Below are 57,671 nucleotides of genomic sequence, written 5' to 3'. Positions count from 1 at the left end.
TTGCCCCACTTCCCCTAGACACCACGCAGACAGTCCAAGACTCGACATTCAGCGACACCACTGCACCATGAAGCACTCCGAGCGTGCGCCACGCTTGCTTTGAAGGTGGCGACAGTGGCGCTGATAGTCTGCTCACTCTCTTACTAGCTTTTTCACATGAAGCTCCTTGATTCTCTCTTTCATCTCACCGACGAGACCCGCGAACTGCCCACGCGCACCACATTTCAGTTGGACTTGCAGGCAAATCATCCCATCTTTCGAGCGCACTTTCCTGGACATCCCATCTTGCCTGGCGTGTGCGCGCTCCAAATCGTGAAAGAACTGGCTGAGCGCACTTGGAAATCTCCGCTCCGACTCTCTGAGGCGAAGAACATCAAATACCTTGCGCCCATCAGTCCATCGGAGGTTTCGACACTCACCATTGACCTTTCGGGCGAACCCTCGCAGTTGAAAGCAACCCTCTCCCAAGGCGACACCACTTTTGCCAAACTCTCGCTGCGATTTTGTTCGTTGTCCTAATTAGGTTTTCCCAACTTTCTACTTATGCGCCCCATCATTCTTCTACCCACCTACAACAATGCTCACACGCTGGCGGACGTCATCACCGACATCCTCCAAGCGCAGTGCGCCCCCCTCATGGTGATAGACGATGGAAGCACGGACGAGACTTTGCAGATTCTCTCACAATTTTCTGGCATCATCGTCTTACATCATCCTAAAAATTTGGGCAAAGGGGCAGCACTACGCCATGGTTTCCGCCATGCTCGCCAATGTGGCTACACGCACGTCATTACAATGGACAGCGATGGTCAGCATTTTGCAAGCGACCTTCCGCAGTTTCTCCAAGCCATCGCGGAGACACCCGACGATATCATCGTGGGCAATCGCTTTTCTCCCGAACTTTTTACGCAACAAGCTCCCAATATGTCGGCAGCGGCTAGGCGTGCCAACCGATTTTCCAACTTCTGGGTGTGGCTACAAACGGGCTTTTCTCTGGAGGATACACAGACAGGATTTCGCGCCTATCCCTTGCATCACCTCCACGGATTGGACTTTCTCACCAATCGCTACGAAGCGGAATTGGAAATCATGGTGTTCTCGGCTTGGTGTGGCACAAGATTGCGACAGATTCCCGTGAAGGTGTATTATCCCCCACGCGAAGAAAGGGTGAGTCACTTCCGTCCTACTGCCGACTTTTTCCGCATTACCCTGCTCAACACTCTCCTCACCACACTCGCCCTCTCCGTGGTGTGGCCCCTCCGCTTGCTGAGTTTTGTCTACGGCATCGTTTTGTTGCTCAGCTTCTTCCTTCTCATGCTCCCTGCGCAAGCCATCATCGGGCTAGGGTTTGCGCTTTTTCCTCCTCAAGATGCCCAACGGCTGTGGCTCCATCGCCTGATTCAGCGCGTGTCGCGCGGCGTGTTGTGGTTGCTGCCACGCGTAACCTTACGCGTTCATCGGCACGGAGAAGACTTCACTCGCCCAGCCATCATCGTGGCAAACCATCGTAGTCACCTCGACTTGCTCAGCGTCATGCTCCTCACTCCCCATTTGGTGATTATGACCAAGCAGTGGGTGTGGCGAAATCCCCTTTATGGTGTCATCATTCGCCATGCGGAGTTCTTGCCCGTCACAGAAGATTTTGAAACCCTCGCAGCACGTGTGGGGGGGCTCTTGCAGCGGGGCTACAGTGTATTGATTTTCCCCGAAGGCACTCGCAGTGCCACAGGACGATTAGGGCGATTTCACCAAGGGGCTTTCGCACTTGCCGAACGCTTTAACGTAGATATTCTCCCCCTCTTTCTGAGAGGCACAGGACAGGTGTTGGGAAAAACCGACCTCGCCATCCGAGCAGGCAAAATAGATGTCGAAGTGGGTCCCCGCATTTCTCCCTCTGATCCACTGCGACAAGGGAGTACGCTCCAACAAGCTCGACAATTCCGGCAGTATTATCAAACTGTGCTGAGCAATCCCTCCGATACTTAATGGCGCAAAGTCCACATTCTAACATCTAACGTCTAACTTCTAAAACGCCCGAGCCACACTTGTCGTGGCGAACGAAAACGGGTCTGCGACCCTCTAACATCTATTCTCCCAGCCCGAGCCACGATTGTCGTGGCGAGCAGAAAGGGGTTGCGCCCCCTAACGTCTAAAGTCTAAGCACTAACACGTCTAAAACCTCCTCTTATGTCCCAAATACTTGTCCTTGGTAGTGGTCTCGGTGGGCTGAGTTGTGGTATACAACTCGCACGGATGGGGCATCAAGTCACCGTTTTGGAGCAATCTCCTCAAGCTGGCGGTTGCTTACAGAGCTTTTATCGCCACGGACATCGGTGGGAAACGGGCATGCACTTCGTGGGAAGTTATGAAGAAGGGCAAGTGTTGCACCCGATGCTCCAAGACTATGACCTGCATCTTCCGTTGGTGCCACTCGATGCTGGGGGATATGAACAGATTCATCTTGAGGGACAGTCCTTTGCCTACGCCAAAGGAGATGCCTTTGTCGATGTTTTGGCACAGCATTTTCCCCAAGAGCGCGACAACCTGTGGAGGTATCTCCAGTTGGTACGTAAAATCATGCACATATCGTCCATCCACCATGAGACGAACTTGGCAGAGCAGCTCCACACCATGCAAGAATATCAGTCGCGCAGTGTGGACAGCATCCTCGAAAGTATGATAGGCGATGCCACTTTGCGGCAAGTCTTGGTGGGAAATCTCCCTCTCTATGCAGGGCGCAAGGGACAAACACCCTTTGCCACTCATGCTTTTATCACCGAATTCTACAACGCCAGTGCCGCGCGCATCGCAGGGGGAAGCCAGATCATTGCCGAACAACTCATCCAACAACTCGAGCAGCTCGGCGGAAAGGTCCTCACGCGCCAACACGTCACGGAGATTCATTGCAACCATTCCCAAGCCACGGGAGTGACCACCGCCAAAGGGGCGCACTTCCCTGCCGATTGCATCGTCAGCACCCTCCATCCGCAAGCCCTGCTCTCCCTACTTCCCGACACCCCTCTCCTACGTCCAGCCTATAAGCGTCGCATCGCCGCCCTGCCCAACACGGTGGGATGCTTCACCCTCTACCTAGCTTTTCGTCCCGAAAGCCTACCTTATCTCAACGCCAACCAATATGTCTACCACACCTCTCCGTGGGACTGCGAAGACTATACGACAGACGATTGGCCACGTGGCTTTCTCTATATGCACCAATGCGAGCAACCGCATCAGCAATGGGCAACAACGGCGGAGGTTATCGCCTATGTGCGTTACGAAGAGATGCAACCTTGGGAAGATTCGTTCGTGGGACATCGCGGTTCTTCCTACGAAATGTGGAAAGCAGCGCGAACCGAACAGTTACTTGCTGCCTTAGAACGACAATTCCCTGGCACGCGCGCTTGCATCAGTCGGATATATTCGTCCTCCCCGCTCACCTATCGCGACTACACGGGCACTGTCGGAGGAAGTCTCTACGGCATCGCTCGCGACATCTCCCTCGGTGCTGCCGGAAGAGTGGCTACTCGCACGCGCATCCCTAACTTGTTTTTGGCTGGACAAAACGTCAATTCCCACGGCATCTTGGGCACTTTGGTGGGCACCCACCTTGCTGTCTCAGAAATCAAGCGCAGTTGGGATTGAAAAAGTCCCCATTCAGACGTCTACTCTCTAAGTTTTTAGCACTAATGTCTGAGAATCTAATGTCTAACGTCTAATCTCTAACGTCTATTCTCCCGCTCTCCGAGCCACGCTTGTCGGGGCGAGAAAAATGGGTCCGCGACCCTCTAACGTCTAATCTCTAACGTCTAACGTCTATTCTCCCGCTCTCATAACCACGCTTGTCGGGGCGAGAAAAATGGGTCCGCGACCCTCTAACGTCTAACGTCTAATCTCTAACATCTAATGTCTAACGTCTATTCTCCCTACAACGTCCTCATCATTGGTGGAGGTCTTGGCGGACTGTTCACCGCAGCGCTGCTCAGTAAGTCGGGCATGCGCTGCCTCGTCTTGGAGAAAAATGCCATCATCGGGGGAGGACTGCAGAGTTTTCGTCGAGGGGCGCAACATTTCGACACAGGAATGCACCTCTTGGGTGGCTTTGGCGAAGGGCAAACCTTGCGAAGACTCTGTGATTATCTCGGCATCTACGACCAACTTCGTCTGAAGGATGTGGATGAAACGATGGACGAGATCTTCATGGCATCCACAGGCGATCGCTATGAAATCCGCGGTAGTCGTGAAGGATTCGCCCAAAGTTGGGCACGCTATTTCCCACAGGAAGAAACTGGCATCGCACGATATGTCGACGCCCTCTACCGCATCACCGACCAACTCTCGCTCTTTCATCTTCGTCCCTCCGACACGATGGCAGCACTCAGCGAAGATTGCCTAATACCAGCCGATGAATTTATCGCGCAATACATAGAAGATGAACACCTCCGTCAGTTGTTGGCGTACATGAATCCGATGTATGGTGGGCGCGCTGGGCACACTCCTGCCTATATCCACGCAGTGATCAATGTGCTCTATATCGAAGGAACGTCGCGATTTGTGGGGAATAGTGGACAACTCGCTGATGCGCTGCGCCAAGTGGTCGAAGAGGCAGGCGGTGAAGTGCTGAATCGCGCTGAGGTCACACGCATTGTCGTGCAAGACCATGCGGTGCAAAGGGTAGAACTCGCAGATGGCAGGCAGTTTTCGGCAGAGAAATATGTGTCGGCAGTCCATGTGCGCGAACTGCTTCGTGTGACGGACGAAGGCGCTTTCCCCAAGATTTATCGCCAGCGCTTGGAAGATTTGCCCGTGGGTTATTCCGCTTTTTCGGTCTATCTCACGCTCAAAGAGGGCTACCCCTATGTGAATCGCAGCGGATATGTGCAACGCGCATGGGGAAAAATATGGTCGCTTGAAGCGTACAATGCGGAGTGGCCCCACGGACTTCTGTACATGACACCGCCCGACTCGGAAGATGCCACCACCGCTTCGCGAATGACCATCACCGCTCCAATGCCCTTCTCTGCCGTGGCTCCGTGGGCAGACACTACAACTCACCAACGAGGAGCCGAATATCAGGCTTGGAAAGCAGAGATGACGGAGAGGGTCTTGGATCTTCTTGCCACCCGCTTGCCCAACATCCGGCAATGGATCGACCGCATCGAGGCTGCATCGCCCCTCACCATCCGCGATTATTACCACAGCCCTCAAGGAAGTCTCTATGGCATTGAGAAAGATGCGGAGCACTTCATGCGATGGCAAATCCCTGTGTTCACCAAAGTGCACAACTTATATTTGAGTGGTCAGTGTGTTGGTCTGCATGGCATCTGCGGCACTCCCCTCAATGCGGTGCAAACTGCTGAAGCGATACTCGGCAAAAACACACTTTTGGGGCATATCTAAGCCACCTTTTCAACTGAACTCACGCATTTTCACTTCCCTCTTCTCCCACTTTTACATCCCTTCTCTCCCACCTTTGATGCTTCATGCTCCCAAGGCTGCGCTAGTTCCTTGTGAGGATACACCCCAAAAGGCAAGATAGCACCAAAGGAATGGCAAGCCACCGTGCCTTATGACTGATATTTCTTTCCAATCTCCCCAAGTCATTCAGGAATTTCAAGAAGATCTCCTGCGCAAACATCTGCACTATCTGGCGGAAAAATCGCCTTTCTATCAACGGATGTTTCGAGAACACCACATTGATGTGGCACAAATCCGCACCATTGACGACTTGCAGCAACTGCCCTTCACGGAGAAAGCTGATCTGCAACGCGACAATGCGGACTTCCTCTGCGTACCCCCAAGCGAGGTCATCGACTATGTCACCACCTCGGGTACGATGGGCGAGGCAGTGACCTTCGCTTGCACCGATAGCGATCTCGAACGATTGGCATTCAACGAAGCCCGTTCCTTTGCCTGCGCTGGTGTGACGCGCGACAGTATCGTGCAGATCATGACCACTCTCGACAAGAGATTCATGGCGGGTATGGCATATTTTCTCGGACTTCGCCGTTTGGGAGCAGGCGTGGTGCGAGTGGGTGGCGGTATTCCCGAATTGCAATGGGACACCATTCGCAAGATTCAGCCCGACACCCTCATGTGTGTGCCCTCGTTCATCCTACGACTCATCGACTATGCCGAGGCACACGGCATCGACTATCGCCACTCCAGCGTGCGCCGCATCATCGGTATTGGCGAAGGTCTCCGAGATACTGATTTTCAACTCAATCTTTTGGGCAAGCGCATCGCGGAGAGATGGCCCGAAGTGTCGCTCTTTGCCACCTATTCCTCCACAGAGATGGGGGCAACCTTTGCTGAATGTCCTGAAGGAAATGGCGGTCATGTGCATCCCGAACTTGTGATTGTCGAGATTATCGGTGAGGACAATCGCCCCGTGAAAGATGGAGAATTTGGGGAAATCGTGGTCACACCCTTGGGGGTAGAGGGAATGCCGCTCTTGCGCTTCCGCACGGGCGATGTGGCAGCGCGCATTGTTGCCCCTTGCGCTTGCGGACGTCACACCTATCGCCTCACACCGCTCGTGGGAAGAAAGCACAACATGATCAAACTCAAAGGGACAACGCTCTATCCGCCTGCCTTGAATGATGTGTTGGATCACGCCCCTTATGTGGAGAACTATGTGGTGGTGGCGCGCACTTCTGCCAACGGCACAGACGAAGTGTGCGCGAAAGTGGGACTGAAACAGGAGGTGGCGCAACAATATGTCGCAGACAGCCATTTGCCACTGCCCACTGCCATCACGAAAGATTTGAAAGATCGCTTCCGCGCTCGCCTTCGAGTGACGCCCGATGTGGAGATTCTGCCCAAAGAAGAGGTAGCTGCCATCAACTTTCCACCTAAATCGCGCAAACCCATCAAGTTTATCGACCTGAGAGGTCAGTCGTAGGTGCCTCCCCCTCCCAAGGCTCCCCAAAATCTTCCTTTTGCCTCCCTTGTAGCAAGCAGAAAGGGCTGCCCCTCTAACGTCTAACGTCTAATCTCTAACGTCTAACGTCCAATCTCTTACGCCTAACGTCTAATCCCTAACGTCTAACGTCCAATCTCTTACGTCTAACGTCTAATCTCTTACGTCTAACGTCCAATCTCTTACGTCTAACGTCTAATCTCTTACGTCTAACGTCTACTCCCTAATGTCTAAGTCTTTTTTCCTCCGTTTGTATGAATTTCTGCGTCCTCGCCCACGATGGCGGTGGACCCTCGGAGTGGCTGTCATACTGCTACTAGTGGCGCGTGTGAGTAGCTTAGATTTTAAGGAGGACATCACAGATTTTTTGCCCAACGATGGAGAATATCCGGCATCGCTCGCGGCTTTCGGACAATACAACGGAGGCAACCGCATCTTTGCCGTAGTGCGCCATGAGGCAGCGCCCAGCAACAAGGGGGATGCAGCGCCGACGACAGAGAGCTCACAGACAACGCCCGAAGAAACGCTCATTGATGCTGCCGACCGCTTTGCAGAGATGGTGCAAGAACGCGACACCGCCAAGTGGTTGTCGCAGGTGGTGAGCGAAATAGACGTGGCGCAGATGATGGATCGGCAAGTGTGGTGGGTGGAACATGCGCCCTATTTGCTCACCTCTGCCGACTGGACGCACATCGACTCCGCGATGCGCACTCCCCACTTCGTGAATCGCCAACTCCACGCGGCACAGTCCGAAATGATGCTCCCCACCAGTGGATGGCAATCTGCGACTTTGGCGCAAGATCCGCTGAATCTCTTCTCTGCTCCTGCCAGACGACTGCTAGAAACACGCACCAATCTGCACTATGATCTGCACGAAGGGCACATATTCTCGCCCGACCATCGCTGGTGTGTGGTGATGCTCACCACCAACGCCCAAGGTACTGCCACGGACGTTCAAGCGCGACTCAAACATCTGCTGGAGAACGTGGCACAGACCGTGGAGCAAGAAGCCAGTGCGTCCAATAACGCTCCCACAGAACTTGAAAAAAACACGGAAAAACAACCTCATCATCCTCAACTTACTCCCCCGTTTCGGGTGCAAATCATCGGTGCGCCCACCATCGCTGTGGGCAATGCTGAACAGATCAAGCGCGACAGTACTTGGGCAATAGCCGTGGCAGTGGTGCTCACCTTGGGCATCTTGCTCTACACCCTCCGACGCGTGCGACACCTCTTGCTCATCGTCCTGACCGTAGGTTTCGGATGGCTGGTGGGACTCTGCGTACTTTCGTTCACCACTTCCACGGTTTCTCTCATCGTCTTGGGCATCTCTTCGGTGATCATCGGCATCGCGGTCAATTATCCCCTACATTTTCTCACGCACCTGCCACATGCTGGCAGCATTCGCCAAAATCTTCGCGAACTGGTGGCTCCTTTGCTCATCGGCAATGTGACCACCGTGGGTGCTTTTGCGGCATTGATTCCACTACACTCTGTGGCACTGCGCGATTTAGGCGTGTTTGCAGCTGCTATGCTCGTAGGGACGATAGCCTTTGTGCTGGTGGCGTTGCCTCATTTGGTGAAAGCCCCTGCCACAACTACCACAGTGCTCTCTTCACCCTCACAAGGAGAGGTGGAAAATCTCGAAGTGGCAAGCGTGCCCATGCGCAAGACCTCTCCACCCTATCGCACTTTGGGGCTGGGTATTGCCCTCATCGCTACGCTGCTCTTGGGATGGACAGGGAGGAATGTGGAGTTTGACGCCAATCTTGCGCACTTAAATTACCTATCCTCAGAACAACGCATGCTGTTTGGCGAGTTGGCACAACTGCGACAAGCCGACTCGCTCCACGAACCTCTGTATATCGCTCACCGCGCACGGACACTCGAGGCAGCACTTGCGCTGCGTGAGCAAAAGGAAAGCACGATTGCCCCCATGATTCGGAAGGTGAAAGGCGCAACGGTACAAAGCGTAGCCCCATATCTCGCATCTGCTGGAGAACAAGCGGCACGTCTGGCGCGATGGAAGGCTTTTGTGCAGGAAAATGGAACAGCACTGCGCCAACAAACAGCGCAGGAAGCTGCGAAATTGGGCTTTGCACCACAGGCTTTTGCGCCCTTTGACAACCTTTTGCTCCGAGATTTTCACCCCATCAATGCCGCCCAGTGCTTGACGATGGGCGAAGATGCGCTAGCTCCTTTGGTGGCGCGCGATGGCAAAGGGCAATATATCGTGACGACCGTGGTGAATGTGCCACGCGGTGAGGCGGATGCGCTGAAGCAACAGTTGGATGCCGTGCTCAAACTATCAATGTCTCACGCGAAGAATCCCAAAGCCGTAGAAGAAGGCGCGGAGAGCGTCTGGACTTTCACACCCAAATCGATGAACGAAAGCGTGGCGCGCCATCTGTCGCAGGACTTTTCCTACATCGGCTGGGTGTGTGGTGCCATCGTCTTCGGATTTTTGTGGCTCTCGTTCCGACGATTCAGCGTGGCTGTCCTAGCTTTCTTCCCCATGGTGGTGAGTTGGTTGTGGATTCTGGGCAGTATGTCGGTTTTTGGGCTTAGTTTCAACCTCGTCAATGTGATTTTGGCAACCTTTATCTTCGGTCAAGGGGACGACTATTCGATATTCGTGACCGAAGGTCTGCTCTATGAGTACACCTATGGGAGAAAACTCCTGGCGGCGTACAAGCGGAGCATCCTCCTCTCGGCAGTGATCATGCTTATCGGTGTGGGTACACTGGCTTTTGCCCAACATCCTGCCCTCTCTTCGCTGGGCGGTCTCACCATCGTGGGCATGGGCAGCGTGGTGGCTGCGACCTTGCTCCTGCCGGCTCCAGTGTTTAGTTGGTGGACGCGCCAACGTGTGGCTTCGCCGTGGGCTAGTCCGCTCTCTATGGTACGTCTGGTGCAGTCTGCCCTAAGCCGAAATGCGTGGGCACTCACGCACTGTTGCGGCATCGTGTGGGAGGATAGGACCATCGGAGGGGAAACAAGCGGTGAAAATACCCTCGCGCAGACCTCCTCCACAGACGTGGCGACCGCGAATCTCGGAGGCGTGAAAAAAAACGTGGGAGATTTCTCAAAAAACGTGGGAGATTTTTCCAAAAACGTCGGAGTTTTTTCGAAAAACGTGGGAGAAAATTTTGAAGATGTCGGACGTTTTTCGAGAAACGACAGAGATACACAGAAAAAAGCCGTACAATCGTCAAAGGACAACGAAGATTTCACAGAAATAGAAGGAGTGGAAATAGCGGAACAGCCCACAGCTAATGGGAACACAGCGACCTGCGTCACCAACAATGGGCAACCCTCTCCCAACAAAGTGCACACGCTGCACGAAATGCCCTTCATCGGGGTGTGGACAGCGCAAGACGTGCGAGTGAAACGCTGGGCACTGCGTCAGCATCCAGAATGGGAATGGATGACACTGGCAACATGGTCGCTAGAAAAGTGCCGCCAACTGTGGTCACAAGGACGTCAACCGATGCTGGAGGTGGGAGCAAGCGCGGAATTGCTCCACAGATTTGCACAGCAGCTCCAAACCTTAGGCGAAACCGTGGTGCGTCCGCTCATCGTGGCAGGCGAAGCTCGCGTGTTTCCCTCCGGCACGCGCGTGCTGGAACACGGACGTCTCACCGTGGCATGGGGAGCTCCTCTCGCCATGGAAGGCGATGCTACGGGCTTTGTCGGCAAATGGTACGCGCATTGCACGAAAACTCAAGGAAAACTCACCGACCTCCGCGCACTGGTGCCGCACGTGGTGGCAAGCTATTCGCACAAGATCGAGGGTGCGCAAGCACGTGTGGCTCGACATCTCTCCTACCTTCATAGCATCAATGACCAACTGGCACTGTGGGAAGCGCAATATACCGCGCAGCAACCTGCGAAGGCATGTCAGCCTTTATGGGTGGAAGATGACGGAGAGACAGCAGTATTGATGGCGTTGCTCCATCCAGAGCGCGAGTTTGTGGCGCTGGTGGAGGATAAAGATGCCGCAGCCCTGTTGTCACACTTGCGCTGCCGACCAGAAAATCTTCAAGTCGCTCCATGCTAAATGGAGCGACTTTTTTCATCTTTTGGGAATCTCCGTCTTAGCGTCTGCATGGTCGCCTGAACAATATATGCAACAATGTTCATTATATCTATAGCATTTTTTACGATTCTCGCAACTTATACATCATTTATTCTATGGTTATTCGAAATATTATGAAATCAGTTTCGTGAATAGAATTGTATTTTTTTGCAAACTTCAAGAAGTATCGGTGAGACGGTAGAAGAAGGTCAAACTAAAACTATGAACGCACAAAAAGTTTTTACAAGGTCTCTGAAAAATTGTCCATTATTTCGGCAAAATCATCAAGAGCCTTGATTATATCGCACATGAGAAAGTACAAAAACACGGATTAGGGACAAGAAGTTTTGTTGTCGGCTGAAAACGTTTTCGCAGAAAATCACGAAAAAATCCGCTGAAAAATGATTGTAGAAAGTAATAATCTTGCGGGAATCAGCCCTAAACAAAGCATAAAATCGAGTCGGAACAAAAAAAATCGCAGATTGCATAAAAAAAAGGCCTATTTGTTTTGTCAGTTTCGCAATAGTCCGTATATTTGCATTGTCAATATGACATCAGGGACGAAGTTACTAAGTAGTCCTCTCCTAAATTCGAGATAGTTTTTTCATCTCTATATAAGTTCTGTGAGGGAATGTTTCGTCGTGAGACGGGTCATTCCCATTTTTTTGTCAATCATTTCCCCTCCCCTTTCTGAAGTCCCCCTCCTTCTGACTGCATATACACTGCGCAAGCAGGGTGCGCAAGATGGCTTATACCACAGCAGCAACTAATTTGCCACTTAACAGTGCCTAAGATATCGCAGCAAACCGAAGAAGGCTCCCAAATCTTCTGCCAAAGATGCGAATGGGCAGTGCTGAGAAAAAGGCAAAAACTGAGTGGAATCGCCCGAGAAATCGAGTGGCACTCTGGGAATTTCTGCCTCAAGAACTACGGAATAAGAAAACTCTACGCAAAAATGTAGGAGTTTTTGGTCGCTAAAAGAGTAGAAAAATACGAATAACCCCGTTCTCTAAACGATAGAAGACTGGATAGAATTTTCACATATAATTCTCAAAAATGATAGTTTAAACAGCGACCACGACATTTTTTTAATAGAAAAGTGCGCACATGAACGGATTATTTACTATCTTTGTCCCAATAAGCTGAAGAATTAGCAAGAAACGCATGAAACCAAGACATGAAAGAATAGAGGTGCTACGCCTGATATTGGCGAATACTGAAATAGGAAGCCAAGAAGCACTGCTCAAAGAGCTAGAAGCAGAAGGATATAAGGTGACGCAAGCAACTCTCTCCCGTGATTTGCAGAAGCTAAAAGCCGCGAAAGTGGCAAGCGTGGGCGGATATCGCTATATTCTGCCTGAAAATCCTCTATATAGACGCAAGATTTCTGTGGAAGCCCCAGATTTCTTGCGAAACACTGGATTCCTAGGACTCGAATTCTCAGGAAACATCGTGGTGATGCACACCAGACCTGGATATGCTGCTGGTATTACCACGGAAATAGATGCTCAGAAGTTGACGAGTATCTGCGGTACGCTGGCTGGTGACGACACCATCTTGGCAATCGTGCGCGAAGGCGCTACCCGACAACAAGTCATCGATGAGTTGGCTACGGTGCTCCCTGCGGTGAAAAATATCGTACTTTAAACACTTCGGGTACGAGAATATACACAAGACTTCAGCAGTCCAATGAGGACAAAGACACAAAAGCCCCTTCCACTAGGCACTTAGCATGGTGGAAGGGGCTTTTCTTCTGCAAAAGAATGGGGAGCATTACTCAAAAATTCTGAATAACGCTCCCCATGGTCTGTTGGGCTGCTCCGCACTAAGTCTACTAAGAGAGGCGAGTGGAGAGTTGGGCACGATATGCGTCCCAATCGGTGATGGGCTTGCGAGCCACGCCACTTTCGATGGCAGCCTTAGCCACAGCAGAAGACACTTCAACGACAAGACGAGGGTCTACGGGCTTTGGAATGAAATAGTCGGCACCAAATTCGAGATGTTCTATGCCATAGGCCGCTGTGACTGACGCAGGAACTTCCTGACGAGCTAGTTCGGCAATGGCGCGCACTGCTGCTTGCTTCATAGGTTCGTTGATGGCAGAGGAGGCAGTGTCGAGCGCACCACGGAAAATGTAGGGGAATCCCAAGACGTTATTGATTTGGTTGGGATAGTCAGTGCGCCCAGTGGACATGATGACATCGGGACGTGCTTCGCGAGCCTCCTCATAAGAAATTTCGGGCACTGGATTGGCAAGAGCAAAGATGATGGGACGCTCTGCCATGGTGCGCACCATGTCTTGTGAGAGAATGTTACCTTTAGAGAGACCCACAAAGACATCTGCGCCTTGTACAGCTTCTTCAAGGGTGCGAACATCGGTGCGCTCAGTAGCAAATTCGCGCTTTTGGGCGTTGATGTCGGTGCGATCGGCAGAGATGACGCCCTTAGAGTCGAGCATGATGAGGTTGCTGGGCTTGAGACCGAAGGAGATGTAGAGGCGTGCGCAACTGATGGCGGCAGCTCCAGCTCCGTTCATGACCAACTTGACATCCTCGATGCGCTTACCCGCTACTTCACAAGCATTGAGCAAACCTGCGCAGGAGATGATGGCGGTGCCATGTTGGTCGTCGTGCATCACGGGGATGTCGAGTTCCTCCTTCAAGCGAGTTTCGATTTCAAAGCACTCAGGGGCTTTGATGTCTTCGAGATTGATGCCACCGAAAGTGGGAGCAATGGCTTTGACCACTTGGATGAAACGCTCGGGATCTTTCTCGTCGACTTCGATGTCGAAAGCATCTACTCCAGCATAAATCTTGAAGAGAAGGCTCTTACCTTCCATCACAGGTTTACCAGCTACAGCACCTATATCGCCCAATCCTAAGACTGCCGTACCATTGGAAATGACAGCTACGAGATTTCCTTTGTTGGTGTAGCGATAAGCATCGTCTTTATTCTTCTCGATTTCCAAACAAGGCTCTGCCACACCTGGAGAATAGGCGAGGGAGAGATCGGTTTGAGTGGCATGTGGCTTTGTAGGAACAACTTCTATTTTACCTGGACGCCCTTGTTCGTGGTAAGCCAGGGCTGCTTCTTTCGTGATTTTTGCCATAATCGTATGAGGTATGTGATGGTTGACGCGGAAAATGATCCGTGAAGTGTTTTTAGTTTCAAATGATATCCCTTGAAAAGTGTGCATAACGTATGAATCTTCCACAAGAAAGCACAAGGGATTCCTGCCAGTGCCCTAACAACTGGGCAGCACGCTGTGAGAAGTCTACACGGATATTAAGGCAAAGATACAATTTTCTGAGCAAAGTCCGCACGTTTCACTCTTTTTCTTGCCGATTGGTGGGAGATTTGCACGAATAATTGACGATTTGCCAGGTGGGATGTCAGTAATTTCGGGAAGAAAGGGCATCGGACTTTGAGCAATATCGGACAAGGGGGAGAAAGGAAGGGGAATAAGGGAGTTGAAAAAGGGGAGGTTTGCAGAGGGAAAAGAGGCAGAAAAAGCGCAAACGATAGGTCGGAATGGAGAAAAGATGGGAAGATGTTTGCGGAGATTGGCGAAAATAGCTACCTTTGCCGTAGATTCATGTAGATATCTCAATGTGCCCCGTCGTGAAGATGGTGGATAGGGAGATCCAGTACAGCTGGGCATGGATCAACGACAGACATACATAACATCATAACAATTATTCATTTATTAAATTCTTACACAATGGCTTACATTATCAACGAAGATTGCGTTGCTTGCGGCACTTGCATCGACGAATGCCCCACTGCAGCTATCTCTGAAGGCGAAATCTACGTCATCAACCCCGAAACTTGCATCGACTGCGGTACTTGCGCTGACGTTTGCCCCACAGGTGTTATCGCTCCTGAGGCTTAATCTCTTAGAATTTACAGCGGTATTCCGTAGCTGGTGGTGAGGCGAAAGCTGAACACTGCAACAAAGGGCTCGAGAAAGCTGTTATTCTCCACAAAAAAATCCCCACTCTCGTACGATTCGAGAGTGGGGATTTTTGGGTTCATGCGATGCTTAACTGAGGAAGAACAGCAAAATGAGCTGTGCAACGAGGATGCGCAAGAACATCGCAGGAAGATAGACAGTGCTGTAACCAACTGCAGGGGCGTTGTTGCCGGCTGTAGTATTGGCAAACGCCAACGCAGGAGGGTCGGTGTTGGCACCTGCAATGAGTCCCATGAGGGTGAAATAGTTGAGCTTAAGTTTCCAACGACCAATGAGTCCGCAGATGAGAATGGGGACAATGGTGATGAGGAAGCCCATCCATACGTAGTGTATGCCGTCACCTGCCATGATCGTGCGCCAGAATGAGGCTCCAGCTTGAATACCTACGCTGCTGAGGAAGAGAATGAGCCCTACTTCACGCAACATGAGGTTGGCAGAGGTGGAAACGTAGGTGTTGATGCGGTAGCGATGTCCGAAGGCACCTACCAAAATGGCAACAAAGAGAGGACCACCAGCTAAACCGAGTTTCACGGGAACGTCTACGCCAGGGAAAGGAATGGGGATTTGACCGACCAAAAGACCAATGAGGATTCCCATAAACAACACACCGACATTGGGATGATCTAGACGCTCTACTTGAGAGCCCAAGACGGTCTTGACGCGCTCTACATTTTCTTCTGTACCGGTGACGAGCAAACGGTCACCAACGAGGAGAGGAAGATTACGATCTGCAAAAAGTTCCATGCCACTACGCGTGACACGAGTGACATTCACACCATAAAGCGAAGACAAATGTAGCTGCGCAAGACTGCGACCTGTGATTTCTTCACGGGTAACGACCATGCGACGGCTGACGTATTGCACAGTGTCGATTTGCTCTTCATGGCCTAATTCAGCTGTTTTACCTAGCAACTGAATGAGAGCTTCTGAATCCTGCTCGGAACAAACGAGGTGGATTTTCATACCCAAAGACAACTCTGTGGTGGCATTGGGAACCACGAGTTCTCCATCAGGGAAGATGCAACGCGTTACGACAAACTGTCGCTTTAAGAAGTTGCGAAGTTCTTCGAGCGTTTTACCAACTACAGAGAGATTGCTCACTTCGATGATGAGGTGGCGAGGGGTTGTTTCGGGATGAGCGTCGTTGCGCTGACGAAGCTCTTCTTGCTCTTTATCCAAAGAGATGCGAGCAATGAAACGCAAAGCGATAGTGGAAAGGATGATACCTACGACACCAAGGGGATAAGCACAGGCATAACCGTTGGCAATGGCGGGAACGGCTGTGCCATCACCGAAGAGTTCCGGCAAGATGGTATTAGCAGCACCGAGAGAAGGTGTGTTGGTCACTGCTCCACACATGACACCTACCATCATAGCTAGGTTTTCTCTAGCATGGGGAGTAGTGAAGATTCCTGTGTTGTCTGCAAGGAAGAACAAACCAAGGGTCATTGCCACGTTGAGCAACACGAGAAGCACTGCCAAGAGGCTCATGCCAAGTCCACCTCGGCGGAAAGCTTGGAAAAAACTGGGTCCAACCTGCAAACCGATGCAGTAAACGAAGAGAATCAATCCGAGCTCTTTGACAATGTCGATGATGTGGCGCTGATAAGCTACAGCTTCGACGGGATTGTCGTAGAGATAATTGGTACAGATGTGTCCGACAAAGATGCCGACAAACAATACCCAAGTCACACCGAAGGCGATTCCGTTTTTCTTGCCTCCAATTTTCCATTGTCCGAAACGGACGCCAAGGCTAATAACGAGGGCATAAAGAATAAGTAAATGCGCTGCACTCGTTGGGTCAGTAAGAAGTTTAATAATCCAGTCCATAGGAGAGGTAAAAAGGTTGCTAATTTGAGATAGCAAAAATAAGGATTTTGTATGAATAAAACAAATATATTCTGGGGGAAATCGCCTATAATACTGGAAAATGCAATTATTTTCAAACTTTATTCAGATAAGATGCGAGAAGTCCATGGACATAACCTCAAGGAATAAGAAAAGGCATAGAGATAACCATAGAAACATGGGGAAAAGGCATGCATTTCCTCTAGAGAAAAGAGGGAAAACATCTCGATTGAGGGAAAGATGATTGTCGAAGAAGAAGAGATTTAAGCAGAAAAAAGGCAAGACAACTAGAATAGATGCAACACACACTCTCTAATGACTCAGAAATGACAGAAAGTAGTTCGTAGAAAGATGCAAGACACACTCTCTAATGACTCAGAAACGTCAGAAAATAGTTCGTGGAAAATAACGCAAAGAAGCACTAAACTAATCGGAATTCGCAGAAATTCGCGTTAAAGCTCATACGTTTGCACCAACGGATAGAAGTAGGAAAACACAAATATCAGCAAGCACAACACGAAGCAGCGTAGAGAAGCAAATTGAAGTTTATAGAAACTACTTAAATATAGGAGCGTAAAGCAGAAACATCAGCAAGCACAACACAAACCAGAACTACTTCTGTATACGATGAACAATTTAAGTTTACAGAATACCAGTAGAGCAAAATCACAACTCTTCTGAGATTACACAAAGGATAGTGGGTATGGAAAAAGATCAGTAAGTATATTCAGACTAAAGTAGCAATATGGAAACACAAAAAAGCCCCGAGTTCAAGNTCATCGCCTGTAAGAGCCTAGGCATCCACCGTACGCCCTTAATTACTTCCTTTTCCTTATTCTAGACGTTAGGAATTAGACGTTAGACCTTAGTCTTTGCTAATCCTTTCGTAACTAGAAGGTGGGAATATACTTAAAGCTGTACTTTCGTTTACCTTTGTTTCGTTACTTGGATGATTCTCTGTTTTCGCATCTCACCTTGCGATGGATGGAAACAAGAATCAACTTGTTGCGTGTTCAATATGTCAAAGATCTCTTGCTCTGTCATTATGCTTTGATGTCTTATCATCATTGCGACTGAGCAGTAGAATGAGTGGAGAATAACGGATTCGAACCGTTGACCCCCTGCGTGCAAGGCAGGTGCTCTAGCCAGCTGAGCTAATCCCCCAAATCTTCGGAGCGCGGTGCTCCGTTTGCAAGTAGTCCCAGGCAGATTTGAACTGCCGACCTCCACATTATCAGTGTGGCGCTCTAACCAACTGAGCTATAGGACTGGCAGAAAAAATCCACGCAAGTCAAACTACTTCAGAGCTGCTCGGCTTCATCTTTCTCTTATGCTTAGCATAACCTATTGCGAGAAGTATAGGTGACAATCTTCTAAATTGTACCATTTTCTTTTATTTCCATTCAAGTAACCAGGTAACTGAACTTCCAGAAAGGAGGTGTTCCAGCCGCACCTTCCGGTACGGCTACCTTGTTACGACTTAGCCCCAATCACCAGTTTTACCCTAGGCCGACCCTTGCGGTCACGGCTTTCAGGCACCCCCGGCTTTCATGGCTTGACGGGCGGTGTGTACAAGGCCCGGGAACGTATTCACCGCGCCATGGCTGATGCGCGATTACTAGCGAATCCAGCTTCATGGAGTCGGGTTGCAGACTCCAATCCGAACTGAGAGAGGTTTTTAAGATTAGCATCCTGTCACCAGGTAGCGACCTTCTGTACCCCCCATTGTAACACGTGTGTAGCCCCGGACGTAAGGGCCGTGCTGATTTGACGTCATCCCCACCTTCCTCACATCTTACGATGGCAGTATCCCTGGAGTGCCCAGCATTACCTGATGGCAACCAAGGAAAAGGGTTGCGCTCGTTATGGCACTTAAGCCGACACCTCACGGCACGAGCTGACGACAACCATGCAGCACCTCCAAGAGTGTCCGAAGAAAAATCTATCTCTAGATTCGTCACTCTTAGTTCAAGCCCGGGTAAGGTTCCTCGCGTATCATCGAATTAAACCACATGTTCCTCCGCTTGTGCGGGCCCCCGTCAATTCCTTTGAGTTTCACCGTTGCCGGCGTACTCCCCAGGTGGTATACTTAATGCTTTCGCTTGGCGGCTTACATTATATCGCAAACCGCGAGTATACATCGTTTACTGTGTGGACTACCAGGGTATCTAATCCTGTTTGATACCCACACTTTCGAGCCTCAGCGTCAGTTGCAGCCCGGACACCTGCCTTCGCGATCGGAGTTCATCGTGATATCTAAGCATTTCACCGCTACACCACGAGTTCCAGCATCCCTGTCTGCACTCAAGACTACCAGTTTCAATGGCTAACGATGGTTGAGCCACCGTCTTTCACCACTGACTTAATAATCCGCCTACGCTCCCTTTAAACCCAATAAATCCGGATAACGCCTGGACCTTCCGTATTACCGCGGCTGCTGGCACGGAATTAGCCGGTCCTTTTTCTGAAGGTACATACAATAGAGGACACGTCCTCTTTTTTATTCCCAACTAAAAGCAGTTTACAACCCGGAGGGCCGTCATCCTGCACGCTACTTGGCTGGTTCAGACTTGCGTCCATTGACCAATATTCCTCACTGCTGCCTCCCGTAGGAGTCTGGACCGTGTCTCAGTTCCAGTGTGGGGGACCTTCCTCTCAGAACCCCTACCGATCGAAGGCTAGGTGGGCCGTTACCCCGCCTACTACCTAATCGGACGCATCACCATCTCATACCGATAAATCTTTGGTTATATCACCATGCGGCAACATAACAACATCGGGTATTAATCTTACTTTCGCAAGGCTATCCCCGAGTATGAGGCAGGTTTGATACGCGTTACGCACCCGTGCGCCGGTCGCCATCAGAAGAAGCAAGCTTCTTCCATGCTGCCCCTCGACTTGCATGTGTTAAGCCTGTAGCTAGCGTTCATCCTGAGCCAGGATCAAACTCTTCATTGTAATATAATAATTTGTTTTGATTCTGTATAAATTGCTCAGCTTCCTGTCTTGTTACTTTGGATTTGGAGTAGAAATTGACGGTACAATTCATTTTACCCGAAGCACTTCTGCTTCATTGTTGATTGTTCCTTGTACTTCTCTACAATCTGTTATGTAATCGTTTCAATGACTTCGCAGCTCGTTTGCTGCTGTCAGGCGTTCAGGTTGTCAAGTCTCATCTAACTAAGCACGTTGTATCTTAGCAAGTGACCCTTGCGTCCCGATTGCGATGCAAAAGTACGGCAAGATTCGCAAACTACCAAGACTTCCTACAAAAAAATCGCAGAAAAATTTTAGACGGCGCTATTTTGCCATCTAGACTACGCAGGATTATACTGTAAAGCCCATTTTTCGCCCAAATCCCCCAGAACGAGATTTGGGGCTTTTTGTCCCCTTTTGCCGTGTTTTGCTCCATCTCATCGTAAAAACGGGCTTTATGTCCCTTAAATACTTCCTTAACCTGCAACATTTCTCGAGCATTTCTCGGAGATTGTCAGTGAATGCTCGGCACTTCCTCAAAAAACGTTGGACATTCCTCGAAAAATCTCGGACGTTTCTCCAAAAACGTGGGAGATTTTCCGAAAAACGTTGGACTTTTTCCCAAAAACGTCGGAGTTTTTTTTCCACACCACGGAGAAAGGAAGCTAACGGGCAGGAAACAATGGATAGCCATATATATAAGGCTAGTGCAATCAACAAACAAGAGAGCAGCTTTTTGTTAGCATACAAAAAGCTGCATTTCCAATTCTTCTAATCAGCTGTTAACCGACATTTGAGATAAAAAGTTCCCAGTGTTATATTGTTGAACGCTTAGAAAAAAATAGAAAGTAAAGTGCTACTCCTCATCTGAGGTTGTTTTTTTGCTTCTAACCTGGAAGAGTACACTATCTAGGTCAATATACAAAGACTGGAATATACCTTGTAAGATTTCTATTTTAGTTTGGGTTGAACTTAAAAGATAGGCGTAGATGCCAGGGAGCACCTCCACACTCTGTCTAAATTTCGTATTCTCTTTTTGTAGCAACTTTGTCAAAGAAGGATCACTCGCAATTTGAAGAAGTTCATGATGGTAGTTTGTATCGAGAACCTTCATGATATCGACAAAGAAATCCTTCCAGCTCTGATTATTTTTTGCCACTATTACTTCATCCTCGAAGGAGCATTCTATAATCTGCTTATAGGTAAAATCACTTGAGTCAGAGGAAAGCGCCAAAGTTTCACGAGCGTGCTGGCGCGAGATTCCTAGACTTTGTGGTTTGTGCCAAATCTTAAGAGCACATTGTGTTAGTAGTTCACAGCGCTCTATCAACTCCTGTTCCGTCCAGGACAATTTTTCACCTATGAATTTATTGATTGGCAAGGCAGAATAAGCAAAGCCCACCTTGTTACCTTCTCCATCGAGAACTTCTATACGCTTAAAATGGAAAGGCTTGTTACTATAATTAGTATTGTAGCCTGTGAGTGTAAGATTTGCGATTGTATCCAACCATTTTTCATGGATTTCCTCCGCATTCACTCCTAATGCATCTTTCCACTCGTTGCTCAATCTCTGCGGCATGATATGTTCGATAGACAGCAGATGTCCACCTCGCTCTTGCATCTTATCAATCACCGAGGTATCCGCTTCATTCTCCAATCCAAGTGCAGCATTCAATCGGTAGAAAAGGTACACCTTGTTCTTAGGACGCATCTTATATACATTCTTTACTGCAAAGGCTTGAGAAAACTCTTCATCATTGGGAAATCTTGAAGACTCTTTTTTTGTAACCAGCAAGAAAGTTATTGCATCCACTAGCGAAATATTTTGCTCTTTTACTAATCGACTTGCCGTTTCATAAAGTGTAGCAAATAAATTGTTCAGTGCATTAGAAGAAAGACCACAGATAAAACGACGGAAAACGTAATTCTCGACAACAGAAATAATGCGAATCACGTCATCACTCGAGAGTCTATTTTCATAGAATTCATCTACGATTCGCATTAAGAATGGATGAGCTACACTAATCTCAAGCAGGGCGAAACGTCGAAGATGCACATTAAGAGACTGGGAAGAAGTATCTGCATTCTCAATTTGATAGAGATAGTCTGCAAATTTCGCCATTAACGCCAAAAGTTCTTCTGGTTTCTCTTGCCAATCTTTTGCAAATTCTTTGAAGCGAGGGTAAACATCGGAAATATTGGGTGTGTTACGTGTGTGCGCCGTGAGGAAATCACGCACAAACAACGTAACAGCGTTAAGGGCATTTTGTGTATCCCCAGTGTAGTTAGCCTTTTCCTCTATATACTTCCAATATTTTGTATAACAAAGTCGTTGCGACTTCTCAGGCAGATTCATCAACACAAAATTCCGAATCTTATCACCATCAGTAAGTGCGAGCCCTGTGGAATTGAGCGATTCGAAAATGAGTTGTGCATTATCATTGCCTTCTAAACCAATGAGTACGACCTGCAAAGATTTTAAGGCTTCATAGAAATCCTTGATTTCATAGACCGAATCACGGATGTTATCATAGAAGTAATAAAAATTTCGTGTGATGTTTGAGTACTGCACAAAATTATCTACATCACCTTGGAGCAACCTAGTATAAGCCTCTTGATCCTGCTCAATATGCATGATACGTGGCTGACATTCATCACTTTCATCAGTATAGAAAAAGCACTTCCTAGAGATGTTGTCTAAAAGATTGGGCTTAGCTTCCTTCTTTTCTTCTTTAGCCAGACGATACATAGCCAGAAGCATGAGCGATACTGTAGTAATACGTTGTTGACCATCTATAAGAAGCTTGCTCAAGCCCTCATTTTTTATAACTATACTTCCAAAGAAATGCTCTTCCTTCGAACTAATCACACGGCACACATCTTGAAACAATTGTTCGCATTGTTTTCGGCTCCAATTATAATAACGTTGATAAACAGGAATTGTATATTGAAGAGAGTCACCTGTAAGTGTTGTTTCAATAGAAATTTTCTGAATGTCCACTAGAACAAAGAGGTTAAGAATATATCAAATAATGAGTCAGGACGTAAGACGTGCCAAAGGTTAGTTGCCACGATTAGCTTTGGTGATTTGCCCAGCACTGAGGAGGAGAGAACAGAGCTTCTGCACCTCAGCGGTGGAGGCTATGCGTACGCCAAGCGTGCCGTGGAAAATGCCATCATGCGCTTTGAGCTGGATGCTATGGAGCTGATATTGCGGATGCTGAGAGAAGACCAAAGCGATTTCTTGCAAGACACTCGGACTATCGATACCCTCCACGTGAATCGTTGCATCGTAGAGATGCACAGAGGGGCGGGAGTTGTCCCACACGGTGGCAATGATGTTGTTGCCAAAGCTCGTTTTGTGCTTGAGGGCAACACTACAATCTCGGCGATGAAGTTCGAGATGATGATTGTTGATGTAGCCCATCACTTCATCCCCCTTGATTGGGCGACAATGCGAACAGATTTCGCAGTGATTGATCACCTCATCAGAGAGCGTAAGGATGGCCTTACGATCCAGTTGTTCGACGAAATTCGCATCCAAAGCATCTTGTGACTCCAAGTTTTCGGGCAGCGATTTATCTTTAAGGAAGGGCACAAAACGGCGCCATCCCCATCTGCGTGAGGTTTTCTTGCCCAAGAGATGCTGCACATCGGCATCGGAGAGGACAAGACGTCCTTCTCCCAAAGCCTGATAAAGGGCAGAAGGAGTGTCGAAACGATGGAAAGACCTTATCTTATGGAGGTTGGAATCATTGTCCTCCACCTCGTGCATTTTGAGAAACTCGCGTAAAATGTTCTCGCCCTTTCGCTGACACTCACGGGCTGCACGTCGTAGCGCAGCAGCAATGCGACCGCGCGCCTTCCCCGTGGTGACAAAGTTCATCCAATCGGGTTGAATGGTCTGCGACTGCGAGGTGAGAATCTCGATTTGGTCACCATTTGCCAAGCGATGACTCATGGGCACAAGTCGGTGATTGACTTTACCACCAATGCAATGGCTGCCCACCATGGAGTGGATGGCAAAGGCAAAATCGAGGACCGTGGCACCTTGTGGCAAAGTCAGGATATCTCCTTTTGGGGTGAAGACATTGAGTTCTGACGCAAAGAGGTTAAGTTTGATGGTATCGAGAAGGTCGAGCGTGTCGGGCTGGGGATCATCGAGGATTTCCTTGATAGAATTGACCCAAGTGTCGAGTTCACGCTCTTCCACTTCCGTCTCTGGCGACTTATATTTCCAGTGCGCGGCAAAACCACCTTCAGCAATATCGTCCATGCGGTCAGAACGGATTTGCACTTCAATCCATTTACCTTGATGCGACATGAAAGTATTGTGGAGCGCTTGGTATCCATTAGCCTTTGGTGTCGAAAGCCAGTCGCGGAATCTTGAGGGGTGAGGTTTATAGATTTGCGTGAGTGCCGCATAGATGGCATAGCACTCGGCTATTTCATTGTCGCGCTCTTTGGGATGGAAGATGATGCGAATCGCCAAAATGTCAAACACTTCCTCAAAGGGCACGTGCTTGCGTTGCATCTTTTGCCAGATGCTATAAGGACTCTTGATGCGCGCCTTGAGTTCGTAGTCAATGCCGCGTGCATCGAGAGCCGCGCGGATGGCAGGTGTGAAATCGTTGATGGCATCATCGCGCTCGAGCTGGGAATCCTTCAAATGTTGCATCACGGCATTGTAGTCATCGGGATGCTCATATTTGAAAGAAAGATCTTCGAGTTCTGTTTTGATGCGATTCAACCCCAAACGGTCAGCCAAAGGCGCAAAGATGTAGAGCGTCTCTCCCACAATTTTGTATTGTCGAGAAGGTAACATGGAAGAGAGCGTACGCATATTGTGCAAGCGATCGGCTATTTTGACCAAAATCACACGGATGTCGTCGCTCATGGTGAGCAAGATTTTCTTGAAAGTCTCCGCTTGCATAGAAGCCCGATTGCCTAGCAGCCCCCCACTGACTTTAGTGACTCCTTCAACGATGTTGGCAATTTTTTCCCCGAAGAGGTTGGCAATGTCGTCGCGTGTGTAGTCTGTGTCTTCCACCACGTCATGAAGGAGAGCTGCACAAATGGTAGTAGAGCCCATCCCCATCTCTTCGCAACATATTTGTGCCACTGCGATGGGATGGAGGATGTAGGGTTCTCCACTGCGACGGCGCACTCCTCGGTGTGCCGCCTTAGCAAAATTGAAAGCCTTGGTGATGATTTCGGTCTTCTTGCGGTGGGGTGAGGCAAGATAGGTGTCGAGCAATCGCTGAAAGGCGGACTGTATGAGGGCTTCGTCTTGAATTTCTTGAGACATTAGACGGTAGACATTAGAGATTGGACGTTAGAGTGTAGACGTTTGACGTTAGATGCTAGAGAGTAGACGTTAAACTCTGATGCAAAACAGTCTAAAGTATCTAGCTAAAACGAAACGAATCTAGACTTTAGAGATAAGATGCACACAACATTAGGGGTGAATCGTTTTTCCACGGCTAATGTCTTACGCTTATTCTCTAACGTCTAGACTCGTCAAAGTCATCACTTCACACGGATTTTCTTACCCGCGCGGATGTTGTTGCCTTTGATATTATTGATTTTGCGGAGCTTTGCCACAGTGGTGCCATTGCGTTCGGCGATTTCACTCAAAGTGTCGCCTGACTTAATGTTCACCTCTTTCGTGCGCTCCTTCTTATTCTTTTTCTTGCTGGACTTTTCAGACTTCGTTTTTTTGTCTTTCTTGCCCTTCTTAGACGATGCTCGTTGCTCAGCCTCTTGTGCTTTTCGCTCGGCAGCTTCTTGACGCAAACGGGCACGACGCTCCGCACGAGTTTCGCCCACGACATTGTCGCTGGAGGCAGTAGCACTAGCTGTGGTAGCAGGTGTCACCTCTTCGCGGCGCTGAGGTTGGTCGGGAGCGGCATAGTTATAGACCGAATCACCCAATTGCAAGAAGAGGTCGATGGTGGGGAGTGGCATACGAATGGCATAAGGCGCGGTGTAGCCAGGCACGACTCCAGTGCGATATTGAGGGTTCATCGCTGTCAAGGCTTCCAAATCCAAACCGCAGGCTCCTGCAATTTGTGCCAAACTGATGTTGCGCGTCACCACCACGGTGTCCGTTTCGATGGGTACTCGCGTCTTCATCGCAGGGATGTTGTGATCACAATAATAGTTCATCACGTAGTTGGCTGCGATGAAAGCAGGCACATATCCACGAGTTTCGCGAGGGAGATAGGGATAAATCGCCCAATAGTCTTTGACACCACCAGCGCGCTTGATGGCTTTGGCGATATTGTTGGGTCCACAATTATAAGCAGCGATGGCGAGTGTCCAGTCGTTGTATTTATTGTAGAGTTCTTTGAGATAGCGTGCAGCCGCCCAACTAGACTTGATGGGGTCGCGGCGCTCATCGACCAAACTATTGATGGTGAGATCGAACTTTCGTGCCGTGGGAATCATGAACTGCCACAAACCGGCAGCACCAACACGGCTCGTTGCTGTGGGTTCGAGTGCACTCTCAATGACGGGGAGATATTTCAACTCCAAAGGAAGTCCTTCCGCTTCAAGCGCTTCTTCAAAGAGAGGGATGTAGAAGTTTTGTGCGCCCAACATGAAGCTCACCGAACGACGCAGGCGTCCCGTGTAGGCATCGATATATTCTTGCACCACATCATTGTAGGGCATCTCGATGGTGGTGGGAAGACGACGCAGACGGTCTTTGTACACTTCGGGAGTGACATTGACATCTGCCACGTGGGTGAGACAAGTGGAGTCTACCACCATATATTTCTTGACGTACCACGTGTTGAGTTGTGCATCGACATTCTGAAGCATACCCTCTGTAGGATTGACCTCAGGGTTGGGCACTTGATCTGGTGCAACGACCGTGGTGGGAGGATTCGTGGAAAAAGTGCGTGCCTGCGCAGGAATTGCCGCTCCCAACAAGGGTACAGCGGCAGCACAAGCTAGAAGATATTTGAATAAAGACATTAGCGTTAAGCTTTATACGTTAGAGGATTGTCGTCCCTTGTCATAAGGGGTTGGATTTCTGTGCGACAAACTTCGTAGATAATACTTGAATCGTTGAAGCCACATCGAGCCGGCTCACTAGAACGTGAGGGTAGCCCCGAAGCCCAGGCTCTGCTGGCGTTGCAGCCCATTAAAGGCGTCGATGGTGGCTGGGGTGACCTGCAAGGAGAGGTCGGGACTGATGTCGAAGACCGACAGTTGTGCATCGACATAAGCATCGACAACGGAGAGAAGATACACCCCGATGAAGGTGAAAGCCGAGAGATCGCGATAACGACGATAGCGGTCTTTGCGATTTTTGAAAACCGTCTTAAACTGCTCCAAACGGCTGTCGATGTCGTAGGTGGGTGGAAAGAGATTGCGGAAACTATTGGTGAGCGGATCATCGTCCATGATGTCGAGATAGGCTTGCGAATAGTCCATATACATCTGCTGATTCCACAAGAAAGCGTAGGTACATCCTAAGAAACCGCCATAGAAAAGGGGAAGTTTCCAGTATTTTCGATTGTAGATTTGTCCAGCTCCAGGCAGCACAAGCGAAAGCCATAGTGCGCGCTGGGGATTGGGGACAAATTGTTTCTTCATTTGTCGCTGCAAATCTTGACTAGCTGCCAAAGGAGCTGCGACCACCTTACGACTTTGCTTCGCCAGTGCCACAGTGTCCACGCGTGGAGAGAGGCTTCGTTCCAAACTGTCGAAACGTGCCTTTGTCACAGCTTCGTCGGTGGTGAGAGTGTCTTTGCGAGAGAGGGTGTCAAACGCTAACTGCTCGTTACGCTCTGCAAGAGGAAGAGCGTCCCAAGTACTTGAGAAGGCGGCACGACAATTAGGCTCTACTACAAAGCAGAGCAACAGCAACAAAAATATGCGAGAAAGGAGGTACTTCATCGCTCAATAGATTGAGAGAAACACTCTTCTTGTAGGAGCATCCTTGCGTCGCCTTTCGCATGACGCCAGACATCATCCCACTCAACATGGTTTCTTCCTGTGATTTTTAGCCCAAACGCTCCATCAAAGCGAGGATGCGTTGGAGTTCTTCTTCATTGGCAAAAGGAATGGTGATATTTCCCTTTCCAGCTCTGCAAGTCATGCCCACTTTCGTTTGGAACATGGTAGCCAAACGATCTCGCACAGGGACATATTGTTCCGCCAGTTGGGAGGAACTTTTGATGGTGCGGCGACCTGAATGCACATCTTCCCCAGCATTGAGGGCTTTCACCATCTCTTCGACTTGTCGCACGGAATAGCCCTTCTCTTGAATGTCTTTGAAGAGCTTCACTTGCAGTGAAGGTTGTTGCAGTCCGAGTAGTGCCCGTGCATGACCTTGGTCGATTTCGCGCTTCTTCAGCGCCATCTGCACCTGAGCAGGGAGCTTGAGCAATCGAAGATAATTGGCGATGGTGGCGCGCTTCTTGCCCACCTTCTCAGAGAGCGCGTCTTGTGTGAGGCTATATTGTTCGATGAGCTTTTGATAGGCAAGGGCAATCTCCACCGCATTGAGGTCTTCACGTTGGATATTCTCCACCAATGCCATTTGCATCATGCCCTCATCGTTGACCGTGCGCACATAGGCAGGGATGGTGTCAAGCCCTGCTCGCTGTGATGCGCGCCAACGACGCTCACCAGCAATGATTTGATAGGAGCCATCCTCCATTTGTCGGAGGGTAATGGGCTGGATGATGCCTATCTGGCGAATGCTCTCTGCCAATTCTTCAAGAGCTTCTTCGTCAAACTCTCTACGAGGCTGGTTGGGGTTAGCTTTGATGCTGTGGATGTCTACCTCGTTAATGCTCGACGAACCGCTAGTGCTCACTTCTCCAGTGGAGATGAGGGCATCGAGTCCGCGCCCCAAATTGGGATATTTCTTCTTTACAGCCATGCTATACGTGGGAGGTTAGGGGTTAAGCTTGACACTTAACATCGTGAAATGCAAAAAAAGTGAGGCACTAAGCTTTTTCTCGATTGATAATTTCGCGAGCAAGCGACAGATAGTTCACCGCTCCGATAGAGTCGATGTCGTAGAGCAGTGCAGGAATGCCGTGCGAGGGTGCTTCAGAGAGTTTCACATTGCGCTGGATTACGGTCTTAAACACCAATTCTTGGAAATGGCGCTTCACTTCATCATAGATTTGGTTGGCAAGACGCAATCGGCGGTCGTACATAGTGAGGAGGAACCCCTCAATCTCTAACTGCGGATTCAGTCGCATCTTAATCATGCGGATGGTGTTGAGCAGTTGCGTGATACCTTCGAGCGCGAAATACTCACACTGCACGGGGATGATGACCGAGTCGGCAGCGGTGAGAGCATTGACCGTGATGAGTCCGAGAGAGGGACTACAGTCGATGAGGATGTAGTCGTAGTCATCTTTGATACAAGCCAGCATCTCTTTGACCACAAATTCGCGACGATCCATCTGCAGCAATTCCACATCAGCCCCAGAGAGGCGCACGTGCGAAGGCACGATGTCAAGTCTTTCGACATCGGTGGTGTAGATGTTCTCGCGGATATCCTGCTGTCCAATCATCGATTCGTAAACAGAGGTTTCGATTTTTCCCACTTCCACTCCCAATCCGCTTGAAGCATTAGCCTGCGGATCACAGTCCACAAGCAGCACTTTCTTGTCGAGCGTGGCAAGCGAGGCGGCAAGGTTCATAGAAGTGGTGGTCTTGCCCACTCCTCCTTTTTGATTGGCTATGGCGATGATTTTTCCCATACGTGTAGTGGATTATCGGTGCAATGTATCAATTACTACCGCAAAGGTAGCAAAAAAATAATTGTTCCACGCTGTTTCACGCTTAAAAAAGTCGATGCTTTCTTTCAAAACATCGCCGTCTAAAAGACTTTTCTCCACAAGAGTTGATAGAAAACACTTTCCCCACCCCTCGATCTAGTCATCGGTGGGTGGGGAAATATGTGGATTTTGCCTTCTCAAAAAGCCGAAACGATGCTTAGCGCTAGAAGGGGGCGCCATCTAGGCCTTTAGGGTCGGAGAGACTAATGTGTCGATCGTATACAAAGTTGCGAACAATTTTACCTTCTTTTCCTATCGCCACATCTCCGTCTCGATTTTTTTCAAATCCGAGGCGAGCTTTTTTCGTGTGCTCTTTACCTTCACTATCGACAAAATCAACCAAAATGTACATCATGCTATGGTCGTCTGGATCATTAAACACAGGGTCAGCCACAGCATACTCAGGTAAATAGCAACTCGTTCGAACAAAGGTAAATTCATCTGGCTCAGAGAGTTCTAGCTCAAAATCAGAAATCCCCACTTGAGACCTATAATCGTAATCACCGAATACACCACCTAAGGAAAAGACTGTTGGCACATTCTCTACGGTAACCTTCTTAATCGTATTATCACCTTTGTAAATACTTAGATTTAGTTGGGCAAAAAGGCGGGTCAACACGATGGTCTTATTACAGACAGACACACCATCTACATCATGAAAACCTAAATCACCCACCTTGTCAACTACAGCCACCATTGGGATATAGCGATCATCCTTTAAGTGACCATTGGGATCAAGATAATCCATTGTCGTCAATGCCAGCATGTCAGGACCTGTGAGGAGAGTGTAGCCATTAGGACTATATACTTCATCTCCATTAGCGTCTACAATGTTTGCACCTTCAGGAGTTATGAAAGCATCATTTTCCAATGTCCTCACTTTAGTCTGATGCTCTGGAGTCAGATTAGCGATAAAAAAGAACGTACGATTGAGGTTAGTAGCTGGCACATCCAAATACATTCCTGTTTTATCGAAATTACTCACAGGTACTCCTGCTACCATGACATGGTCTATCACATCATCCGCTATACCCATTTGTCGAGAGCGTGTGCTTGGCTGAAGCATCTGTCCTATGGGAAATCGCAAGACATTTTCCGACTTTTCCGCAGGAGTCACCTCTAGCTCTTCTTCGAAGGATTTACATCCTACTGCAAAGAGAGGCAATAAGCCCAAAACTAAGAGTTGAATATATTTCATCGTTAATGATTTTGAAGTAAAAAAATGGACTCATCAACTTCTTCACGGATCTATTTCAGAAGAAGAACACCGAGCCCCACATTCGAAGGTAATGGAATAGCAACAATTAATTGCGTTGATCACGATCCCAAGGCTTCACCGAGAATTGGAATCTCACCGGTGTAGCCCCTTCAGGCTTATTTGATCCAGCCTCATTGATATACACATGCATCGTGTAGTGGTAGTTGCGTTGAATTGTGGGGGGCATGACAATGCGATAGTATGTTTCTTCCGCATCTTGAGCCAACCCTTCACCTATAGGAGGGGGGAGCAAGCCGCCAGGAAGTTCCTTCGCGCCATCCACCTTCGGCAAAGCAAGTAAGATATAGGGAGGAAAACCTGTCACACCAGTTTTGGTGAAGTCATACTCATTGAGGTAGAATGAGATGGTAGAGGTGGGATTAGCAGGCGTGGTTTTAGCCAGCTTGCGTGGATCAGAGTCCACGAGGTCATCCACCTTGTAATGCTCACCTACGAAAGTCTTGCTATCAAACTCTTTGAGTTTATAGCCACCTTCATAATGCTCGGGGTCGAGTTTTTCCCATTGATAATGGATGATGATATCCACTGCAGCCACAGCACGCTTCAAATCTACAGGCACTTCTTTGTCCACATCGCCATCCCAACTAAAGGTTGCCGTCTCGCCAGTGAGCAAGAAAGGTTCCTCTAGATCATGCGCTTTATTAGCAGGCAAAGTCACAGACACCTGTTCTTTGATTTTGTCTTGCGTGTCCAGCGTACCATTGGCGATGCCATCATGTACAGTTTGGGATAGGTTTGCCAAGACAAACATCTTGACATCCTTAAACACGTGATACTGCACTTCGGTGAGCACCAAAGTGTTGGTGGTTCTATCGTTATTCTTCCACTTCACATTGGTAGTGACAGGATCGAGTCCATAACGAAAGATACGCTTATTAGTAGCCCCATTAGCATCGAGGACAACATTCACCACCTTACCAGTATTGTCAATAAAGACAACATCGAGGGTTTTAATAACAGAATTATCTGAAGGCGCACGAACCACACGTTTTGTAAAGAGTTCTTGCGACAAATGAATGGTAAGGCCTTGAGGCGCCTCATCGTGCATGCGTTGACACGACACGAAAGAGGTGATACCGAGCAAACAAGCTAAGAGGAGGTAGAGGATACGATATTTCATTGCGCAAAGGCATTTACAGTGTAAAGAAGTTGACCATTAGAGTATACGCCAAAGATGGTGGTACCATCAGCCACAGGATAAGTGTTCGCTTTGATTTTTACAGTGCGGTAGCTTCTGAACACGCGTTCAGCCGCAGTGGTGCCATAGGTCACAGAGGAAGTTTCCACACCATTATCGACGAAGGTAAAGTCTTCTTCAGCTCTCAATTCGATAGATTCACCTGTAGCGAGGGTCTGCGACGTGGTGCTCATGATGATATCGGTGTACTCATTCTTGAAGGAAGGATCAGACGAGGAGACATTGAAAGCATCCATCACATAGACCCCAGAATGTCCGCCATTTTGCCAAGGCAACACCTTGTAATGGAGCATGAGTTGTGCACCAGCATAGCGCAGCTTGATGTCGTAGACGTGATTGCGCACTACAGAGTATTTAGAATAAGCCGCTACATTAGGCAACACATAATACAAGGAAGAGGCTCCATTGTCATACACCATTTGCTTGCCTTCTGTCAGGTCTTGTTGCCAGATGCCGAAAGAACTTTCTCCACTCACACCGATTTTCTCAAACACAAGTCCACTTGCACCATCCACCATACCTGGAGTTGCAGGATCAGTGCTCAACGCTTGACGAAGATGTTCGGGAACATAGAACCAAATTGTACAGTCGTAACGACGATTGGCATCAAAGGGAGTGCCAGCCGGCACAGTCACCTCTGCACCAACTCCAACAGAAAGTCCCGTTTCATTGGCATTGGTGGTGAGACTACGATCATAGAGCACATAGTCTTTTGCAGCATCGGTAGGCTTCGTGTACCAATCGTCAGCATATTTCTTACCAGGGGTAAAGGTATTACTCTCCAAGAAAGGATTCAAGAAGAGAGATTGATGAGGACGCTCATTCTTCAGGAGAATGCGCTGGATGCGCGAAGGCAAGAATTGCTTGATACGATATCCACCGGCACCGTCTGATTCAGCCGTTGCAGAATTGGGAATCGTCAATTTCACCTTAGAGAGTGTGCGAATAAGTTCCACTTTTTCGTCACCTTCTGCCAAAAAGTGCTGAGGATCTGCAGGAGATGTTCCCTTACCATTGCGAGTAGCTTGCACATCCACATTTTTATACACACGTGTAGCCAAGAACAAGTGGCCATTGGTTGTGGTACCACCTGAAGTGACAGAAGGATAGAAAGTGCGGTTCGTCTTATTTTGCGCTGTAGTGCTTCCAGCATAAGGGATGCGCATCGCAAAATCCTTGCTATAGAGATCCGAAACATGAGCCACACCCACGGTCAATGCCTCAAGTGCAGTTTTCGTTTCGGGCCAAGAATCTTCGTTGGCAATAAAGAAGAAGTCGTATTTATCAGGCACAATCTGGAATGCGCCACGCCAAGCAGCCGCTACATTAGCGGGCTGATTCATGAAAGACGCACGTTCGGAGCTACCATAAAACTTATTGATAGCCAATTTCCCCGTAGCACTGTTGAAAACAAGGATACGAAGTTGAGCAATTTCATCTTCCGCCTCCAAAGAACCAGAAGCGAGTTCAGAGCGCAGCGCACGAACGGCGATTGAAGACGCCATATAGACAGGGGTTTTCAAAGCAGGTTCAGAGGGATCTGTATGATCCTCTTCCACGTATGCGCGATTACACCCTACAACAGCAAAAAGCATTGCTGAACAGAGCATAATGAGTCCACAACGCAATCGGCTAAAGTTTTCCAATCTAATCATATTATATATTGCGGGAGATAGTTTTTTGTTCCGCTTTATGTTATATTTTTCACCGAAGAGGCAAGCACCCTTGCAAAAATATCGGGGCACCATGATAAAGCACCATGAGGAAATGTGCCAGATATCACACCATCCGCCATGCTGATACGATAAAAACCACGCGCAAAAAGTAGTCATGCGACATTTTTTTCATCGAGAATCTCACAGTTTCGTCTTCGGATTGCTAGTTTATTCGCCGCAAAGGTACAAATTTCCACCGAATATCAGTTAATATTTAACCGAAAAATGAAATAAGGAAGCACAAAACTAAGAAAATAATCAGTTTCCTAGCGCAAATCACTCTCCATTTGCTACTTACATAAACTAATACTATGAATAATTCCACTTCAAAGTTTCGCTAAAACAACCCCCAAAACAAACCCTCCACTTGTAAACTTTACAAGCGGAGGGAGTTTTATATCAAAACCAACGTCACATCAGACGCGGGCTACTTATGAGCGCACGAAGCGTTTCACTAGTCTTTCACCACGTTTTCAGAATTACCCGTGGGGAGGTGGAAGCGGAAGTATTCATCATACACAGAGCGCACCTTGTTGATTTCCAAGAATGACGTACCGCCACCCTTGCCCAAGACACCACTCAAGTAGGCTATCTTATCGTCGAGATCGACAAAGCCCTTCTGACGAAGCATGCGCACGGCAGCCGTGAACATATATTGCGCGCTCTCGGGTTTCTTTTGGAAGATGGGGATTATACCGTAGCTCAAGTTGAGCAAACGCTGGGTCTTCTCTTTGTAACAAATGGCGATAATAGGCGTAGTGCCGCGGAAAGAAGCCAACATACGAGCAGTAGCACCCGACTCACTATCGGTGAGGATACCCTTAACGCCTAACTTATAAGTAGCTTCTACAGCAGCGTGTGCCAAGAATTCGCGTTGGTTAGTACTGTCGGGACTTGGGTCGATATCGTTTTCGCGGAGCTTATCCTTCTCAGCTTGCTCAGCGATGGCAGCCATCGTCTTCACCGCCTCGAGAGGATACTTACCCGAAGCCGTTTCACCACTGAGCATCAAAGCATCGGTGCGATAGTAAATAGCATTGGCGATGTCGGTCACTTCCGCACGCGTAGGACGTGGGTTGTTGATCATCGTGTGCAACATCTGAGTCGCCACAATCACGGGCTTCTTCGCTTGGATACACTTCTTAATGATTTGACGTTGGATGCCAGGGATACACTCAATGGGTACTTCGATACCGAGGTCACCACGAGCAATCATGATACCATAAGAAGCCGCAATAATTTCGTCGATATTGTCTACACCCTCTTGGTTTTCAATCTTAGAAATAATCTTGATATCGCTATTGTGCGCATCGAGGATATCTTGCACTACCTTCACATCAGCAGCAGAGCGCACGAAAGAGTGAGCAATGAAATCGATGTCTTGTTCGATGGCAAGGAGGATATTTTCGTGGTCACGCTGAGTGAGGGCAGGAAGGTCGATGTGCTCCCCAGGCACATTCACACTCTTGTGCGAACCGAGCACGCCGTCGTTTTCCACTTCCACGCGCACAGTTTCACCTTCAATGGTGTTCACCTTCATCGCGATAGCACCATCATCAAAGAGCAAGCGGTCGCCCACCTTCAAATCCTTGGCAATATCTGCGTAAGAGAGGTTCACTTCATCGTGTGTTGTGTCCACCCCAGGGCGACCAAACACAGTCACTTGTTCACCAGCCTTATAAGTGATGGGAGCTGATGCACCAGTGGTGCGCACTTCAGGCCCCTTTGTATCAATCAAAATACCTATATGTGGTGATACAGCGCGAACGTTGCGGATGATTTTCTTGATACCTTCGGCATCAGCGTGCGCAGTGTTCATACGCACCACATTCATCCCTGCAAAGAAAAGTTCACGGAGAAACTTCTCATCGCAGCGCAAGTCGCTGATTGAGCAAACAATCTTAGTTTTTTTCATGTTGGGGAGGAGCTTTATATTCTGTTCTACAATTATTTGGTGCAAATTTACGAAGAAAATACGGAGTATCGCCTATCTTTCCTCCGATTTTTTCTCGCACGCGTCATTTCCCCATCAGCCTCGAGAGAGTCGTTCTCGCGCGAATATCACTAGATATAGGTATTCCCCTTCTTACAAAAAAAACGTACCTTTGCAGGTCAATGACATAACTACAAGATTTTCGCATGAATCTTTCAGATTTACATAACGAGCAAACGGCTTTTGTGCTTCGCACCAACGGCAGCCCTTCGTTGCGCTTGCGTCTCGAAGAACTCGGTTTTGTGCCTGGGCAGGAAGTGACGCGAGTTTTCGCCACCCCCATGGGTTCACCCATCGTCTTTGCCATGCTCGGTCAGCGAGTGGCACTGCGCAGCAGTGAGGCCGCTCTGATTGAAGTGTCGCTCGAACATCCCGACATCGACTATGCCTCTGAAGAAACGCTCTCCAAACGTTTCTTCAGTGCTGCCACTGCCGACACTTACCTCTCGCAAACTCCCTCCGACCACCCCGCCTCCTGCGGTCCCACAGCCTGCGGAGGATGTGCCGCCTGCGGCACTTCCCACATTTCTACCCCCAAATTGGAAGGCACCATCACGGTGGCTTTGATTGGTAATCCCAACTGCGGAAAAACCACCGTGTTTAACGCGGTCTCCGGTGGACACGAGCGCACAGGCAACTATGCCGGTGTCACCGTTTCGAGCGTAGTGGGCGAAACCATCTACAAGGGACGCACCCTGCGCTTTGTCGACCTCCCCGGCACTTACTCTCTCCGTGCCTATTCGCCCGAAGAGGCGTATGTGATGAGTGAGCTACGCAAAGGCGACATCGACGTGGTGATCAATGTGCTCGATGTGAACAACCTGGAGCGCAATCTCCTACTCACCCTACAAGTGCGCCGCATGGGACTCCCCATGGTGGGAGCCCTAAATCTCTACGACGAATTCACCGAAAGCGGTTCTACCCTCGACATTGAGCGCCTTTCCCAGCACATGCAACTCCCCTTCGTGCCTTGCGTGGCAAGTCAGGGCATCGGCATGGAACAACTCGTAGAAGAGGTGATTGCTGCCTACGACCGCCAAGACAGCTTTGTGCAATCGCTTGCCGACGATCCTCATGCTCAGAGCGACCCTCACGCCTTAGTGCACCACTACCTCTCCGATTGCTACCACTTGCAAGAAGGAAAAGCCGTGCGCCTCACTCAGCGTGTCGACCAATGGCTCGTGCGCCACGCTCTTTCCTATGTGGCGTTCTTTGTCGTGATGTGGCTCGTGTTCTGGGCCACCTTCACCATCGGACAATATCCCATGGACTGGATGGACGCTGGAGTGAAATGGCTCACCGACTGGACCACCACCCAAATGCCACAAGGTTGGTGGCTTTCGGAACTCCTCTCGCAAGGCATCATCGGTGGTGTGGGTGCGGTGATCGTCTTCCTACCACAAATCCTCATCCTCTATTTCTTCATCTCCATTTTAGAAGACTCGGGCTATCTGGCTCGCGCTGCCCTACTCTTCGACCCCATCTTACGACGCGTCGGACTACACGGCAAGTCTTTCTTCCCCATGCTCACTGGCTTTGGATGCAACGTCCCTGCCGTGATGGCAACACGCACCATTGAGAATCGCAAGAGCCGCCTGCTCACCATGATCACCCTGCCCTTCATGTCGTGCTCTGCGCGCCTCACGGTCTACACGGTGTTCACCTTGGCTTTCTTCCCCCGCTATGCCACATGGATCATGTTTGGTCTCTACACCTTTGGCATCCTTGCTGCCTTCGGTTCGGCATGGTTGATGAGCCATTTCATCCGCCGCAATGTCGAAACCCACTTCGTCATGGAGATTCCTCCCTATCGTCGCCCCGTGGCGAGCAGCGTCTTTCGCCACACTTGGGAAAAGGGGCGTCAATATCTCCGCAAGATGGGAGGTCTCATCCTCGTTGCCTCAGTCATCACTTGGGTTTTGGGCTATTTCCCTCGCGGTGGTGCGGATCTCACACCCTACGAACAACAAGAACAGTCTTATCTCGGTCAAGCAGCGCATGCCATTCAACCCATCATTGCTCCTCTCGGCTTCGACTGGCGCATGGGGGTAGGCCTCATCACGGGTTCGGCAGCCAAAGAACTCATGGTTTCGACCCTTGGAGTACTCTACCAACTCGATGAAGACACCGCCGCTGCAGCAGGTACTGGCAAAGATGATGCTGCCGACAGCGCCATCTCTCAAGCGCTTCAACAATCGTCGTCACCGGCCTCCGCTTTGAGCTACATGGTCTTTGCCCTACTCTACTTCCCTTGCATCGCCACGATTGTTGCCATCAAGGGCGAAAGCGGACAATGGCGCTATGCCGTCTTCTCCATGCTCTACAGCACGGGCTTTGCCTACGTCATGGCTTTCATTGCCTATCGCATCGCCCTGTTGTGGTGAAGTCCTCGCCACTACTTTATTCTTATCTATACACAACAATGCCCACTAGTTTGCGCTAGTGGGCATTGTTTTTTTTCCTATGCAGTAGTCCTTGCCAAGAAAAAGAACCGCAGCAGAGCACGCGCCCTATTGCGGTTGTTTTATTTGTCATTATAGTGCCCCTCCACAGAGATTACCATCACTACAATTTTGTCATCGTAGATGTCATAGACCATTCTATCTTTTGCGGAAATGTGCCTAGAATAGGTGATTCCTTTCGCTCCTTTCAGCGGTTCGGGATGTCCAGTTCCCTCACGAGGATGCTCAGCAAGTTCATGATAAATCTGCTGAAACTTCTTTAGAAGAATTGGATTCGATTTTTTTCATTTCTTGAGCACTTTTTTCGCTTCGTCAGACGTAACGACAAGATATTTCATAGACTTGCAAAGAATTCGTCTATTTCGTCATGACTTCGATGTATAGTGCACTTCCCTTCTCTAACTTCTGCTCGAACTCGGTCAAGTTTCGCTGCCAAACGAGGAGTCAAAGAAAAACCCTCATCATGGGTGGGAACGAGCGCAAAGGACTGGTTGTTGCCCCTGCAAATGGTTATTCGCTCCGTATAAGCCAAATCAAAATACTTGCGTTGACTGGCTCTAAATTCATTAGATTTAATTTCCATCATAGCCGTAGAGCTTAATAACCCCCAAAGGTCATTAGACCATAATAGCGGTACAATATTGATATATAATGCAAAGATAGCAAATACATTTCACTTGCACAACAAATGAGTGTAAAATAGAAAAAAAGACAACTACCGAAGTAGTCGTCTAATTCTTGTGGTGCCACCAGGAATCGAACCGGGGACACAAGGATTTTCAGTCCTTTGCTCTACCAACTGAGCTATGGCACCAAGCCTGCAAAGTAAGACTTGCGTTGAAAAGAGTGGTGCCACCAGGAATCGAACCGGGGACACAAGGATTTTCAGTCCTTTGCTCTACCAACTGAGCTATGGCACCTCATGGAGCGCACGTCTCATTTGCGATTGCAAAAGTAGGAAGTTTTTCTGAAACAACCAAATTTTTGCCTTCTTTTCTCTAGGATATTGCACATTTCTGTGATTTCCACCCTCTTTTTGAGAGAAAATCGCAGAATCTGCACGAAGAAGTGACCCCGATGGGATTCAAACCCATGACCTTCAGAACCGGAATCTGACGCTCTATTCAGCTAAGCTACGGAGCCTTATTCCCTGCAAAAATACGGCTTTCCTTCGACGTGACCAAACTTTCCATCATTTCATCCCTTGACCACGCATAGGCTTTAATACCTTTTTCCCAACCGTCTGACACGCTTTTCTATCATCTTGCTTTTTGTCCCCGGACTTCCCGAAAAAAACTCCAACGTTTTTCAGAAAATCTCCAACGTTTTCCGGAAAATCTCCAATGTTTTTTGCCAAACGTCGGAGATAAATTTGAGATCAACGAACCTCTCTTTCCCCACACTCCATGCAAGTGTGACAACAACCGCCAACTTATGCCAATAGAGGTCTGTAAACAAATCTAAAAACGTGCTTCTCGCGCGCACGCATACGCGTACATACAGCGATTTTCGACTTTTTGCTTTCACAACCTTCACAGATTTCGTTACAACTCCCTCACCCCCAACGAGAAACGCACTTCTTTCGGACATTTTTTAACACTCTAAACTATTTTCCGCCTCAAGATGGGGAAAACAGCCCGAAAAATGCTCTAAGGAAAGCGCGCATTGAACACTGAAAAAAACGTAGCATAAGAAAACTCAACAAGCTGTAGTGTCTTCTGGCGTGAAGGTTGTGAAAGCAAAAAGTGCAAGTTTGCAGGGAATGCGCGCGCGTGACACGCGCGTGCGAGAAACTTGCCTCCTGTACCCCACCCCTTCTGAGCAAACCTCCTCACCATCCACGCATTTTGCAAACTAGGACTATCATTATCGTATCACCTCAAAGAATTTTTGTCACTTTTCCTCGATTTTTTCTCTATTTGGGCTCATATCTTCCCATATACTTATAGAGGGCAAGACATAAAACACAATCTAAACTTTGAAAAATCAAAATATATCGCTACTTTTGACAGTAGTTTCTAGAAAAGCTGCTCTATATCAATTCTTAACCAATTCCATCCATCATGAAACACTTCATTCAACTACTTATTCTTTATCTTTTCTTGTTTATCCCAAACGCTGTTGCCACTGCTCAACAGAAAAACACACAACATTCCACACTCGGCAAGCACATCAAGGAACACAAAATCCCCTCAGGAGAAGAAGAGGAGGAAGAAGACGAAGATCAAGGTGTTTATCGCATAGAGCTCACATTCACGGGCAACTTGGCAGTATTTTCCCCAACTTTGGTCGTTTCAGGCTATATCGACTCTACAGCTTGCCCTAAAGGACTGATAAGCAACCCTCAAAGCATGATATCACAAGAAGAACATGAAAGTCTTTACGACAACATCAGCGAAATCATGTTCAATGAAGTGCCTCCGCTTCACAAATTTCTCATATATGAGAAGCATCCTAAAGCTTTCTCATCTCCTTTAATCTTTACCTCTCTCCCTAAATCACATGGGATTGATGTTTATATGTATTCTACACCGAAAAATACTGCCATCGAAAAAGAGAACTCTAAAATCAAAGTCACTATGAAGGGGTATTTTAGAGACAAACTGATGAAAACTGACACTATTGAAGTTACCTCTATCTACGCAGAAGATGCAGACTATAGTCTACCTAGACAATTCTCATTCTCTGTGCGCGATCTCGATGCTGGAATGAACGCTGTGCTAGACATCCTAGATTATTGCGCCAAAGAATCAGGAGAGGTTGTGACTAAAAGGATGGATGAAACTATCAACCAGAACAAAAAATCACATAAATAAAAGCAGCAAGTACCATTGTACCTGCTGCAATCTAAACGAAAGGATCTAACTATCAAAACAGAGGGAATCTGATGGTTTGATATCCAGAATACTTGAAAAAAATATCACCTAGTATGACTAAAGCCACAAGACCGCCAAAGAAGAGGACGATAGGATTGGATAAAACTTTTTTGTCATTGCTGTCTGATAAGAGATCTTGGAATGGTTTAAGCACTTGGCTCTTTTGTGATAAAAGTTTCATAAGATGTTGGGAGTTAAACCCAAATCTGTCATTAGACCGTTATGGTGCAGAGCCTTATGGAGAAGATAACTTCCTGTCATCTTTCATTTTCTTGTTGGCATCTTGTTTCTCGTTCGTTCTCGACGTAGCCCACTACGCCTTCAAACAAACGAAAAACCATCTGCTCAACAATCAAATAAAATCTGCTCAGGATCTAATGACCGCTTTGGGTTAAAAAATGAATAAAATAGAGTTATTAGGGCGACAAAAGGGAAAGATCCACGGTCGTGCAAGAAGCTGACGACACACGGATGCTTTCCCAGATGTCTGATGATTGCTATTGGATGAATACCGACTAGCACCGCTTGGGCAGGCAAAGAGGATGCTAGATGGCGGACTACCTATTGGGCTTTGTGCACAGCAGCGTCAAATTGCTGCAACAACCACTGATTTTGCTGCTCTCGTGTGAGGTGTGAGTTGTCGAGCACAAGGGCATCTTCGGCTTGGCGCAAAGGACTGACTTCACGATGTGAGTCGATGTAGTCGCGCTCTTGCACGTTTTTCAAAATATCTTCATAGGAAGCAGGCAGCCCCTTGGCTTGGAGTTCATCAAAACGACGTTGTGCGCGCACTTCGGCAGAGGCAGTGACAAAGATTTTGAGTTCTGCGTGGGGGAATACTGCCGTACCGATGTCACGGCCATCCATCACGATGCCTTTTTCCTCACCCATAGCTTGTTGTGCAGCGGTCATGGCTTCGCGCACAAAGGGCAAAGCAGCGATAGGGCTGACGTGCTGACTGACTTCGAGGGTGCGGATTTCATCTTCCACACGCTCTTCGTTGAGGTAAGTCACAGGGAGGTTGGTGGCAGGGTCGAGTTTGAAGTGTACCTTCACCTCCGACATTCGCGACTGGAGATCTTCAGCTTTCACACTGCCATCGGCATTGAAGAGTTGATGGCGAAGGGCGAAGAGGGTGACAGCACGATACATGGCGCCACTGTCTACGTAGATGTAACCGACTTGTTGGGCAAGGGCTTTGGCCATGGTGCTTTTTCCGCACGAACTGTGGCCGTCGATAGCTATGATGATTTTAGACATTTATTAGACGTTAGAGGGTAGACGTTATCAGACGTTAGAGATTAGACGTTAGACGTTAGAGATTAGACGTTAGACGTTAGAGCATCTAGAAAATCTAGAAAGAGCTAGAAGCGCTAGAGAGAGAGTTAGAGAGAGAACTACTAGAAGGATTCCTCCTCTAACGTCTAACGTCTAATTTCTAACCTCTAACGTCTAACGTCTAATCTCTATTTTGGTCGCAGGGTCACGAGCGGCACTAGTACTTCCTCCATCGACACACCACCGTGTTGGAAGGTGTCGCGATAGAACTGCACGTAGTGGTTGTAGTTGTTGGGATAGGCAAAGAAGCGCGTGCCCGTGGCAAAGATGTAAGCCGTAGAGAGATTGGGCGAAGGGAGTTTCAACGCAGCAGGATTGCGCACCTCAAACACCTCTTTCTTGGGATAATCGAGATTCTTCCCTAGTTTGTAGCGCAGATTGGTATTGACATTGCGGTCACCAATCACCTTGCAAGGACGATCCACACGAATAGATCCGTGGTCGGTGGTGAGAATGACTTCAGCATCCCCCTCGGCAAGACGACGGAAAAGTTCGCGGATGGCAGAATGGCGGAACCACGAGAGGGTGATGGCGCGATAGGCTGCTTCATTGGCTGCCAACTCGCGCACCATTTTACTCTCTGTGCGCGCATGAGAGAGCATGTCGATGAAGTTGATGACGATGACATTGAGCGGATGTTTCGCCCATTCGGAATAACTCGACAACACTTGTTCTGCCGCTGAAGAGTCATTGAGTTTGTGGTAAGAGAAGGCCGTGTGCTGTCGCAAGCGTTCTAACTGTTTGCGAATGAGTTCCTCCTCATGCAGATTCTTGCCTTCGTCTTCCTCCTCATCCACCCAAAGATCGGGATATTGAGTCTTGATGTCGAGCGGCATGAGCCCAGAGAAGAGCGCGTTGCGCGCATATTGCGTCACCGTGGGAAGGATGGAATAGTAGAGATTCTCCTCGATGTCGAAATCATTGGCAAGAGCTTTGGCAAGCGTGCGCCACTGATCGTAGCGGAAGTTGTCGAGCACCACCCACACCACGCGCTTTCCCTCCTTGAGTTTGGGGAGCACGGTCTGGCGCATCACCTTGGGCGAAAGCAAGGGGGTGTCTTCGGCATCGGGATGTTGCACCCACGTTTCGTAGTGTTTGCGAATAAACTTGGTAAACGCGGCGTTGGCTTCCTCCTTCTGCGTGCGCAAGAGTTCATTCATCGCAGAGTCGGGCGCTTCCTCGAGTTGCAATTCCCAGTGCACGAGCTTTTTATAGAGTTCTTTCCACGCTTCTGCATCTTGGGCATCGTCCATGCTGAGCGCAATGCGAGAGAAATCTTGTCGATAGCCCATTTCGGTGTGCTCTTGTCGGATTTCCTGTGCGTGGATGTGCTTTTTGAGCGCAAGGAGAATCTGCATCGGATTCACAGGCTTCAAGAGATAGTCGGTGATTTGGGCACCGATGGCTTGATCCATCAAATCTTCGGCTTCATTCTTCGTTACCATCACCACGGGCATCTCTGGATGCAGTGCCTTAATAGCGGAGAGGGTTTCAAGTCCAGAGAGTCCAGGCATATTCTCATCGAGAAGGACGAGGTCAAAGGCCTGCGCTTTGCACAAATCGACTGCATCAGCACCGTTGTTGGCAGTGGTGATGTCGTATCCTCGTTTTTCGAGGAAGATGCAATGGGGACGAAGGAGATCGATTTCATCGTCAATCCAGAGAAGTCGTGCGCTCATGATGGTGTGCATTATGTTTCTACAAAGTTAGTGCAATTTGTGCGGTTGTGCAAGCATTTCAAAAGTTTTGATATAGCCAATTTGGCTTCTCTCCCTTCCGATGGTGGAAACAGTACCCAAAAGATGACAAAAAAATAACGCAATCACCGCTTGCATCAAGATGAATGACACAAGCGGTGAATCAGTTTGGATTGTTCCAAAAAGGTTCTTCCTCCCAATCTTCAGGAAAATTCATTATAGAAAAATCAACTCTTGGATATTCCCTTCCTAATTGTTTCAAGGAAGATGAAAAATGATGATTAGGACATATAAAAGACAATACATATTGTATCATTGCCAATTTATAATAGAGCCTTCCATAATCAATAGCATTAAAAGAAATCCAATTTCCCTTAGGTCTTTTAAGAATGGCAGGAGTATTAGGCAGTGTTCTGTTCCATAGTCTATTATGGTGGCAACATATATTTCTTATACTAGCAAAACAAAAAAGCCAAGAAGCAAATACATCTGGAGGTGTGCCAAAATACTGAGATATTTTCTTCCGTAAGGATTTACTTTTTATGTTCCGATACAAATGTGCCAAAGTACCTATAGGAATGAGTTCTAGTATCATCCACACAGGGGGAAGAGCCTTTCCGTAAGTTGCTTGAAACTCTTGGGCAAAATCCTCCTTAGTATGCTTCCATTCGCTGGACAACACTGCCAAGGTTTGAACAAATTGCTGATTATCAGAAAAATTAGACTCTTGATACAACCAATCAACAGCTCCTATTTCTTTACACCCAATGGTCACTAACTGACAACGAACAGCTATTTCGATTTTCTCAATTTGAGAAAACACCAACAAGCGTAACTTGCGGTCGAACTTGTAAAGCTCCATAGCCTGCTCAAACGTGGCACCAGGTTTAAACAACCCAAGACTTTTGGGGGTATCTAACAACGGATAGAGATAAGAACGAAGACGGAAATACCCTATTCTTTGAAACTGTTTTCGAGCATTAGTTTTATCAATAAGGAGACCTTGTTTCTCAAGCATTAGAATAATCTCCTCTATTGTTTGAAATTGGAGAATATCAGATGAGTACATTTTATAATAAATAAAACGACCCGCCGATTTGAGCTTCATTGAGAGGCTTGGCGGGTTCTACACGTTGCAAAAATAAGAAGAAAATGCGAAAGCTCCAAATAATTGACTAAAAAAGAGATTCTACTGTTGAATGAATTCACCGCTTGCATCAAGATGAATGACACAAGCGGTGATATTTATTTGTGGCTAGAGAGCGACAGCAAAAAGAAAGACTATCTGCTATTGCGCAATCTCGGGATGGCCATTAGCGATGACGAGTTGTCCAGCAGTGGGATTTGCCACTTTGCGCCCACTGAGGTCAAAATTTGCGGTTGCCTTCTTGTTCTTTTGGGCAGGAACAGATGAGATACCGGTGATTTTGTTGCGACCGAGACGATAAACGACAGTGGCGTGCTTACGAACAGGAGTGCGGAGCATAGCCTTCACGGTGTTTTCACCCGCCTTTTGGAGTTGGCAGTCGTAAGTGTAGTAGTCCACCGTAGGATCGAGTGCAGAGAACTTAGAGAAGTCGAAAACAGCTTCCTTCGTGTTCTCACTCATGTTGGTGGCAGAGATGGCAACGTCACCATTGGCGAGGTCTTTCATGAAGTAGACCATATTGTCAATCGTGCCGATGTATTCTGCTTGTTGTCCGAGATCGTCTTGATCAAGGGCGATGAGATCGGCATTGGTCATGAGCTTCTTGTCATCTGCAGTGATGGGCTTGGTGAGATCGAAGGAGAGGAGCAAGGGAGAAGACCACATGCACCAGAGGGCAAACTGCGTGCGATATTCATCTTGTGTCATGCCAGGCTTTCCTGCTACGAGGTCGTTGCTCGATTTACCCGTGCCATGGATACCCACACACATCATGTCGGCATCGTTGAAGCGGTTCACGCCAGAATAGGGCCAGAGGTCTTTCATCGCGGCAATACTTTGGATGATGCCGATGCCACCTTGCACTCCGTTCCATCCATCGCGAGTGTCGTAGGTGGCGCGCCAAACGGGTGATCCAGTGGTAGAACCCCATTTCCAAGGTTCGCGCGCACCCCATTCACACATATACAATAGGATGTCGCGGCCAGAAGCTTTGAGTGCATCGCCCATAGCTTTGTAGCGCACTTGAGCGGTGGCAGCATCACCAGGTGCATGGCAGTAGTCATATTTGAGCAAGTCTACGCCCCACTCAGCATATTGCTTGGCATCTATTTGCTCTTTTCCAAACGAACCGAAGGCGCCAGCGCAAGTGCGATCGGCAGCATCGGAATAAATACCAAATTTCAGTCCCTTGCTGTGAGCATAGTCCACCGTGGCCTTCATGCCTACGGGGAACTTGGCAGGATCTTCTTGAGGACGGCCATCGACATGGCGATTCTTAGCGTGCCAGAGGTCGTCGATGATGAGGTAGTTGTAGCCAGCATCTTTCAGTCCTTGTTTCACCATGGCATCAGACACTTGCTTCACTACATCGGTGGAAATCTTATCTTGCACCACGTTCCAAGAAATCCATCCCATCATGGGCTTTGCCATGGGGAGGTTCTTCTGAACAGTGAGGGAAGCCTTTGCAGTGGAAGGCTCTCCTTTGCCTTCCTGCATCACAACCGTGTATTTATAAACACCATCAGCTTCAGGCGCAATACCTTCTACAGCGCGACGCTTGGCATTCCAAGTCAGACCATCGGGGAGATCGGTCACAGATATATTGAGGGAGGGATCTGTAGTTACAATCTTGTGCAACACGCGGTTACCAGGAAGTGCAAAGATATCCATAGCGCAAGCGAGTGGAGACTTTAAGACATCAGGAGAAACCGTCTCAGGACGTGTAGAATTTTGCTCGCGATAGATGAAATAGGCATTTGCCCAGTCGAAGTGGTCGCCCCAGTTGCCTTGACCACCGCCGTTGTTTACCTCGAGAATCAGATATTTCGCATTGCGCACATCGATGTCGAGCTTAATAGGTTCGGAGTCGCGATCCATAGAACCGCTTTTGATCACTTGGTCTTGACCGTCTTGTCCACGGAGCAACACACGATAATCCAAAATGGCCGCTTTGTCGCGAGGATTGTTGGGATGTTCTACTTCAGCATCAATACCACCCACTGCGCGGAAAGTGGTCACTGCGCCATTGAGTTTTACCACGATGCGCGAAGGAGCGTGCACCCCTACTCCACTTTCATAGGTGGTTTTTCCCAAACGAATGGGATTTCCTTCGATACTCTTGTTGGCTTGGGGAGCTTTCCAACCATTTTCCATCTTCGACAAATCGAGGCTGCTCAATGGAATGAATTCTAGACTGGGGTCAGTAGACACGGGAAGTTTCACCACATTGTGGGTGACAGCTTGCATCATAGGAGCAGCATTGGCTTGAGTGCACAAAGCAGGCATGCTGCAAAACAAACTCAGGCCTAGAAATAGGGGAGAATATTTCATGATAAAGTAAATTGTTTCATTGCTAATCACTTTTTCAGAGCGCAGTAACTTCCAACATCGCTTTGTTGGTGCACACTGCATATCTGCTCAAGAAAAGCTAATTATTTGACAAAGATAATACATATATTTCTATTTTCCACTATTTATACCCCTTTTTATCATCTCGAGTGATAAAAAGCAGGGGTTAAGCCCTTTTTATCTTCAAAAACAGCGCAACGGCAGAAAACTACCGTTGCGCTGGATATTGGGGTATTTCACTTTCCGAGTCTTGCTCCACCGGATGGGCACGAGCCTAACATCACGAGAAAGATGGGAAAGTGGAAAGACGGGATTAGAGTTCCAAATCGCCGTCGTGGATTTCGTGCCAAGGAAGACCTTGCTTGTTGAGTTCTTCCATGAAGGGATCGGGATCAAACTCTTCCACATTGTGGACACCGGGCTTGTTCCACACCCCTTGCATGAAGAGGCGAGCACCGATGCAGGCAGGAACACCTGTGGTGTAGCTCACACCTTGCATACCAGTTTCGTCGTATGCTGCTTGGTGAGAACAGTTGTTGTAGACATAGTAAGTGTGCTCCTTACCATCCTTGATACCACGGATGCGGCAACCGATAGAAGTTTCGCCTTCGTAGTTTTCGCCCAAGTCTTGAGGATTGGGGAGAACAGCCTTGAGGAATTGGAGAGGCTGAATCATGTGACCCTCGTAGTTGATAGGAACGATGGAGTCCATGCCGATGTTTTGGATCACACGGAGGTGAGTGAGGTACTCTTGTCCGAAGGTCATCCAGAAGCGTGCACGCTTGATGGTGGGGAAGTTGATAACGAGGCTCTCGATTTCTTCGTGATGAAGGAGGTAACTTTCACGAGGACCTACGTTGGGATAGGTGAGAGGTTGGTGAATCTCGAGAGGTTCTGTTTCCACCCATTTGCCATTTTCCCAGTAAAGTCCCTTTTGCGTGATCTCGCGGATGTTGATTTCGGGGTTGAAGTTGGTGGCAAAAGCCTTGCCGTGGTCACCAGCGTTGCAGTCCACGATGTCGAGATAGTGGATTTCGTCGAAGTAGTGCTTTGCAGCGTAGGCGGTGAAGATGGAAGTGACACCAGGATCGAAACCGCAACCGAGGATGGCGCAAAGACCTGCTTTCTCGAATCGCTCGCGATAAGCCCATTGCCAAGAATACTCGAAGTGAGCTTCGTCCTTAGGTTCGTAGTTGGCTGTGTCGAGATAATGACATCCAGCTTCGAGACAAGCCTCCATGATGGTGAGGTCTTGGTAAGGCAATGCAAGATTCATCACCAAGTCGGGCTGAAACTCCTTGAAGAGCGCCACCAACTCGGGCACATTGTCGGCATCTACCTGAGCAGTTTTGATGTCGTTGCGCAAGCCCATGTCGGCAATGCGTTTGGCGATGGCTTCGCACTTGGAGACGGTGCGAGATGCAATCATGATTTCGTCAAAAACGTCGGAGTTTTTGGCCACTTTCACAGCGGCTACGGTGGCAACACCACCAGCGCCAATGATGAGAACTTTACCCATTTCTTGTTGAGTTATGCGTGAGTTGTGAATTGTTATCTGTAAATATATTGTCTGTGAGCTGCTCGCTTATATGGAATGTGCTTGCAGCTTATTTGCAAAGTTAGTGATTTCTAGTGAGATGATCTCTGTCTTTGACGAGAAATCGCTATTTTATTGCACTTCGTTTCCGTTGATGCCCAGGGCTGCCATCAAGCTATAGCCGAGAAGCTCTTGTTGGAAACCACGCCCCATGATGGGTTGCATGGTGAAGAGGGTGATATCTTTACGAGGAAGCTCAGCTCCCTTGTCGTCCTTAGGAGGGTTGGCACAGAGGGCTTTGATGCGCTGAGCAAAATGTGCACTCTCATCGGTCATGCCATCTAGATCTGCCACCACCATGACGCGCTCGCAGGCTGCATCGCGCAGCACTTCTTCAAACACCTGCACGAAATAGTCTTCTTGCGACACAATTTCTTCTACTCCATAGGCATTGAGCGCAAACTCTCCCAATTCATCGCGGAAGGCTTTTCCGTTAAGTTCTTCTGCAAAATCGCAGGGCAAGAAGTGCTGCAACCTGGTCTGCTGTTTGGGATGAATGAGATAAACGCGGATTTCGTGGTCGCCAGGACGGAGTCCGCCGTCGAGCGCCACACAATCGAGCCATTTGGGGAAGTCGCCTTGCGAAATTTGACGACCGAGCATACGCTCAAAATTAACGATGAGGTCGAATGCCACGTGATCGAGATGGGCAGTGTCGACAAGAATGATGTTGTGCAAAACTGATGCGTTAGTGAGAGGGTAAGGAGCGTCGTCGACAGTTGCGACGAGGCTCTGCGAGATTGAGTATTCGTTGGACAGGCGCGCGCTAAGCATGGCAGCCTATCTGGTGCAAAATTACGAGAAATCTGCGAGGTAAACAAACGTGGTTGCCCAAGTATTGGCGAAGGACGAAGAAAGAAGGGACAAAGACAGGGGAATCGCCAGACAAACCCAAGTATACATGGTCAAAGTCATTGAAACAACGAACAAAGCAGAAAGAACCTACTGGCGAAGGACAAAGAAAAGGCTCTTTCCACAGTGGAAAGAGCCTTGTGCGTTGGATAAAATCCAAGGTCGCAATTACGCTTCAGCCTTAGGTTCTACAGAAACCACGCTGCGGTCGCGTTGACCACGCTTGAAGGTAACTACGCCATCAGCGAGAGCGAAGAGCGTGTGGTCAGAGCCCATGCCTACGTTCTTGCCAGGATAGTGAACAGTACCGCGTTGGCGAACTATGATGTTGCCAGCGATGCAAGATTGTCCGCCCCAGATTTTAACACCAAGACGTTGTGATGCCGATTCACGGCCGTTCTTAGAACTACCTACACCTTTTTTGTGTGCCATTGTCTGATATGTTTAGGGGTTTAAGCTTTTACTTCCTTGATGGAAAGTTCAGTGAATTGATGGCGGAAGCCGTTGAGCTTACGATAGCCCTTGCGACGCTTCTTGTGGAAGATGAGCACCTTGTCACCCTTTACGAGGGGAGAAACTACTTCAGCTACTACTTTTGCGCCTGCTACGGTGGGGACGCCTACAGTGACTTGGCCTTCGTTGTCGAGAAGAAGAACCTTGTCGAATTCAACAGTTGCGCCGCTTTCTGCGCCTGCGAGGTGGTCTACGAAGAGCTTCTTGCCTGCTTCCACCTTGAACTGATGACCGTTAATCTCTACGATTGCGTACATTGTGGTTGAATGATGTATTTAAACGGATTTTTCCGGGAGGCGGAGCACTTTTGCTCGCTTCATCTGCCCCATCGGACTCTATAATCGGCTGCAAAGATACGAACTATTTTTGGATTTACCACCCTAGTATGCAGAAAATCTGCTACTTTTTCGCTTTTTCCTCCTTTTGCTCTCCACATACGACGCTGACCACGCATCCCAATCTTCGCAGGGGAATGACTTTTCCAACATCGAAGCACAACAATCATATCGCCCCCTTCTCAACTCTCACAACAATATATTAGTATTGCCTCTCTCCATTGTCCCTCCTCCATCGCGTAGCGCTGTACAATATATCCGATAACTTATGCAGTATTCATGAGAAAAACGAAAACTAAATGTATCACCTTCTTTATTTAAGTTGTAAAACCCACCTGGCATCTCCCAAAATTCGCAAGATATCACAAATAAATACACGATTTAAACACAATATTTACACCTTACAAAGACGACATTCCGAAGTCTTATTTTTCGACAAACAAAGAGAAACTTTCTCCACCACATCAAAAACTACGACACAAAACAAGCGCAAAAAAGACAAATACAGAGCACCACTTTCCTCTTCTTCGTCCACAAATTTCAAGCCACTGCAGCAATACGGATGTATTCCTTCCAAAATCAAACAAGCATCTTCTCACCATCCTCGGATTTCATCACCTCGATTCACCACAAGCGGTACGCCCACCATATCTAAAGTATAAAACAAAGTCAGAAAACAATCTAACACACTCACAAACAAACAACTAAAACACAAACAACGCCAAAATTCATAGCCTAAAGACAAAGTCCTTCACCAGGAGTAAAGATACATTTATTAAGCAAAACCTAAGAAAGACTTCACTACAAAGCAATTAAAATAAGCCGTTTCTCCCACCCAGATTCTTCGAACACTCCGAAACCACCTCCAACTACTTACGAATAAACAACAAGAAAACCCAAATACCCAAAATGAGTCCCAAAAGAAAACATAAGCCTCTCAGTTCTACAAAATCACGGAAACTTTTGCACGAAAGGCTGGAGAAAAAAAGAACGTTCTGCTATCTCTAAGTTACATTCTTAAGTTTCTCGATACGAAATTTTCCAAGTTTATAAGTAGAAAACCGTTGATTTTCTAAGAAATATCTATTTTTGCAACGCACGTGCGCTACTTTTATCGTCGCATCGATCGTCTCTCCTACTGGAAAGGTCAAAGTACTTGACCGAAAGAAGGCTAGCAAAGCCCGCTATCCTCTTGAAAAACAGTCTGCGGAACAGACGCGCTGCCCCTCCTTGCCTCGTCCCAGAACCAAAGCTACAACCTTTGACCGAGAACAAGGATTCATTAAAGACTATCTTCTTGCAGCACTTCCTTAATGGGAGGTCTAAATGCCGTGTTATCCTGAACTTTAGACAGATAAGGACATAGTGTGTCCTAACACTGCCTATAGGTAAGGGGCACTTTTAGACCAAAAAGAATGATCGACAGTGTTGTACCCTACACGATTGCCGCCATTCTCTTAGAAATAGCTTTAAGCAAAGGAGGCATCATCACAACAACTGTCCGCCCTATTCGTCTCTTTTCGGGAGCTGCTCAATACTTTTCAATATAGCTCATGCAACGTACCACCAATATTCTTTGCCACCTTAGCTTCATCATCTGCTTTTTGCTGACAATCTTCGCTTGCGACTCCACCACCAATGAAGTGGTGACTGTGCCTACTGTCGCCCCCGTAGACGAAGCCTACGTGTCTATTACACTTCAACTTCCCTTTACTTCCGATGCAACGCGTGCTACCAACGAGGCAACACGCGCTGGAAACGCTGCCGGTTCGGTAGGTGCTGCCAACGATGGCGACACTTACGCAGGAGTTGCTGCAGAGCGCAAAATCACCTCTTTGAGAGTGATCTTCTACAACTCTAGCGATGTGGTGACGCATGTGTTCGATGCTCGCGATGCTGATGCTGTAGGCGGTTCGCTCAGCCAGTCGCCCATCACCCTTCGTGCGAAGAAGATAGAAAAACAACAGTACAAAGTGCTGGTTATAGCCAACCCCACGGCACGACTGAAACAGGTCACCAACATCGGAGATTCCAAGACGAAGCTCGATGCCGTGGCACAAGTGACGGTCAACGATTTGGTGACGACGGACGGTGTCGTCATGACCGCCACCAAGATGGTGCTCACCACTGACCAAAACTTCCGCATGACAGCGACTGAAGCTGAAAGAGCCGCTGCCACAGTGAAGATAGAATTGGAACGCTCAGTGGCAAAAGTCTTCGTGAATCCTCAAGCTGGGAGCAACATCACCGCACCCAATGCCGCAGGAGGCAAAGCTCAAATGGTGGACTACAGCCTCGATGTACTCAACACGCGGATGTTTTGGATGCGCCGTCCTGCACCAGCCCTCAGCAGCAACGGCACTGCCACCACAGACGCTCCCACCACTCCTGAAACGGAAACGACTGCACAAGCCATGCGCTATGCTATCGACCCCAACATGAGTGCACTCTCTGGTGCTGATTTGCAACAACTCACCACCGCAGCTCCTCACCGCAACCCTATCTCTCAAGGTGGATGGGCAGACGACCGCGGCATTTACGTCACAGAAAACACCATGGATGCGAATGCACAACGAGGAAACCAAACCACGCACGCGGTGATTTGCCTGCGCTATGTGCCCAAACAACTACCCGAACTAGCAAATGCCACAGACCGCACTTGGGCTAACTACAAAGGAGCCTACATGACGCTGGCACAACTGAAAACCAAATTAGCGGCAGCTGCATCAGCAGCGGATGACAACGCCTTGCAGATGCCTAAGGGCTTCAAAGCTGATGCTGAGCACATCAACGCCAGATACCCTAATATCAACAACAGCACAGCATCTTTTGAGGCGTTCAACTTGAAGTTTTATCAAAATGGCAAAAACTTCTACCTCCTCCCTATCCGCCACTTCAGTGATGCTCAACAACCGAAGCTCGAAGCCTACGGACGCTACGGTGTGGTGCGCAACCACCTCTATAAAATTAATATTACCAAAGTCACTTCCGCAGGACATCCCACACCAGTGGCTCCCACAGATGAATCAAACGACAAGGTGGACACCTACGTTTCTGCCAACATCACCGTGATGCCTTGGCACGTTGTGACACAACCGAAATTTGTGCTCGAATAACGCTCACAACTTATTGCAGCCTCCTCTGTGTTCATCTCACACTATTCCGCATGATGATTAAACATATATATCGTTTCTTCTTCCCTTTGTTGCTCGTCGTCTTTACTGCGATGAGCTGCAACCGTGATTACGAAGATGAGTCCCCCAAGCTACAACACTCCACTCTGGGCTTTGTGTCGTTCGACACACGTGCTCAAACGAGTGAGTCAATCAATCAGGATAATGCCGACTTCGAGGACCGCGTCAACACCATACGCTTCATTGCCTGTGTGCAAAGTACCGGAGAAGTGTTGCACAATGAGGTTCACCCCTTGGCAGATCTCATCAATTACAAAAAAGAAATTCAGCTTCCCACAGGAACTTATGACTTCTTCTTCGTGGCGAACGAAACGGCAGCTATGACCACTGCCCTCAACGAAGTGACTTTTCGTGATGGTCTCTACCAAAAGACGGCTCTAACGCAGGTGCCTGCCGCCATTCCTCTCCTCGAACATATCGACCGCAATGCAGGCATCCCTATGACTGCTCAACTATCCAACACCATCACGGCTGACAACAAGAAGGGAAATTCGCTAAAACTCGATGTAAAACTCATCAGAACGCTTGCCAAGGTTACGCTCAACCTGCAGCGCGCTCTGAAATCTCCTGGAAACCAGCCCACTGACGCAGCGGCTCCTCTCGAACTCAAGTCCATCAAAATCGCGAACATCTCCAAACACTATCCGCTCTTTATCACAGGAAGTTGGACCATGAACGTAGCCAATGGCGAAACCGACATCAACACAGGGCTCTCCATCACCGGCAATCAGAAGCTCACCCGCACCTTCTATGTGCCCGAATACGTCCGCTGGGCAGGCGGTGGCAATGGACTCCGATTTGATTTCACTTTTGCCAAGCACGGCATCGAGCGCACCAAGAGCATGTATCTCGACAATGGCGACAAGAGTACCATCACTGCAGCCGGATTCTCAGATTTCATCAAAAACAATCTCAATCCGCAGAGTGTGGCGCGCAATGCTCACTACGCTGCCGATGTAGAACTCAAGGGATGGGACGAAGAAATCATCCACTACAACTGGACGATTCTCCCTTGGAACAAGGAGAGTTCTCAAAAGGACTATGCAGCGCCGCAAGTGGTGATTCCGGATAATCCCGCCAACGGGCAACAAGGGGTGACACAAGATGCTAGCAGTCCCAACTGGCTCAACCTCGACCCCACCGAAACCGACCGCATCACGATGAATTTCAAGGTGACTGCTCCACAAGGTGCACTTTGGCGCTTCAATCTCACCAATTATTTGGACTTTGAATTTGCCAACGAAGCAGCAACTTCGGGCATGGCAAGCAACGACAACATCTCCATCACCGTTGTAGCGAAGAAACCTTGGTCAGGCTATGTGCGCTCCACCGAACTCTATCTCACGGTAGATGGAAAAGAGGTGCAAATCGTCAAGAGATTCCGCGACACCAATCAGAGCCCCGGTCCTACAAAACGCTTCATGATTCGTCAAACTATCTAATCAAGTCGTATGAACTTCCATCATATTCTTGCCCTCGCGACTCAACATCAGTCGCACAAGGGCTTTTTCCACACTCCCCTGCGCTCGTTCTGGACAGCCTTCCTCACGGTGGGCTGCGGCATGAGCCTATTCTTCTGTGGAAGTTGCTCAACCGACATTGAACTCTCCGACACCCCACAAGTGGTGAAAATCGACACTGCCCACAGCGAAGTGATTGCGTTCGGATTCTCCACACGAGAACTCTCCGCTCTCGAGGCTTCAGACTTTGCCACGCTTCCTCCCGCCACTGCCACGCGTGCTTCGGTGGTCACTACACTTAACGACAACCACGTTGCCACGAACACACCAGTTGCCGTGCCTCGACTCACACGCGCCACCACTGAGAATGCGAACCTCTATGTTGCCAATGGTCTCAACGAAACCAAAATCAACAATATGTATGCACTGGTCTATGAAGGCAACAACCAACTAGGTTTGCACAGCACCCTCAAAGGCGACTTGATGCTCTATCCACAAGGAGTCATCAACACCCTGGGCACTGCCACCATCGACGCAGTGCAAGGTCAAGCGCGCATCTACCTCGAAAAGGGGGCTACGCACAACGCCTACCACGGCAAGACCCTCAGACTCATTATCATCGCCAACTATCGCGGAGCTGCCACCGACTTGCAAGGCAAAACTTTCCCACAGCTCCAAAGTTTGATTGCCACTAGCAATGCTTTGGGAGCACAAAACAATCCCAATGAGAAGCAAGCAGACTTCTTGATGGATGGTGCTTCCAATGCACAAGTCTTTAATTGGAACACGCAAAGCGAAGTCAAGGTGAACAGTGTGGTCAACCTCCACCGCGCTGCCGCGAAACTCCGTGTCCGTCTCACGCCTCCCACCACCGTCACGGACGAAAAAGGCGCCACCTACACCGTAGTGGGCAATCCCCAAATCGCCCTTTCTAATGGTGTGTCCAACACTCGCGTCCTTGCCGACGAAGTTTTGGACAGTGAGCGTGCGTTCATCAACAATGGACTCACCACCTTCCAAAACATGGAGAAGCGCACCTTCGACGGCAAACAATTCTTTGCGCGCCCCATCCCTTTCTACACCTACGCCAACTCATGGGCGAAAGATGTGCTACAAGAGACCTCTTTGTACATCAAACTCCGTGTGCGCAACAACCAAAACCAAGAACAAGACAGCTACTACCAGATTCCGCTCAAAAACGTGCTTCCTCCCAAGGGCGCGACGGTGACAGGTGAGGAGTGGAATCGCATCGAGCGCAACACGGTCTACGACATCCAGTCCACCATCCAGGTGTTGGGAAGCCCCGAAATAGCTCGTCCCACGCAGGTCAATGCCTCCATCGCAGTGGAGAACTGGGTGCCAGAGGCGGTAGATGGTAGCATCGCAGATGCTCACTATCTTGTGGTGAAGCAGACGAATCCAGAAATGTTGGCTACTGACGAATTGGAAATCCAATACATCTCCGACCTACCTCTCGACGAAACTTTGCTCAACACTATTGAGGCGCAATATACGACCTACAATCAATATGGAGAATCTCAAACGATAAACGCCGACAAATCGAAAATCAAAATCTCCACCACCACTCATGGGGGACGCACCTATATCAAAGTCCAAAGTCCGGTGCCCGTCAACTACGTGCCCCTCACCATCCGTTTCAAAGCAAAGCAGCTCAATTCAAACGTTTTGCCCGAGGTGCCCGTCACCGTCACACAATATCCTCCCATCTATGTGACGGCTAAGCAATCCAAAGGAATGATCAACTATTGGTACTCTCTCTTCGGAGCTACCATCAATGGCCGTGTTCAGACCAACAGTCTACTCTATACAGTCCACACGATTGCCCCACAACCTGGAATGCTCTATGGGGATGCCACGGTAGCTGATGGAAGCACAGCCAAAGATGCTGAAAGCAACCAACTAATTTCGCCCGAGTTCATCATTTCTTCTCAATGGGGTGATGTGCCTGCAAGACCTCAATCTGGCGAATACTCCGACGCGGAAATCATGACTATCACCCAGCAAGAGCACAATAAAATCAGAAGAATAGAAGCGCTCGA

At 48.6% G+C, this 57,671-nt stretch carries 34 protein-coding genes, 5 tRNA genes, 1 rRNA gene and 1 pseudogene (2 of these 41 cut by a window edge); 14 read left to right on the top strand and 27 right to left on the bottom strand.

Annotated features, from left to right (window positions below; genetic code table 11):
• The 8 genes from BQ2633_RS08435 to BQ2633_RS08400 form a co-directional block, all read left to right on the top strand.
• On the top strand, positions 1-71 hold the final stretch of the coding sequence (locus BQ2633_RS08435) for a hypothetical protein (protein ID WP_141700171.1). Its footprint begins 436 nt before the window's first position; the window shows 71 of its 507 coding nt (coding positions 437-507); its start codon lies beyond the left edge, outside the window; the stop codon is at positions 69-71.
• Between the two features lie 85 nt (positions 72-156).
• Positions 157-519, top strand: coding sequence for an ApeI family dehydratase (locus tag BQ2633_RS08430; protein ID WP_075566441.1), 363 nt, complete (start codon positions 157-159; stop codon positions 517-519).
• 24 nt (positions 520-543) lie between these two features.
• The gene (locus BQ2633_RS08425) at positions 544-1,986 is read left to right on the top strand and encodes a glycosyltransferase (RefSeq protein WP_075566439.1); all 1,443 of its coding nucleotides are present in this window, start codon (positions 544-546) and stop codon (positions 1,984-1,986) included.
• Positions 1,987-2,187: 201 nt separating this feature from the next.
• Positions 2,188-3,642, top strand: a complete 1,455-nt coding sequence (locus BQ2633_RS08420) for a phytoene desaturase family protein (protein ID WP_075566438.1) — start codon at positions 2,188-2,190, stop codon at positions 3,640-3,642.
• A gap of 261 nt (positions 3,643-3,903) precedes the next feature.
• Positions 3,904-5,397, top strand: a complete 1,494-nt coding sequence (locus BQ2633_RS08415; RefSeq protein ID WP_075566437.1) for a phytoene desaturase family protein — start codon at positions 3,904-3,906, stop codon at positions 5,395-5,397.
• A 169-nt stretch (positions 5,398-5,566) separates the two neighbouring features.
• Positions 5,567-6,901 (top strand): flexirubin biosynthesis putative acyl-CoA ligase FlxY, encoded by a 1,335-nt coding sequence (gene flxY, locus BQ2633_RS08410; protein WP_075566436.1) that lies wholly within the window; start codon positions 5,567-5,569, stop codon positions 6,899-6,901.
• Positions 6,902-7,145: 244 nt separating this feature from the next.
• On the top strand, positions 7,146-10,979 hold the full coding sequence (locus BQ2633_RS08405) for an MMPL family transporter (protein ID WP_075566435.1): 3,834 nt from the start codon (positions 7,146-7,148) through the stop codon (positions 10,977-10,979).
• Positions 10,980-12,161: 1,182 nt separating this feature from the next.
• Entirely contained in the window at positions 12,162-12,644 is a 483-nt protein-coding gene (locus tag BQ2633_RS08400) for an arginine repressor (RefSeq protein ID WP_075566433.1), read from the top strand.
• A 205-nt stretch (positions 12,645-12,849) separates the two neighbouring features.
• Here BQ2633_RS08400 and BQ2633_RS08395 read toward each other — a convergent pair.
• A pseudogene (locus tag BQ2633_RS08395) lies at positions 12,850-14,106 on the bottom strand (malic enzyme-like NAD(P)-binding protein); the annotation flags it as partial.
• Positions 14,107-14,718: 612 nt separating this feature from the next.
• On the opposite strand from BQ2633_RS08395, the gene BQ2633_RS08390 reads away from it, so the two are divergent.
• Positions 14,719-14,889 carry a DUF362 domain-containing protein gene (locus BQ2633_RS08390; RefSeq protein WP_075566429.1) on the top strand — a complete coding sequence of 57 codons (171 nt, stop codon included), beginning with the start codon at positions 14,719-14,721 and terminating at the stop codon, positions 14,887-14,889.
• A 150-nt stretch (positions 14,890-15,039) separates the two neighbouring features.
• Here BQ2633_RS08390 and BQ2633_RS08385 read toward each other — a convergent pair whose 3' ends face one another.
• The 14 genes from BQ2633_RS08385 to pyk all read right to left on the bottom strand — a co-directional run bounded on the left by BQ2633_RS08385 (position 15,040) and on the right by pyk (position 35,713).
• Positions 15,040-16,800, bottom strand: a complete 1,761-nt coding sequence (locus BQ2633_RS08385; RefSeq protein ID WP_075566427.1) for a putative transporter — start codon at positions 16,798-16,800, stop codon at positions 15,040-15,042.
• 1,108 nt (positions 16,801-17,908) lie between these two features.
• Positions 17,909-17,982 (bottom strand) — tRNA-Ala (locus BQ2633_RS08380).
• A 32-nt stretch (positions 17,983-18,014) separates the two neighbouring features.
• Positions 18,015-18,088: transfer RNA gene (locus BQ2633_RS08375), tRNA-Ile, on the bottom strand.
• Between the two features lie 161 nt (positions 18,089-18,249).
• A 16S ribosomal RNA gene (locus BQ2633_RS08370) occupies positions 18,250-19,776 on the bottom strand.
• An 874-nt stretch (positions 19,777-20,650) separates the two neighbouring features.
• On the bottom strand, positions 20,651-22,795 hold the full coding sequence (locus BQ2633_RS08360) for a DUF262 domain-containing protein (protein WP_075566424.1): 2,145 nt from the start codon (positions 22,793-22,795) through the stop codon (positions 20,651-20,653).
• 60 nt (positions 22,796-22,855) lie between these two features.
• Positions 22,856-25,102 (bottom strand): RelA/SpoT family protein, encoded by a 2,247-nt coding sequence (locus BQ2633_RS08355; protein WP_075566422.1) that lies wholly within the window; start codon positions 25,100-25,102, stop codon positions 22,856-22,858.
• A gap of 221 nt (positions 25,103-25,323) precedes the next feature.
• Complete coding sequence (locus tag BQ2633_RS08350) at positions 25,324-26,775, bottom strand: lytic transglycosylase domain-containing protein (protein WP_075566420.1); 1,452 nt, start codon at positions 26,773-26,775, stop codon at positions 25,324-25,326.
• Between the two features lie 117 nt (positions 26,776-26,892).
• Positions 26,893-27,702 carry a DUF5683 domain-containing protein gene (locus BQ2633_RS11605; protein ID WP_346048452.1) on the bottom strand — a complete coding sequence of 270 codons (810 nt, stop codon included), beginning with the start codon at positions 27,700-27,702 and terminating at the stop codon, positions 26,893-26,895.
• 106 nt (positions 27,703-27,808) lie between these two features.
• Complete coding sequence (locus BQ2633_RS08340; RefSeq protein WP_075566418.1) at positions 27,809-28,693, bottom strand: ParB/RepB/Spo0J family partition protein; 885 nt, start codon at positions 28,691-28,693, stop codon at positions 27,809-27,811.
• A gap of 67 nt (positions 28,694-28,760) precedes the next feature.
• Positions 28,761-29,528, bottom strand: a complete 768-nt coding sequence (locus BQ2633_RS08335; protein ID WP_075566417.1) for a ParA family protein — start codon at positions 29,526-29,528, stop codon at positions 28,761-28,763.
• Between the two features lie 241 nt (positions 29,529-29,769).
• A complete protein-coding gene (locus BQ2633_RS08330; protein WP_075566415.1) occupies positions 29,770-30,804 on the bottom strand; it encodes a hypothetical protein in 1,035 nt (344 codons plus the stop codon).
• Positions 30,805-30,910: 106 nt separating this feature from the next.
• Positions 30,911-32,005 (bottom strand): hypothetical protein, encoded by a 1,095-nt coding sequence (locus tag BQ2633_RS08325; protein WP_075566414.1) that lies wholly within the window; start codon positions 32,003-32,005, stop codon positions 30,911-30,913.
• The gene (locus tag BQ2633_RS08320; RefSeq protein WP_176720108.1) at positions 32,002-33,588 is read right to left on the bottom strand and encodes a hypothetical protein; all 1,587 of its coding nucleotides are present in this window, start codon (positions 33,586-33,588) and stop codon (positions 32,002-32,004) included. Before BQ2633_RS08320 ends, BQ2633_RS08325 begins: the two co-directional genes overlap by 4 nt.
• Positions 33,589-34,252: 664 nt before the next feature.
• Positions 34,253-35,713 carry a pyruvate kinase gene (gene pyk / locus BQ2633_RS08315; RefSeq protein WP_075566410.1) on the bottom strand — a complete coding sequence of 487 codons (1,461 nt, stop codon included), beginning with the start codon at positions 35,711-35,713 and terminating at the stop codon, positions 34,253-34,255.
• Positions 35,714-35,937: 224 nt separating this feature from the next.
• Between pyk and feoB the strand changes: the two genes are divergently transcribed.
• Complete coding sequence (gene feoB / locus BQ2633_RS08310; RefSeq protein ID WP_075566408.1) at positions 35,938-38,175, top strand: ferrous iron transport protein B; 2,238 nt, start codon at positions 35,938-35,940, stop codon at positions 38,173-38,175.
• Between the two features lie 140 nt (positions 38,176-38,315).
• Here feoB and BQ2633_RS08305 read toward each other — a convergent pair whose 3' ends face one another.
• From BQ2633_RS08305 to BQ2633_RS08285, 4 genes are all read right to left on the bottom strand, one after another.
• The gene (locus BQ2633_RS08305) at positions 38,316-38,522 is read right to left on the bottom strand and encodes a type II toxin-antitoxin system YoeB family toxin (RefSeq protein WP_428829843.1); all 207 of its coding nucleotides are present in this window, start codon (positions 38,520-38,522) and stop codon (positions 38,316-38,318) included.
• Positions 38,523-38,994: 472 nt separating this feature from the next.
• Positions 38,995-39,067, bottom strand: a tRNA-Phe gene (locus BQ2633_RS08295).
• 33 nt (positions 39,068-39,100) lie between these two features.
• Positions 39,101-39,173: transfer RNA gene (locus BQ2633_RS08290), tRNA-Phe, on the bottom strand.
• 149 nt (positions 39,174-39,322) lie between these two features.
• Positions 39,323-39,396 (bottom strand) — tRNA-Arg (locus tag BQ2633_RS08285).
• A gap of 920 nt (positions 39,397-40,316) precedes the next feature.
• Here BQ2633_RS08285 and BQ2633_RS08275 point away from each other — a divergent pair.
• Positions 40,317-41,069, top strand: a complete 753-nt coding sequence (locus tag BQ2633_RS08275; RefSeq protein ID WP_075566402.1) for a hypothetical protein — start codon at positions 40,317-40,319, stop codon at positions 41,067-41,069.
• Positions 41,070-41,690: 621 nt separating this feature from the next.
• Here BQ2633_RS08275 and cmk read toward each other — a convergent pair.
• From cmk to rplU, 8 genes are all read right to left on the bottom strand, one after another.
• The gene (cmk, locus tag BQ2633_RS08265; protein ID WP_075566400.1) at positions 41,691-42,389 is read right to left on the bottom strand and encodes a (d)CMP kinase; all 699 of its coding nucleotides are present in this window, start codon (positions 42,387-42,389) and stop codon (positions 41,691-41,693) included.
• A gap of 206 nt (positions 42,390-42,595) precedes the next feature.
• Complete coding sequence (gene porX, locus BQ2633_RS08260) at positions 42,596-44,146, bottom strand: T9SS response regulator signal transducer PorX (RefSeq protein ID WP_141700169.1); 1,551 nt, start codon at positions 44,144-44,146, stop codon at positions 42,596-42,598.
• A gap of 181 nt (positions 44,147-44,327) precedes the next feature.
• Positions 44,328-45,272: an Abi family protein gene (locus BQ2633_RS08255; RefSeq protein WP_083234009.1), complete on the bottom strand. Its 945-nt coding sequence runs from the start codon at positions 45,270-45,272 to the stop codon at positions 44,328-44,330.
• A 180-nt stretch (positions 45,273-45,452) separates the two neighbouring features.
• Positions 45,453-47,642: an NPCBM/NEW2 domain-containing protein gene (locus tag BQ2633_RS08250; protein ID WP_176720106.1), complete on the bottom strand. Its 2,190-nt coding sequence runs from the start codon at positions 47,640-47,642 to the stop codon at positions 45,453-45,455.
• 331 nt (positions 47,643-47,973) lie between these two features.
• Positions 47,974-49,179: a saccharopine dehydrogenase family protein gene (locus tag BQ2633_RS08245; RefSeq protein ID WP_075566393.1), complete on the bottom strand. Its 1,206-nt coding sequence runs from the start codon at positions 49,177-49,179 to the stop codon at positions 47,974-47,976.
• Between the two features lie 150 nt (positions 49,180-49,329).
• Entirely contained in the window at positions 49,330-49,935 is a 606-nt protein-coding gene (locus BQ2633_RS08240) for a DUF6621 family protein (protein WP_075567318.1), read from the bottom strand.
• A 342-nt stretch (positions 49,936-50,277) separates the two neighbouring features.
• Complete coding sequence (gene rpmA / locus BQ2633_RS08235) at positions 50,278-50,541, bottom strand: 50S ribosomal protein L27 (protein WP_009436712.1); 264 nt, start codon at positions 50,539-50,541, stop codon at positions 50,278-50,280.
• Between the two features lie 20 nt (positions 50,542-50,561).
• Positions 50,562-50,879 carry a 50S ribosomal protein L21 gene (gene rplU / locus BQ2633_RS08230; RefSeq protein WP_075566391.1) on the bottom strand — a complete coding sequence of 106 codons (318 nt, stop codon included), beginning with the start codon at positions 50,877-50,879 and terminating at the stop codon, positions 50,562-50,564.
• 1,631 nt (positions 50,880-52,510) lie between these two features.
• On the opposite strand from rplU, the gene BQ2633_RS08220 reads away from it, so the two are divergent.
• The 3 genes in view from BQ2633_RS08220 to fimD are tightly spaced (at most 50 nt apart) and all read left to right on the top strand, a layout consistent with a single transcriptional unit that may run on beyond the window.
• Complete coding sequence (locus BQ2633_RS08220; protein ID WP_075566387.1) at positions 52,511-54,073, top strand: Mfa1 family fimbria major subunit; 1,563 nt, start codon at positions 52,511-52,513, stop codon at positions 54,071-54,073.
• Positions 54,074-54,123: 50 nt separating this feature from the next.
• Complete coding sequence (locus BQ2633_RS08215; RefSeq protein ID WP_075566386.1) at positions 54,124-55,593, top strand: hypothetical protein; 1,470 nt, start codon at positions 54,124-54,126, stop codon at positions 55,591-55,593.
• 9 nt (positions 55,594-55,602) lie between these two features.
• On the top strand, positions 55,603-57,671 hold the 5' portion of the coding sequence (gene fimD, locus BQ2633_RS08210) for a fimbrial tip adhesin FimD (RefSeq protein ID WP_075566384.1). 637 nt of this gene lie beyond the right edge of the window; 2,069 of the gene's 2,706 nt are visible here — the first part of the coding sequence; it begins with the start codon at positions 55,603-55,605; the stop codon falls past the right edge of the window.

This window comes from Ihuprevotella massiliensis, assembly GCA_900095835.1.
GTDB lineage: Bacteria > Bacteroidota > Bacteroidia > Bacteroidales > Bacteroidaceae > Alloprevotella > Alloprevotella massiliensis.
Note: the sequence above shows the minus strand (reverse complement) of the source record. Positions and strands in the feature narration are given on the sequence as shown.

Bases quoted from the DNA above. Each gene is read 5' to 3' on its own strand.
- BQ2633_RS08350 (WP_075566420.1), bottom strand. From the start codon at position 26,775: ATGTCTTTATTCAAATATCTTCTAGCTTGTGCTGCCGCTGTACCCTTG.
- BQ2633_RS08340 (WP_075566418.1), bottom strand. From the start codon at position 28,693: ATGGCTGTAAAGAAGAAATATCCCAATTTGGGGCGCGGACTCGATGCC.
- BQ2633_RS08320 (WP_176720108.1), bottom strand. From the start codon at position 33,588: ATGGCGTCTTCAATCGCCGTTCGTGCGCTGCGCTCTGAACTCGCTTCT.
- BQ2633_RS08325 (WP_075566414.1), bottom strand. From the start codon at position 32,005: ATGAAATATCGTATCCTCTACCTCCTCTTAGCTTGTTTGCTCGGTATC.
- rpmA (WP_009436712.1), bottom strand. From the start codon at position 50,541: ATGGCACACAAAAAAGGTGTAGGTAGTTCTAAGAACGGCCGTGAATCG.
- BQ2633_RS08245 (WP_075566393.1), bottom strand. From the start codon at position 49,179: ATGGGTAAAGTTCTCATCATTGGCGCTGGTGGTGTTGCCACCGTAGCC.
- porX (WP_141700169.1), bottom strand. From the start codon at position 44,146: ATGAGCGCACGACTTCTCTGGATTGACGATGAAATCGATCTCCTTCGT.
- BQ2633_RS08255 (WP_083234009.1), bottom strand. From the start codon at position 45,272: ATGAAGCTCAAATCGGCGGGTCGTTTTATTTATTATAAAATGTACTCA.
- cmk (WP_075566400.1), bottom strand. From the start codon at position 42,389: ATGTCTAAAATCATCATAGCTATCGACGGCCACAGTTCGTGCGGAAAA.
- BQ2633_RS08330 (WP_075566415.1), bottom strand. From the start codon at position 30,804: ATGAAATATATTCAACTCTTAGTTTTGGGCTTATTGCCTCTCTTTGCA.
- BQ2633_RS08430 (WP_075566441.1), top strand. From the start codon at position 157: ATGAAGCTCCTTGATTCTCTCTTTCATCTCACCGACGAGACCCGCGAA.
- feoB (WP_075566408.1), top strand. From the start codon at position 35,938: ATGAATCTTTCAGATTTACATAACGAGCAAACGGCTTTTGTGCTTCGC.
- flxY (WP_075566436.1), top strand. From the start codon at position 5,567: ATGACTGATATTTCTTTCCAATCTCCCCAAGTCATTCAGGAATTTCAA.
- pyk (WP_075566410.1), bottom strand. From the start codon at position 35,713: ATGAAAAAAACTAAGATTGTTTGCTCAATCAGCGACTTGCGCTGCGAT.
- BQ2633_RS08215 (WP_075566386.1), top strand. From the start codon at position 54,124: ATGATGATTAAACATATATATCGTTTCTTCTTCCCTTTGTTGCTCGTC.
- BQ2633_RS08405 (WP_075566435.1), top strand. From the start codon at position 7,146: ATGTCTAAGTCTTTTTTCCTCCGTTTGTATGAATTTCTGCGTCCTCGC.
- BQ2633_RS08415 (WP_075566437.1), top strand. From the start codon at position 3,904: ATGTCTAACGTCTATTCTCCCTACAACGTCCTCATCATTGGTGGAGGT.
- BQ2633_RS08420 (WP_075566438.1), top strand. From the start codon at position 2,188: ATGTCCCAAATACTTGTCCTTGGTAGTGGTCTCGGTGGGCTGAGTTGT.
- BQ2633_RS08335 (WP_075566417.1), bottom strand. From the start codon at position 29,528: ATGGGAAAAATCATCGCCATAGCCAATCAAAAAGGAGGAGTGGGCAAG.
- BQ2633_RS08400 (WP_075566433.1), top strand. From the start codon at position 12,162: ATGAAACCAAGACATGAAAGAATAGAGGTGCTACGCCTGATATTGGCG.
- BQ2633_RS08390 (WP_075566429.1), top strand. From the start codon at position 14,719: ATGGCTTACATTATCAACGAAGATTGCGTTGCTTGCGGCACTTGCATC.
- BQ2633_RS08250 (WP_176720106.1), bottom strand. From the start codon at position 47,642: ATGAAATATTCTCCCCTATTTCTAGGCCTGAGTTTGTTTTGCAGCATG.
- BQ2633_RS08355 (WP_075566422.1), bottom strand. From the start codon at position 25,102: ATGTCTCAAGAAATTCAAGACGAAGCCCTCATACAGTCCGCCTTTCAG.
- BQ2633_RS11605 (WP_346048452.1), bottom strand. From the start codon at position 27,702: ATGAAGTACCTCCTTTCTCGCATATTTTTGTTGCTGTTGCTCTGCTTT.
- rplU (WP_075566391.1), bottom strand. From the start codon at position 50,879: ATGTACGCAATCGTAGAGATTAACGGTCATCAGTTCAAGGTGGAAGCA.
- BQ2633_RS08425 (WP_075566439.1), top strand. From the start codon at position 544: ATGCGCCCCATCATTCTTCTACCCACCTACAACAATGCTCACACGCTG.
- BQ2633_RS08275 (WP_075566402.1), top strand. From the start codon at position 40,317: ATGAAACACTTCATTCAACTACTTATTCTTTATCTTTTCTTGTTTATC.
- BQ2633_RS08385 (WP_075566427.1), bottom strand. From the start codon at position 16,800: ATGGACTGGATTATTAAACTTCTTACTGACCCAACGAGTGCAGCGCAT.
- BQ2633_RS08220 (WP_075566387.1), top strand. From the start codon at position 52,511: ATGCAACGTACCACCAATATTCTTTGCCACCTTAGCTTCATCATCTGC.